The organism is Streptomyces minutiscleroticus (genome assembly GCF_014650875.1).
Classification (GTDB): domain Bacteria; phylum Actinomycetota; class Actinomycetes; order Streptomycetales; family Streptomycetaceae; genus Streptomyces; species Streptomyces minutiscleroticus.
Genome location: NZ_BMVU01000008.1, coordinates 1 through 56,893 on the forward strand (window position 1 = coordinate 1; position 56,893 = coordinate 56,893).

Annotated in this window: 49 protein-coding genes and 6 pseudogenes (1 of these 55 cut by a window edge); 37 read left to right on the forward strand and 18 right to left on the reverse strand. The window is 72.1% G+C overall.

The annotated features are described in order from the left end of the window. Nucleotides 1-443, forward strand: a pseudogene (locus IE271_RS11655) (ABC transporter ATP-binding protein); the annotation flags it as partial. An 18-nt stretch (nt 444-461) separates the two neighbouring features. Here IE271_RS11655 and IE271_RS11660 read toward each other — a convergent pair. Further along, a complete protein-coding gene (locus IE271_RS11660) occupies nt 462-1,508 on the reverse strand; it encodes an SDR family NAD(P)-dependent oxidoreductase (RefSeq protein ID WP_190190182.1) in 1,047 nt (348 codons plus the stop codon). 62 nt (nt 1,509-1,570) lie between these two features. Between IE271_RS11660 and IE271_RS11665 the strand changes: the two genes are divergently transcribed. Both IE271_RS11665 and IE271_RS44315 read left to right on the forward strand, forming a co-directional pair. Then, the gene (locus IE271_RS11665) at nt 1,571-2,143 is read left to right on the forward strand and encodes a TetR/AcrR family transcriptional regulator (RefSeq protein ID WP_373308750.1); all 573 of its coding nucleotides are present in this window, start codon (nt 1,571-1,573) and stop codon (nt 2,141-2,143) included. Next, a pseudogene (locus tag IE271_RS44315) lies at nt 2,059-2,569 on the forward strand (Type 1 glutamine amidotransferase-like domain-containing protein); the annotation flags it as partial. The gene IE271_RS11665 and the pseudogene IE271_RS44315, both read left to right, overlap by 85 nt. Before the next feature lie 40 nt (nt 2,570-2,609). Here the strand turns inward: IE271_RS44315 and IE271_RS11675 are convergent. Further along, a complete protein-coding gene (locus IE271_RS11675; RefSeq protein WP_190190183.1) occupies nt 2,610-3,503 on the reverse strand; it encodes a LysR family transcriptional regulator in 894 nt (297 codons plus the stop codon). A 101-nt stretch (nt 3,504-3,604) separates the two neighbouring features. On the opposite strand from IE271_RS11675, the gene IE271_RS11680 reads away from it, so the two are divergent. After that, entirely contained in the window at nt 3,605-4,693 is a 1,089-nt protein-coding gene (locus tag IE271_RS11680; protein WP_190190184.1) for an alcohol dehydrogenase catalytic domain-containing protein, read from the forward strand. Nucleotides 4,694-6,411: 1,718 nt separating this feature from the next. Next, nucleotides 6,412-6,948: a DUF1269 domain-containing protein gene (locus IE271_RS11685; RefSeq protein WP_190190185.1), complete on the forward strand. Its 537-nt coding sequence runs from the start codon at nt 6,412-6,414 to the stop codon at nt 6,946-6,948. Nucleotides 6,949-7,049: 101 nt separating this feature from the next. On the opposite strand, the gene IE271_RS11690 is transcribed toward IE271_RS11685, so the two are convergent. Continuing rightward, entirely contained in the window at nt 7,050-7,955 is a 906-nt protein-coding gene (locus IE271_RS11690) for a helix-turn-helix transcriptional regulator (RefSeq protein WP_190190186.1), read from the reverse strand. 134 nt (nt 7,956-8,089) lie between these two features. Here IE271_RS11690 and IE271_RS11695 point away from each other — a divergent pair, with 134 nt between their 5' ends. From IE271_RS11695 to IE271_RS11735, 8 genes and pseudogenes are all read left to right on the forward strand, one after another. Then, the gene (locus tag IE271_RS11695; protein WP_229919270.1) at nt 8,090-8,800 is read left to right on the forward strand and encodes an MFS transporter; all 711 of its coding nucleotides are present in this window, start codon (nt 8,090-8,092) and stop codon (nt 8,798-8,800) included. After that, nucleotides 8,793-9,152 carry a DUF6204 family protein gene (locus tag IE271_RS11700; RefSeq protein WP_190190187.1) on the forward strand — a complete coding sequence of 120 codons (360 nt, stop codon included), beginning with the start codon at nt 8,793-8,795 and terminating at the stop codon, nt 9,150-9,152. Before IE271_RS11695 ends, IE271_RS11700 begins: the two co-directional genes overlap by 8 nt. A 148-nt stretch (nt 9,153-9,300) precedes the next feature. Further along, entirely contained in the window at nt 9,301-10,473 is a 1,173-nt protein-coding gene (locus tag IE271_RS11705) for an epoxide hydrolase family protein (RefSeq protein ID WP_190190188.1), read from the forward strand. 620 nt (nt 10,474-11,093) lie between these two features. Next, nucleotides 11,094-11,461 (forward strand): annotated as a pseudogene (locus IE271_RS44320) (IS256 family transposase); the annotation flags it as partial. Between the two features lie 432 nt (nt 11,462-11,893). After that, on the forward strand, nt 11,894-12,781 hold the full coding sequence (locus IE271_RS11720) for an SDR family NAD(P)-dependent oxidoreductase (RefSeq protein ID WP_190190191.1): 888 nt from the start codon (nt 11,894-11,896) through the stop codon (nt 12,779-12,781). Between the two features lie 681 nt (nt 12,782-13,462). Continuing rightward, complete coding sequence (locus IE271_RS11725; protein ID WP_190190192.1) at nt 13,463-13,855, forward strand: hypothetical protein; 393 nt, start codon at nt 13,463-13,465, stop codon at nt 13,853-13,855. Between the two features lie 106 nt (nt 13,856-13,961). Then, nucleotides 13,962-14,651, forward strand: a complete 690-nt coding sequence (locus IE271_RS11730; protein WP_190190193.1) for a DJ-1/PfpI family protein — start codon at nt 13,962-13,964, stop codon at nt 14,649-14,651. Nucleotides 14,652-14,731: 80 nt separating this feature from the next. Beyond that, nucleotides 14,732-15,061 carry a hypothetical protein gene (locus IE271_RS11735; RefSeq protein WP_190190194.1) on the forward strand — a complete coding sequence of 110 codons (330 nt, stop codon included), beginning with the start codon at nt 14,732-14,734 and terminating at the stop codon, nt 15,059-15,061. 170 nt (nt 15,062-15,231) lie between these two features. Here the strand turns inward: IE271_RS11735 and IE271_RS11740 are convergent, their stop codons facing one another. Then, a complete protein-coding gene (locus IE271_RS11740) occupies nt 15,232-15,828 on the reverse strand; it encodes a dihydrofolate reductase family protein (protein WP_190190195.1) in 597 nt (198 codons plus the stop codon). 324 nt (nt 15,829-16,152) lie between these two features. Here IE271_RS11740 and IE271_RS11745 point away from each other — a divergent pair, with 324 nt between their 5' ends. After that, nucleotides 16,153-16,554, forward strand: a complete 402-nt coding sequence (locus IE271_RS11745) for a hypothetical protein (protein ID WP_190190196.1) — start codon at nt 16,153-16,155, stop codon at nt 16,552-16,554. Nucleotides 16,555-16,808: 254 nt separating this feature from the next. On the opposite strand, the gene IE271_RS41885 is transcribed toward IE271_RS11745, so the two are convergent. Continuing rightward, on the reverse strand, nt 16,809-17,543 hold the full coding sequence (locus tag IE271_RS41885) for a class I SAM-dependent methyltransferase (RefSeq protein WP_229919271.1): 735 nt from the start codon (nt 17,541-17,543) through the stop codon (nt 16,809-16,811). Nucleotides 17,544-17,707: 164 nt separating this feature from the next. Between IE271_RS41885 and valS the strand changes: the two genes are divergently transcribed. After that, nucleotides 17,708-20,266 (forward strand): valine--tRNA ligase, encoded by a 2,559-nt coding sequence (gene valS / locus IE271_RS11755; RefSeq protein WP_190190197.1) that lies wholly within the window; start codon nt 17,708-17,710, stop codon nt 20,264-20,266. A 677-nt stretch (nt 20,267-20,943) separates the two neighbouring features. Here the strand turns inward: valS and IE271_RS11760 are convergent. From IE271_RS11760 to IE271_RS11770, 3 genes are read right to left on the reverse strand one after another with little or no spacing between them, the layout of a single operon-like run. Further along, nucleotides 20,944-21,744, reverse strand: a complete 801-nt coding sequence (locus IE271_RS11760) for a class I SAM-dependent methyltransferase (RefSeq protein ID WP_190190198.1) — start codon at nt 21,742-21,744, stop codon at nt 20,944-20,946. Then, a complete protein-coding gene (locus tag IE271_RS11765) occupies nt 21,741-22,124 on the reverse strand; it encodes a plasmid pRiA4b ORF-3 family protein (RefSeq protein ID WP_190190320.1) in 384 nt (127 codons plus the stop codon). Before IE271_RS11765 ends, IE271_RS11760 begins: the two co-directional genes overlap by 4 nt. After that, on the reverse strand, nt 22,114-23,187 hold the full coding sequence (locus IE271_RS11770) for an IS630 family transposase (protein ID WP_190190199.1): 1,074 nt from the start codon (nt 23,185-23,187) through the stop codon (nt 22,114-22,116). Before IE271_RS11770 ends, IE271_RS11765 begins: the two co-directional genes overlap by 11 nt. 311 nt (nt 23,188-23,498) lie before the next feature. On the opposite strand from IE271_RS11770, the gene IE271_RS11775 reads away from it, so the two are divergent. From IE271_RS11775 to IE271_RS41890, 5 genes and pseudogenes are all read left to right on the forward strand, one after another. Next, nucleotides 23,499-24,677, forward strand: coding sequence for a Cmx/CmrA family chloramphenicol efflux MFS transporter (locus tag IE271_RS11775; protein WP_190190200.1), 1,179 nt, complete (start codon nt 23,499-23,501; stop codon nt 24,675-24,677). 533 nt (nt 24,678-25,210) lie between these two features. Next, nucleotides 25,211-25,606, forward strand: coding sequence for a hypothetical protein (locus IE271_RS11780; protein WP_190190201.1), 396 nt, complete (start codon nt 25,211-25,213; stop codon nt 25,604-25,606). A gap of 8 nt (nt 25,607-25,614) precedes the next feature. Next, a complete protein-coding gene (locus IE271_RS11785; RefSeq protein ID WP_373308751.1) occupies nt 25,615-28,086 on the forward strand; it encodes a DUF4132 domain-containing protein in 2,472 nt (823 codons plus the stop codon). A gap of 285 nt (nt 28,087-28,371) precedes the next feature. Then, entirely contained in the window at nt 28,372-28,665 is a 294-nt protein-coding gene (locus tag IE271_RS11790; protein ID WP_190190203.1) for a hypothetical protein, read from the forward strand. After that, nucleotides 28,584-28,790: pseudogene (locus IE271_RS41890) on the forward strand (transposase); the annotation flags it as partial. The gene IE271_RS11790 and the pseudogene IE271_RS41890, both read left to right, overlap by 82 nt. 10 nt (nt 28,791-28,800) lie before the next feature. Here IE271_RS41890 and IE271_RS11795 read toward each other — a convergent pair. Further along, nucleotides 28,801-29,412, reverse strand: coding sequence for a TetR/AcrR family transcriptional regulator (locus IE271_RS11795; protein ID WP_190190204.1), 612 nt, complete (start codon nt 29,410-29,412; stop codon nt 28,801-28,803). A 136-nt stretch (nt 29,413-29,548) separates the two neighbouring features. Between IE271_RS11795 and IE271_RS11800 the strand changes: the two genes are divergently transcribed. Next, a complete protein-coding gene (locus IE271_RS11800) occupies nt 29,549-30,775 on the forward strand; it encodes an MFS transporter (protein WP_190190205.1) in 1,227 nt (408 codons plus the stop codon). Between the two features lie 78 nt (nt 30,776-30,853). Beyond that, nucleotides 30,854-31,840, forward strand: coding sequence for an alpha/beta fold hydrolase (locus IE271_RS11805; protein WP_190190206.1), 987 nt, complete (start codon nt 30,854-30,856; stop codon nt 31,838-31,840). A gap of 16 nt (nt 31,841-31,856) precedes the next feature. On the opposite strand, the gene IE271_RS43285 is transcribed toward IE271_RS11805, so the two are convergent. Together IE271_RS43285 and IE271_RS41895 are read right to left on the reverse strand one after the other, a co-directional pair. Then, nucleotides 31,857-31,982, reverse strand: coding sequence for a hypothetical protein (locus tag IE271_RS43285; RefSeq protein ID WP_268256186.1), 126 nt, complete (start codon nt 31,980-31,982; stop codon nt 31,857-31,859). A gap of 345 nt (nt 31,983-32,327) precedes the next feature. Continuing rightward, a pseudogene (locus IE271_RS41895) lies at nt 32,328-32,549 on the reverse strand (NAD(P)/FAD-dependent oxidoreductase); the annotation flags it as partial. A 92-nt stretch (nt 32,550-32,641) separates the two neighbouring features. Between IE271_RS41895 and IE271_RS11815 the strand changes: the two are divergent. Then, entirely contained in the window at nt 32,642-33,256 is a 615-nt protein-coding gene (locus IE271_RS11815) for a helix-turn-helix domain-containing protein (protein ID WP_190190208.1), read from the forward strand. Between the two features lie 129 nt (nt 33,257-33,385). Continuing rightward, nucleotides 33,386-34,279: a class I SAM-dependent methyltransferase gene (locus tag IE271_RS11820; protein WP_190190209.1), complete on the forward strand. Its 894-nt coding sequence runs from the start codon at nt 33,386-33,388 to the stop codon at nt 34,277-34,279. A 703-nt stretch (nt 34,280-34,982) separates the two neighbouring features. Here IE271_RS11820 and IE271_RS11825 read toward each other — a convergent pair. Then, complete coding sequence (locus tag IE271_RS11825) at nt 34,983-35,411, reverse strand: spore-associated protein A (RefSeq protein ID WP_190190210.1); 429 nt, start codon at nt 35,409-35,411, stop codon at nt 34,983-34,985. A 224-nt stretch (nt 35,412-35,635) separates the two neighbouring features. Here IE271_RS11825 and IE271_RS41900 point away from each other — a divergent pair. After that, nucleotides 35,636-35,830 (forward strand): annotated as a pseudogene (locus tag IE271_RS41900) (hypothetical protein); the annotation flags it as partial. Between the two features lie 393 nt (nt 35,831-36,223). Here the strand turns inward: IE271_RS41900 and IE271_RS11830 are convergent. Then, nucleotides 36,224-38,593 carry a glycoside hydrolase family 65 protein gene (locus IE271_RS11830; protein ID WP_190190211.1) on the reverse strand — a complete coding sequence of 790 codons (2,370 nt, stop codon included), beginning with the start codon at nt 38,591-38,593 and terminating at the stop codon, nt 36,224-36,226. 199 nt (nt 38,594-38,792) lie between these two features. Next, entirely contained in the window at nt 38,793-39,671 is an 879-nt protein-coding gene (locus IE271_RS11835) for a universal stress protein (protein WP_190190212.1), read from the reverse strand. Between the two features lie 192 nt (nt 39,672-39,863). Here IE271_RS11835 and IE271_RS11840 point away from each other — a divergent pair, with 192 nt between their 5' ends. The 11 genes from IE271_RS11840 to hypE all read left to right on the forward strand — a co-directional run bounded on the left by IE271_RS11840 (nt 39,864) and on the right by hypE (nt 50,609). Continuing rightward, on the forward strand, nt 39,864-40,382 hold the full coding sequence (locus tag IE271_RS11840; RefSeq protein WP_190190213.1) for a hydrogenase maturation protease: 519 nt from the start codon (nt 39,864-39,866) through the stop codon (nt 40,380-40,382). After that, a complete protein-coding gene (hypF, locus tag IE271_RS11845) occupies nt 40,379-42,724 on the forward strand; it encodes a carbamoyltransferase HypF (RefSeq protein ID WP_190190214.1) in 2,346 nt (781 codons plus the stop codon). The genes IE271_RS11840 and hypF overlap by 4 nt, the downstream gene beginning before the upstream one ends. 5 nt (nt 42,725-42,729) lie before the next feature. After that, the gene (locus tag IE271_RS11850) at nt 42,730-43,026 is read left to right on the forward strand and encodes a HypC/HybG/HupF family hydrogenase formation chaperone (protein WP_190190215.1); all 297 of its coding nucleotides are present in this window, start codon (nt 42,730-42,732) and stop codon (nt 43,024-43,026) included. Nucleotides 43,027-43,222: 196 nt separating this feature from the next. Then, nucleotides 43,223-44,386 (forward strand): 4Fe-4S dicluster domain-containing protein, encoded by a 1,164-nt coding sequence (locus tag IE271_RS11855; protein ID WP_190190216.1) that lies wholly within the window; start codon nt 43,223-43,225, stop codon nt 44,384-44,386. Continuing rightward, complete coding sequence (locus IE271_RS11860; protein ID WP_190190217.1) at nt 44,383-44,841, forward strand: Crp/Fnr family transcriptional regulator; 459 nt, start codon at nt 44,383-44,385, stop codon at nt 44,839-44,841. The genes IE271_RS11855 and IE271_RS11860 overlap by 4 nt, the downstream gene beginning before the upstream one ends. Then, nucleotides 44,838-45,674 (forward strand): FAD/NAD(P)-binding protein, encoded by an 837-nt coding sequence (locus tag IE271_RS11865; protein WP_190190218.1) that lies wholly within the window; start codon nt 44,838-44,840, stop codon nt 45,672-45,674. The genes IE271_RS11860 and IE271_RS11865 overlap by 4 nt, the downstream gene beginning before the upstream one ends. 1 nt (nt 45,675) lies before the next feature. Continuing rightward, complete coding sequence (locus IE271_RS11870; protein WP_190190219.1) at nt 45,676-46,476, forward strand: NADH-quinone oxidoreductase subunit B family protein; 801 nt, start codon at nt 45,676-45,678, stop codon at nt 46,474-46,476. Next, a complete protein-coding gene (locus tag IE271_RS11875; RefSeq protein ID WP_190190220.1) occupies nt 46,473-47,846 on the forward strand; it encodes a Ni/Fe hydrogenase subunit alpha in 1,374 nt (457 codons plus the stop codon). The genes IE271_RS11870 and IE271_RS11875 overlap by 4 nt, the downstream gene beginning before the upstream one ends. Further along, the gene (locus tag IE271_RS11880; RefSeq protein WP_229919272.1) at nt 47,822-48,469 is read left to right on the forward strand and encodes a CBS domain-containing protein; all 648 of its coding nucleotides are present in this window, start codon (nt 47,822-47,824) and stop codon (nt 48,467-48,469) included. Before IE271_RS11875 ends, IE271_RS11880 begins: the two co-directional genes overlap by 25 nt. After that, nucleotides 48,466-49,578: a hydrogenase formation protein HypD gene (gene hypD, locus IE271_RS11885; RefSeq protein ID WP_190190221.1), complete on the forward strand. Its 1,113-nt coding sequence runs from the start codon at nt 48,466-48,468 to the stop codon at nt 49,576-49,578. The genes IE271_RS11880 and hypD overlap by 4 nt, the downstream gene beginning before the upstream one ends. Next, nucleotides 49,575-50,609, forward strand: a complete 1,035-nt coding sequence (hypE, locus tag IE271_RS11890) for a hydrogenase expression/formation protein HypE (protein ID WP_190190222.1) — start codon at nt 49,575-49,577, stop codon at nt 50,607-50,609. The genes hypD and hypE overlap by 4 nt, the downstream gene beginning before the upstream one ends. Before the next feature lie 53 nt (nt 50,610-50,662). Here hypE and IE271_RS11895 read toward each other — a convergent pair whose 3' ends face one another. The 4 genes from IE271_RS11895 to IE271_RS11910 form a co-directional block, all read right to left on the reverse strand. Continuing rightward, nucleotides 50,663-51,256, reverse strand: a complete 594-nt coding sequence (locus tag IE271_RS11895) for an Rv1733c family protein (RefSeq protein WP_190190223.1) — start codon at nt 51,254-51,256, stop codon at nt 50,663-50,665. Between the two features lie 106 nt (nt 51,257-51,362). Beyond that, nucleotides 51,363-52,118, reverse strand: coding sequence for a CBS domain-containing protein (locus IE271_RS11900; RefSeq protein ID WP_190190224.1), 756 nt, complete (start codon nt 52,116-52,118; stop codon nt 51,363-51,365). Between the two features lie 460 nt (nt 52,119-52,578). Beyond that, on the reverse strand, nt 52,579-54,894 hold the full coding sequence (fxlM, locus tag IE271_RS11905) for a methyltransferase, FxLD system (protein ID WP_190190225.1): 2,316 nt from the start codon (nt 54,892-54,894) through the stop codon (nt 52,579-52,581). Between the two features lie 350 nt (nt 54,895-55,244). Beyond that, on the reverse strand, nt 55,245-55,787 hold the full coding sequence (locus IE271_RS11910; RefSeq protein WP_308435175.1) for an ATP-binding protein: 543 nt from the start codon (nt 55,785-55,787) through the stop codon (nt 55,245-55,247). A gap of 217 nt (nt 55,788-56,004) precedes the next feature. Between IE271_RS11910 and IE271_RS11915 the strand changes: the two genes are divergently transcribed. Next, nucleotides 56,005-56,893, forward strand: the 5' portion of a protein-coding gene (locus IE271_RS11915) for a hypothetical protein (RefSeq protein WP_229919274.1). Its footprint extends 440 nt past the window's final position; only the first 889 of its 1,329 coding nucleotides appear in the window; it begins with the start codon at nt 56,005-56,007; its stop codon lies beyond the right edge, outside the window.

A 56,893-nucleotide genomic window follows, 5' to 3' on the forward strand; every position in this document is an offset into this window, starting at 1 on the left:
AGCGCCAGCGGGTCGCCCTGGCCCGGGCCCTGCTGCGCGACGCCCCGATCCTGCTGCTCGACGAGGCCACCAGCGCGCTGGACTCGGAGAGCGAACTGCTCGTCCAGGACGCTCTGTGGCGGCTGATGGACGGACGCACCGCCCTCGTGGTCGCCCACCGCCTGAGCACCGTCGCCGGCATGGACCGCCTCGTCGTCCTCGACCAGGGAGACATCGTCGAGCAGGGCACCCACGGCGAACTCCTCGCCGCGGGCGGCGCCTACGCCAAGCTGTGGCGGCACCAGTCGGGCGGCTTCCTCGGCGGGAACCCCGAACCGGCCTGCGGGGACGGGGACGGTCTGCCGGCAGCCGGCCTCACCGGCCTGTCGGTACCGGCCGGACCGGGGCCGGACCGGGGCCGCACGGCATCACCCCAGGCCCGCACCAGTACCCGACCCGGGTGACCGGCCGGTTCCCGGCCGTCACCGGGCCGCCCTACGTCCGAGCAGCCGACCTGTCCCACCTGTATGCCTTACGGGACCTGGGCCGGGGCGAGGTCGGACGCGGAGCAGGTCGGTCGAGACGCTCCAGAGGCGCTTGGCGGTGGCGGGGTCGAGCGCCCATTCCTTGACACCGTGCGGGTGCTGCGCGAGGTCGGCGTCGTTCGGCACGGTGCAGGCCTCTTGCGCATCGTCGAGGTAGTGGCCGCCGGAGTGGGCGAACTCGGGGGCGACGGCTGCGACGACGCTGGTGGCGGCGCCCTGCTCGACCGTCTTATAGGTGAAGACTCCGGCGGCTTCGGCGGCGTCGAGGGATGCCTTCTGTTCCGGTGTGAAGTTGCGCTGCAGTCCGGTCGCGACACCGCCGGGGTTCACCGCGTTGGCGACGATGCCGTCGGACGCCCAGCGGTGGGTCGCCTCGACGGCGAAGAGGGAGTTCGCCGTCTTCGACTGGGCGTAGGCGATCTGCGGGTCGTAGCTGCGGCGCTCGAAGTGCAGGTCGTCGAAGTCGATGCCGGACCGCATGTGCGCCGTCGAGCTGACCGAGACGATCCGTGCTCCGTCGCGGTCGGCCGCTCCTCGGGCCAGGGCGTGGTGAAGGCCGGTGGCCAGGGCGAAGTGGCCGAGATGGTTCGTCGCGAACTGCAGCTCCCAGCCCTCCTGCGTCCGCTCGAGGCCGCCGGTGACCACGCCGGCGTTGTTGATCAGCAGGTGGAGCGGGCCGTCCCACGCGTCGACGCATCGCGCGACGGAGGCCCTGTCGGCGAGGTCGAGCCGGACGACGTGGGGGCGGATCCTCCCGGTCGACTTCCCGATTGTTTCGGCGACAACGCCACCCGCAGCCGTGTTTCGGACGGCGAGTGTGACCTCCGCCCCGGCCGAGGCCAGCGCACGAGCCGTTTCGGCGCCGAGTCCGGAGGACGCCCCGGTCACGATCGCACGGAGGCCGGTGAGGTCGATGCCCTGCAGTACTTCGTCCGCAGTGCTGGAGGAGGTGAAGGGCGTGGATATGGGTTTGCGGGCGTCCATGGCGCGACTATACGCACTAGACTGAATTTGTATAGTGTGATTCTCGCTCGTATGCTCGCTCCATGAGCAGTCCCGACGCCGGCCCTTCGCCGTCGACAGCCGCTGACACCGACCGTCGAATCATGGTTCTGGAGTCCGCCATGGCCACGTTCGCGCGATTCGGTTATCGGAAGACCTCGATGGAGGAGGTGGCGCGGGCGGCGCACATCTCCCGGCCCGGGCTCTACTTTCTCTTCTCCTCGAAGGAGACTCTGTTCCGTGCCGCGGTCACCCAGGTCTTGGACCGCGACATCACCGCTGTCGAACAGGTCCTGGCCGATGGCGACCGCCCCCTTCCAGAGCGCCTCCTCGAAGCGTTCGACCAGTGGGCGGGCCGCTACATCGGCCCGCTGGCGCGCGATGTCGCGACGGTCGTCGAGGACAACCCCCACATCCTCGGAGAGATCGTCGAAACCGCGCCGCGACGTTTCGAAGTATTGATCACAGACGCGATCGCCGTCGAGTCAGGACCAGAGGCGGCCCTCCCTGTCGCACAGACGATGATCAGCGCATCGATCGGCCTCAAGCACCAGGTCACCTCAAGGGAGTCCTACCTCGAACGGCTGGCGGTCGCCATCGGTCTCCTGGTGCGCTGAGAACGCTCCCGGCCTCATGGAATCGCCCGCGGTCTCGGGTGTGGGAACAGCGCCAACAGCCGTGGCCGGAGCCGGGGCGGGCCTCGGCCGCGTTGAAGGACGACGACGCCCTGCGCACGTTCCTGCTCTCCCAGGACGTCATCTACGCAGGTGGGGGCAATACCGCGAACCTGCTGGCGGTCTGGCGCGAGCACGGCGTGGACCGGCTGCTGCGCGAGGTCTTCGACCGCGGGGACCTTGCTGTGCGGCATCAGCGCTGGTGCCGACTGCTGGGCCGAGGGCTCGCACACCGACTCCTTCGGGCCGCTCACGCACCTCCCGGACGGGTTGGGGCTGCTGTCCGGCTCAATCTGCCCGTACTACGACAGTGAGCCGGGCCGACGAGCGTCCTGCCAGGCAGCCGTGGCCGACCGCGGTGTCCCGTCCGTGAGGGGGACGTGCGGTGGTGCGTGGGGTCTGGCGGTGTTCAGAGGACCGAGGCGATCGCCTGGGTGACGGCCGTGATCGCCGGGGTGGGGCGGCCGGGGAGGCGCGCGACGAGGATCCGGCGGATCTCGGGGGGTGCGCCGTCGACGTGCAGCAGCCTCACCCCGGGCGGCAGTACCGGTGCGAACCGGGACGGTACCGTCGTCACGCCGAAGCCGCCGGCGACCAGTCGGAGCTTCGTCAGCCAGTCGCGCGCGGAGTGGCTGACGCGCGGCCGTCCGGGCAGGCCGGGCCAGACGCCGAGCAGCGGCTCGGAGTTCGACGACGGGGTGGCGATCCACGCGGCGCCGACCAGTTCGTCGACGTGCACCGCGGTGCGTCCGGCGAACTCTCCGGCCGACGCCACCGCCACGACCAGGTCGGTGTCCGCGACGGTCTCGACGTGCAGGCGCGGCGCGTCGCCGTCGAAGGGCCGGTGGGGCGGGCGGGACGTCAGCACGGCGAGGTCGAGCGAGCCCGCGCGCAGCGCCCGGGTCAGGGTGGGCGTGGTGCCCTCGCGGGTGGTGACCGTGATCTGCGGGTCGGCGGCCGCGAGGTGGGCGAGTGCGGCCGGCAGGATCGCCGCGCCCGCGCTCGGGACCGCCCCGAGCCGTACCGGTCCGGTGTGCGGGGCGGTGCCGGCGAGTTCACGCTCGGCCGCCGCGAGCGAGGCCAGGACCGTGTGGGCGTGCCGCAGCAGGGTCAGGCCGGCGGGAGTGAGCCGTACCCCGTCCGGACGGCGTTCGAACAGGGTGGTGCCCGCGCTGCGTTCGAGGGCGGCGGCCTGGCGTGAGACGGCCGACTGCGTGTAGCCGAGCCGGGCGGCCGCCGCGGTGAAGCTGCCGGACTCGGCGATCTGCCGCAGGACCCGCAGCCCCGCGCTGGAGATGTCCATGCGGTCTACGCATACCACGGATGCCTGATCGTCGCTTCCCGCATGCCCGTTCGGTTCCTAGTGTCGATCCCACGAGCACGGACGAACACGGAGGCCATCACGTGCGAGCAGCAGTCCTGACGCGGTTCGGCGCCCCGCTCACGGTGCGGGAGGTGCCCGACCCCGACCCCGGAGGCGGTGAAGTGCTGGTCGAGGTGCTCGCCGCCTGCGTGGCGCCCTACGCCGGTGAGGTCTTCGGCGGCGAGCGGAACTACCCCCTGGTCCCTCCTGTCGTGCCCGGTACGGGCGGCGTGGGACGGATCGTGCACCTCGGTCCGGACGCCACCCGGCTGCGCGTCGGCGACCTGGTGTGGTGCGACTCCACGGTGCGCTCGCGGGACGACGCCCTCACCCCCGACATCACGCTCCAGGGCTGGAGCTCGCGCGGGGAGGGCGGCGGGCGGCTGGCCGAGTACCTGCACGACGGCGCGTTCGCCGAACTCATGCGGGTGCCGACGGAGAACGTCTTCCCGCTGCCCGCCGCGGCAGGGGACGATCCGGCCCGCTGGGCCGCACTCACCGTGCACACCATCTCCTACGGCGGACTGCTGGCGGGCGGGCTCGCGGCCGGTGAGACACTGCTCGTCAGCGGGGCCACCGGCAACCTCGGCAGCAGCGCGGTCGCGGTCGCCCTCGCGATGGGAGCGGGCCGCGTGGTCGCCCCGGGCCGCAACCGGGCCGCGCTCGACCTCCTGGCCGGCCGGTTCGGTGCGCGACTGCGCCCGGTCGTGCTGAGCGGCGACGAGGCCACCGACCGGGCGGCGATGTCCGCGGCGGCCGACGGCCCGGTCGACATGGTGATCGACCTGCTCCCGCCGAGCGCCCCCAGTTCGGCTTCGCGCGCGGCGGCCATGACCGTGCGCGAGTACGGGCGCGTCGTCCTCATGGGCGGCGTCGGCATGCTCGGCGGCGACGACCTCGCCCTGCCCTACCCCTGGATCATGCGCAACTCGGTCACCGTGCGCGGACAGTGGATGTACCCGCGCACGGCCAACGTCGGCATCGTCCGGCTCCTCGCCTCGGGCGCCCTGGACCTCGCCCCCGAACGGGTCCGGTCGTTCGGCCTCGACGCCGTCAACGACGCCGTCGCGTACGCCGCCGCGCACGGCGGCCCGTTCGACCGCACCAGCCTCACCCCGTCGGCCGGCTGACAAGCCCCACCGATCCGCCCGACGCGGGACCACCCCGACGGTCGAGGTGCCTGGCCGCGGCACTGCTCGCCTGCCGGTGGCGAGATCGCTGTGCTACCGGCCCGGCATCCCGGCCCGCCCGAACCACCGCCTGCGCCGGCACACCGGCCGTGAGGGCTCGACGGCTTCCTCATGGAACCGGCCCTGCCCTCGGCAGACCCCGGAACGCCGAGATCAGTGAGGTCGCGGCCATGACGAGGACCACGCCCCCGCGCCCTTTCGACATCGAGGCCCTCTTCCCGGAACTGGTCGGCTTCCGAGGGACGACCACGCGGCTCCGGCCGCGTGTCGGTGAGCCTGCACGATCAGCCCCGGTCCGGGTCTGCAGGGGTTGGTGTGGTCGGCGCCGAGCAGTGGGCCCGGCCTGCCCGCCACCGTGCCAGCCGTGGTCGCGGGCGAGGGCGGCCGTGCGGGTGGGCCGGATCAGTTCGTCCGGCCGGTGCGACGCCTGCCACCACCACACGATTACCACGTGGGCCGACGCGAACGCCTGCTGCGGGACTGTGTCCTCGGGCCGCGGCCCGGCGGGCGAGGGCGGGCCACAGCCGCCGGGCGCGGCCGATGTCCGGCAGGCCGCCACGTCCAGCTGCTCGCTCGGGCGGTGGAGGTCGGAGCCGTGCAGTCGGCGCCGGTGGTGCGGGTATACGCACTGCCCGTACGGCACGAACCGCACGGCCCCCACCCGGCGCCCCGTTCGGCGGGCGGTACACAGCCCGCACGCCACAGCGACCGAAGCGACCGAAGCCGCCACCCGGCACCGCGCCCCCGGCCGCACCCCGTGGTGGGGCGTGTGGCCGGTGGTGAAGGCGGCCGGCCCCTTGGGCCAGGACGGCAGCGCCCGCGCCGGCACGCCGGCGGGCACGCCGCTGGAGTCCGTACCACCGGCCGCTTCCCGCCGACGCGGAGACCCACCGGTCTCCTACCGCCCTGACCAGCCACCTCCCCACGTACGCGGAGAGCACCTGCTCGCTCGGACCGGACCCGGCGGTCCGGATTCCGACCGAGTGCGAGGAGGAGAACGGCGTCGCGATCGCCTCGGCAACCTGCTGGTGCAGCCCGCCGCCCGGAACAGGCGAAGCGCCCGCCGGGGCCGAGCTGAAGCCCGTCACCCCAGGCTCCGGTTTCTCCGGTGGTCAGCCTGCGCGACGACAGTCGTTCGCGACGGTAGTCGTTGACGAGGTCGGTGACGGCTTGTCGGCGCTTGACCTGGGCGGTCGGCCTGCGCTGACGGTCGGCGAGCAGGTCGGTCCCGCTGCGCAGCGGCTCGACGCCGTCTCCCTTCCTGAAGACGCCCGCCTTGCGGCCGGGGTCGAAGTCCTCGGGCGGACACACCGTCGTGCCCGGCTCGGCCCTCGAGGGTCGGATGAAGTCCGTTATGCGTTCCGCCCGGTCGTCGGCCACCGCCGTTCGCCGCTCCTCCCAGCTGGCACGGCTGATCGGCTGGTGCGTGCTCGATCGGAGTGCATCGGCCAGATCACCCCGTCCCATGGCAGCAGCCTCACCCGGCAGGGGTGGTTCAGTGCTCGTCACAGCGGTTCGGCCTCTTCAACGGCGCGTGCATCACCTTGATGCCGGGGCGCCCGGTGGCCTCCGGCGCACGCTCCTCACCCGCTGCGGAGGATGCGTCCCAAGGGAACGGGCCGCCCAATGGAACCAACCCGGCGAAGGAGGATGCCGTCATGTCCGAGATGGGTCCCGTTCAACTGCTGGCGGTCGCTTTCGGACCGGACGCGGCGTTCGAAGGGCGGATCATCGAGGAGCTGGAGGAGCTCACGGCCAAGGACCAGATCCGCGTGCTGGACCTGCTGGCCGTGCAGAAGAGCGCCGAGGGCGATCTCGTTGCCCTCGACTATCAGGCGGAGGGCATGGGCGACACGGTCGGCGCACTGCTCGGGCTGGAGGCCGGCAGTCTGAAGGAGGCGGAGAGGGTCTTTCCCTCCCTGGCGCCGGGGCGGCCCTTCGGCCTCGGCCCGGAGGACATCCGAGAACTGGCCGACGCGCTTGAGCCGGGCACCGCGGCGGGCTTCCTCCTCCTCGAGCACCGGTGGGCGAAGGAACTGAAGGACGCGCTCCGCGCACAGGGAGGCGTCCCCCTTGCGGAGGGCTTCCTCACCGCAGAGGCGCTCGCTTCCGTGGCCGCGGAGATGCTGGAGGCCACCGCGCGGCTCGAGAAGGACAGCACGCAAAAGCGTGAGAAGCGCGCGAAGAAGGCATAAGTGCGCGGGGTCGGGAAGCGCCCGTGTTCTCCGACGCCTCCAGCGCGGTCCGGGCGCCAGAACACCCTTCGGGCATCAGGGCGGCCTGGGCGACAGGCCGCTCAGCCGAGTCGGTCAGTGGGCTCTGCCGCCCGGGAGCGGGTCGCCGCCAGGCTCGCGAGGAGCCTGAGGCGGTCCTCGGAGGTGCTGCCCGGTTCGGCGGTGTAGAGACTCAGGTCGTGCACGGCTCGCTGCGACACGGGCAGGTCCAGGGACTGGTAGGTCAGCTCCAGGGTGCCGACCTCGGGGTGCTGCAGGCGTTTGACGCCCTCGTGGCGGATACGGACGTCGAGCGCGGCCCACATGGTGCGGAAGTCGGCACTGAGGGTGGACAGCTCGCCGATCAGCTCGCGCAGGGCCCGGTCATGCGGTTCACGCCCGGCCTCGGCCCGCAGCAACGCGACGGTGGCGGCGGCGCCGGCCTCCCAGTCGGTGAAGAAGTCCTGTGAGCCGGGGTCGAGGAAGTGGTAGCGGGCGAAGTCGGCGCGGCCGCGCCTGTCGGTGGTGGGACTGTCGAACATCGGCGCGTGCAGGGTCCGGGCCAGCGGATTGGTGGCAACGACGTCCAGGCGGCCGTTGCGTACGAAAGCGGCGGACATCGTGACGGAGTCGAGCAGCCACTGGATGCGGGGCGGGGTCTCGACGTCCCTGCGACGCGACGGCGTGCGGCGGGCGTGCCGGGCGGCGCGGGCCAGGTCGAACAGGTAGGTGCGTTCGTCCTCGTCCAGCTGCAGGGCCTGGGCGACCGCGGCCAGGACATCTTCGGACACGCCGCTGATGTGCCCTTTCTCCAGCCGGGTGTACCACTCGGTGCTCACCCCGGCCAGCACGGCGACTTCCTCGCGCCGCAGCCCCGGGACGCGGCGCCGGCCGCTGGTGGGCAGCCCGGCCTGCTCCGGGGTGATCCTGGCGCGGCGGCCGGCGAGGAAGTCCCGGATCTCCGCGCGGTGGCCGTGCTGGTCGTCCATGTGTTCCACGGTAGCCAGCGAGGGGCGCGGAGGGAGGTCGAGCTTGTACCCCCTATGAACGCGACCTTCTCCACCCGCGAAGCTGCCGGTCTCCTGGGACACGTACCCCGGTCACGACCCCACGGAGATGAACCTTGAGTACGCGAGGAGGGACCCTCCCCGCCCCCGGCGGCGTACGGGCCGGCCGGCCCCGGCAGGCGTCCGCCGCCCGGCTTCCGCTCGTCGTGTACGTGCTTGCACTGGGCACGTTCCTGATGGGCACCACCGAGTTCGTCATGGCCGGCCTGCTGCCCGAGATCGCAGGAGACCTGCACGTCAGTGTCGCCCGGACCGGCCTTCTGATCACGGTCTTCGCCGTCGGGACGATCGTCGGCGCGCCGCTGACGGCGATGCTCACGCTGCGGTTTTCCACGCGGCTGACCCTGATGCTCGCCCTGGGCGTCTTCGCCGTCGGGCACGTGGTCGTCGCCGTCGGCTCCGGCTTCACCCTGCTGCTCGTGGCCCGCTTCGTGACGGCGATCGCCACCGGGGCGTTCTGGGCCGTGGCCAACGTGGCCGCCACCCGCGCCGCGGGACCGGCCGCGAGCGCCCGCGCCCTCGGCCTGGTCGGGGCCGGCGCCATGCTCGCCAACGTCGTCGGCGTGCCGCTGGGCGCCTTCGCCGGCCGGCTCATGGGCTGGCGCGGCCCCTTCTGGACCCTCGCCGCCCTGGCCGCGGCGGCCATCGTCATGATCGCCCGAACCGTCCTCCACGACGGTCCTGCCCGGCGGACGGTGTCGTCGTCTCCGCTGGAAATATCGGTGGAGCCCGGCCGACCTCACTGGTTAGTGTCGCGGGATGAGTAACCGGACCTTCCGTATCACCGTCCGCGGTGTCTTCGACGGACTCAGCACCGATCAGCGTGCAGAGCTCCTGGCCCGCGCCGCAGAGCACGATGTTCTGCGCGCGGCCTTCACGCCCGAGGGGCACCTCAGTTACGACCTGGCAGCGCGATCCGCCTTCACCTTCCGGTTCCTGGATTCCGGGGAGGAAGAGGAGGACATCCTGGAGGCGTCCGAACGCGCCGAAGAGGCGGCGAAGGCGTGGCTGACCGAGCGCGGCTATGGTTACAAGAACCTCAGGTCCCAGGCCGAGGACCTGTCCCAGGCGCCACTGGGCAAGCGGCAGCGCCGCGCGGCAGCCCAGCGGAACCTCTGAACCCTGCGGCTGCGTCGGTGGGCGGGGGCACTGTCCTGATGTGAGAGCTGTGGTGTGTCACCGCTGTCACCAAGCGATGAATATGCGGGACGTGCACCGGTATGAAGTTGAGGGATCGCAGCCGGTTCCACGATGGTCAGGAGGTCCCATGCCCCGTTCGACCAGCGACGTGCAGGCGTTCGAAGCCCGCGCAACCGACGCCGACCTCGACGATCTGCGCGCGCGATTGGCCGCGGCGCGGTTACCGGAGGCCGAGACGGTCCATGGAGCCGCGCCCGGCCCCCGCCGGTGGGAACAGGGTGTTCCGCTCGCCGACCTCGTCGATGTCGTGGACTACTGGCGCTCCGGGTACGACTGGCGGTCGTTCGAGGAACGCCTCAACCGGATCGGCCAGTTCCGCACGACCATCGATGACCTGGGAATCCACTTCCTGCACCGCCGGTCCGCGCGCGCGGACGCCACTCCTCTGATCCTGACGCACGGCTGGCCGGGCAGCATCGCCGAGTTCGTCGACGTCGTGGACGAGCTGGCGGATCCGGACGATGCGGACGCGCCGGCGTTCCACGTCGTGGTCCCGTCGCTGCCAGGCTTCGGTTACAGCGACAAGCCGGCCGCCACCGGGTGGGGAACCGAGAAGATCGCGGCCGCATGGGTGGAACTGATGGGACGGCTCGGCTACGACAGGTTCGCGGCCCACGGCGGAGACTGGGGAGGTGTTGTCACCACCCTTCTCGGCGGCAGGTTCCCGGCGCACGTTCTCGGCATCCACACGACGTTCGCGGAGGCACCGCCCGGACTGACCATGGACGGGCTGACGGCGGCCGAGCGCGAATGGACCGAGGAAACCCGCGATTTCGCACGCCACCGCACGGCCTACGCGAAGCAGCAGGCGACCGGACCGCAGACCATCGGCTACTCGCTCGTCGACTCACCGGTCGGGCTCCTTGCCTGGATCCTCGACAAGTTCGCCGAGTGGTCCGACACCGAGGACAGCCCGTTCGAGACGATCTCCAAAGACCGCGTACTCGACGACGTCACCCTGTACTGGCTGACCCGGACCGGCGCATCGGCGGCCCGCATCTACTACGAAAGCCACAACTCGCTCGACCCGGATCTCCGAGTCGACGTCCCGACAGCAATCACCATGTATCCCCGCAACATCGAGAAGTGCCCGCGCCCCTGGGCCCAGGCGCGCTACCGGCAGATCGTCCGATGGAGGTCCCCCGAAGCCGGCGGACACTTCCCGTCGCTGGAGGTTCCCGAGTATTTCGTCAAAGACCTGCGAGAGGGCCTCGCGGCAGTACTGGCCGCTCGTCGGTGAAAGCCGGCTGGGCACCGGCACTCGAACACCGCCTGATCCGGCTCAAGGCGTCGCCCGACGGCCTTTCAGGCCGAGCTCATCGAGATGGCGGAACGTCGCCGGACAGAGTGCGGCGAAGACGGCATGGGGACGTTTGACGGATGAGCAGTGCAGGGAACGTCCGTTCTGGTGGATCTCAAAGCCCACTCGGCCATCACCTTCGGCTACGAGGAGCCGGCAAAGCAGCCGACCGTGGCCTCGAGCAGCGTGCGGCAGTCGCCGACACGGATGCTCCCACGCCGTTCGGGTCACTCGCACCGGACTCCGGTGCGAGTGGCCGACCGTTTCGGCAAGCCCAGGAGGCCGGGGCGAATCCGGTGTGACTGAGCGCGGTACGTGGCTCCGGACAGCCAACTCCGATGCCCAGAAGCGGCCCGACGGTGACACCGAGCGCAAGCCGGGCCGCCTGCTCGTGCCGAGCAGTGGGACCCGCGGGTCCCACCCCGGGGTGAGGGGATCGGGGCAGGGTCATCGGGCAGGGCGAGCAGGCCGACGTCCGTCTGCTCGACGGATGCTTCGGTGAGCTCTCCGTGGGCGAGCCGGTCCCGCTCCTCGCCGTGGCCGCCGTAGAAGGCGACCCGGCCGCCCTGGAGGCCGAGGTCGACCGGTACGCAGCCGATCCCGCCGCGGAGAAGGACGAGAACGATCGCCGCCTGGTGGTCCGCAGCGGCCACCACCAGCCCCGCACCGCGGCCACCGCCGCCGACCCATCGAGGCCGCCGCCCCGTGCGTGAACGACCGCCGCGTCGACGAGGCCACCGGCGCGCGCAAGCGGTACACCTCCAAGATCCCGCCCCCGTGCTGCCGCAGGTCCCCGAGGATCGCCGAGGTGCTGCCCGCCCTGTACCTGCACGGCCTGTCGAGCGGGGGCTTCGTGCCCGCGGCGGAGCCGTTCCTCGGCTCCGCCGCCGGTCTGTCGCCGGCCACCGTCACGAGTATGAGCACCGAGCGAGTCCATGCCTGCGAGCCCGTCTTCCCGTATGCCCCTCATGTCCGCAACGTCTGGGGACTCCTCCGGTCCGGTCCCGCTGGTTCACACGTCGAGCGCGGGCCATGCACGCGCTGAGCCACGTGGGGGCGGCCCCAGGGGCCGTGCCTTCCTCACCCGGGATCTCCTCTGCCGCCACCGTTCAGGCTCGCACGAGTCCGGCGGGCTCGCGGCGGAAGGCGGGCGCGGGCGCAGTCCGTCGAGGACGGTCTCGGCGACGGCGTCGGCGAACCCGGAGGTGAGCGGGCCCTCGCGGTGCAACCGCCGTAAGAAAAAAGGCGAGACGAACCGTCTTGTGAAGCGGCGGTGATCGGGCTACGGTGGCGTCTCGATGGAGCGAGACGATCCGTCTCGTCACGTCCAGGTTCCCGCTCGTCCGCCAGGAGGCACCCCATGACCGCCGCGCCTGCCGCTCCCACCGCGGCCCGGACCGACGGCCGGGTCTGGTTCATCACCGGGGCCGGCCGGGGACTGGGCCGGGCGTTCACCGAAGCCGCCCTCGCCGCCGGTGACCGCGTCGTAGCCGCCGCCCGCACTCCCGCCGCGCTGCAGCCGCTCGCCGACGAGCACGACGACCGCCTGCTCGTCCTCCCCCTGGACGTCACCGATCGCGCGGCGGTGCACACCGCCGTCGACACCGCCGTCCGGCACTTCGGCCGCCTGGACATCGTCGTGAACAACGCGGGCTTCCTCGCCATGGGAATGATCGAGGAATTCGACGAGGTCCTGGCCCGTGCCCAGATGGACACCAACTTCTTCGGCGCACTGTGGGTCAGCCAGGCCGTGCTGCCCCACCTGCGCGCCCAGGGGTCCGGACACATCGTGCAGATCTCCAGCATCGGCGCACTCGGCGGATTCGCCCTCACCGGCATGTACAGCGCCAGCAAGTTCGCTCTGGAAGGCATGAGCGAGGCCCTGGCCGCCGAGGCCGCCGCCTTCGGCGTCAAGCTCACCATCGTCGAACCCGGCGGCTACTGGACCGATCTCTACACCACCGGCCTGAGGACCACCCGGCCCCTGGACGCCTATGCCCCGCTGCGCGCCGAGCTGGAGAAGCAGTTCGCCGAGGCGTCCGTGGACAGCCTGCCCCACCTGGCCGCGGAAGCCCTCATGAAGCTCGTCGACAGCGAGGACCCACCGCTGCGGCTGCTGCTCGGCGGCCTCGCGTACGACACGGCCTTCGACATCTCGCGGAAGCGGATGGACACCTGGGCCGCGTGGGAGGACGTCAGCCGCGCCGCCGAACAGGCGGCCGAGGCCCCCGAAGGGTACGGATCCTGAGGGCGACGCACCTGGCCATGCGGGCCCCGGCCGCTCCGGTGCCCGGCCGGCCCGTCAGCCGGCACGGGCGGTCGGACCGCTCCGGCGGCCGGCGGCCCAGGGGCCGGGACTCCGGCTCCCGCATCGCACCCGCGCTCACCACGAGAGGGGCCGGGAGCGGTCCCGGTCCTCCAGCCGATGCGGGAACATCCACACAGCACGCTGTGTTGTGACAGGCGTGGTCGTGGGAGGGGACAGTGTCCCCGGGCCTCACCTATTGCTTGCAGGGACGATCGTTCGGCTGAAGCCCTGCAATGCCTTTCGCCGCGTAGGCGACCGCCCCTCCTGCGATCACGGCCGCAGCCCCGGCCGGAACCCCCCTCCGGCCGGGGCTGCACGCATGATCACCCTGTTGGGCGAGCCTGCGGCCGCGAAGGCGGGGGAGCCGGTAGTGGCACGGAATGCTCTCGTGCGCGTGTGGTGGTGTGGGGCTGCGGCCGGTTTCCTGAGGGCCGGCCGCAGCCCTGCCGGACGTCACCAGGGGCGTCGTTCCTCCAGTTGCGAGCGCTCGGCGCCAGCCGCATCCGCTTGTGCCGCAGAAGGCACAGCCATGCGCTTGTGCCGTGCACAGGGTCCAGGGAGCGTCCTTGTGGGCGGGGCGCCGGCGGAGACGGTCCGCCGCCGACCGTTGCGGAGGCGAGCGTGACCGGCGTGCACGGCGCAGAAGACGCCGGACGGTTCTCCGCGGTCCGCACCCTCGCCGGCACCGTCACCGCGCTCAGTCCGCAGGGCGGGCTGACCGTCCGGACGGTCGCCGTGCTGCGCCGGGCCGTCATCGCCGACCCGACCGGCCTCCTCGCCCGCGTGGTGGCGCTGCCGTCGCCGTCCACGTGCAACCGGTTGCGGAGAGGTCCGCCCGGGCGCCGACCGGACCGGACCGCCTGGTCCAGGGCGGGTACGGCGGAGGGCGCGGATGGCGGGACAGCAGCTTCCCGCCAGGTTGCGGACCAGCCTTCGCCCCGCGCGGGACCCCGCTGTGAACAGGTGCTTGGCGAAGCCTCGGCCCTCGATGGGCCGCTGACGATTTTCCGTTGAACGATGACACTTTTGCCGCTGGGAGGCACGGCGGAGCCCGCATAGCGTCGAGCACGTCCGCAGCCCGACACCGGACCGGCTGCGACGTCACCCGCGAGGAAGTGTCATGCACGTTCAGATCGTTCTGTTCGACGGTTTCGACCCGCTCGACGTCATCGCCCCCTACGAGGTGCTGTACGCGGGCGGCGTCGCCTCCGGCGGCGCGGTGAGCGTGGAGCTCGTCTCGGCCGAGGGCGCCCGTGAGGTGGTCAGTGGTACGGGAGGGCTGGCGCTGCGCGCCACGGCCGCCCTGGACGCCGAACGCCCGGGCTGTGTCCTGGTACCCGGCGCCTCGGGCCGCATCGGCGAACCGGGCGAGGTCCCCGAGGAGGACGAGGGGTCCGGCGAGGCGGAGCGGGACGAGTTCATTCCCGTGCTGCTCGGCCGCACCCTGACCACCGAACTGCCCGCGCTGCTGAAGACGGCGATGGCCCGTCCGGACGTCACGGTCGCCACGGTGTGCGGCGGCTCGCTGGTTCTCGCCATGGCCGGGCTGCTGGAGGGGCGCCATGCCACCTCTCACCACCTGGGCCTGGACCTGCTGGACGCCACCGGCGTCCATGTGGTGAACGCCCGCGTCGTGGACGACGGCGACCTCGTCACCGGCAGCAGCGTCACCTCCGGGCTCGACCTCGGCCTGTACCTCCTGGAGCGTGAGGTGGGTCCCCGCGTCGCGCACGCCGTCGAGGAGCTGTTCGCCCACGAGCGGCGCGGTGTCGTCTGGCGCGCGCGGGGACCGGTGCCCGCCCCGTTCTGACTCCGCCTCGGGCCGGCTCGCCTCCTGCCCCGCCCCGCACCCGTTTCGTCCCGCACCACACCGTGAGGAAGCAACGCATCATGCAGTCCGCCGAAGGCACCTGGGATCTGACCATGTCCACCCCGATCGGCCGGGTGGAGGCCGTGCTCGACATCGGCCGCCGCGACGGCGTCCTGACCGGGTCCGCCCACGGGACCGGCGAGGAGGTTCCCCTGACCGAGGTCGTCCTCGACGGCGACCGGCTGACGTGGAAGCAGGCCATCACCAAGCCCCTGCGGCTGAACCTGGCCTTCGACGTGACGCTCGACGGCGACACCCTCACCGGCACGTCCAGGGCCGGACGCCTCCCCTCCTCCAAGGTCACCGGCCGGCGGCGCGGCATCCCTTCCGAGCCCGCCACCGGGACGTGAGCACGGGGCGCTCGCGGCCACCGCGCATCGCGGCACACGTCGAACCCGTCACCCTGATCGTTCCGTCGACCGCCCTCGCCACGGCCCTGGCATGCGGCACGGCGGTGCCTGCGTGACCCTCCGAGCGCGCCCGCGTCCGGTCTTTCGCACGCGCCGCCCGTCCGGAGCGTTCAGCTGCCGGCGCGCGTGTAGGTGAGGAACACCGCGCCGCTGTCGAGGACGGTGTGATCTGCGAGGGTCCAGGTGCGCGGGTCGAAGGCGGCCTTGCGGGAGAACAGCGGGATCCCGTCGCCGATGGTCAGCGGGGCGACTTTGAGGATGAGCGTGTCGATCTCGGCGTACAGGGAGCCCGCGAGCTCGGCGCCGCCCAGCAGCCAGATGTCCTTGCCGTCCTGCTGCTTGAGTGCGCGCACGGTGGCCACCGGGTCGTCGGCGACCAGTTCGACGGCCGGGTCCGGGCTCTGGGTCAGGGTCCGGGAGAACACCAGGTGCCGCAGGTGGGGATAGGCGTCGGTGAGGCCGGCCGCAAGACCGATCTCGTAACTGCGCCGCCCCTCCAGCACGGTGTCGAAGTGCGTCCCCCGCGCCGTGACGGACAGGGCCTGCCGGGCCTGGACGGGCAGCGTCTCCGGGTACTCGGCCACGAGGTGCTGGATGTAGTCCTCCGGTATGGGCCAGAAACCGTCGGGGCCGCTGGGATCGCCGCCGTCCGGGCCCGCGATGAAGCCGTCGAGAGTGGTGGCGATGTAGTGGACGAGTCTGCGCATGCCGGTCCCTTCCGTCGATCACGCCGTCGCGTTACGGCCCGGCACTGCCGGGTGGCGTGCCGAGGTGCGAGGCCACTGAGCGATCATGGCATCCGGCCCATCGACACGAGCACCGTACGGTCGAACCTCGGAGGTCGGTCCAGGGGTGCGGATCGGCTTCGGCCACGATGATCGCCTCGCCGACGCGACCGAGGCCGGCGAGGGGCCCAGAACCGAAAGGGGAGCTCGATGCCGTGAAACGGTCGTTCGGGCATGCGAGGGGCGCGCTCGCAACGCATAGGATCCACCGCGGAGCGAGAAGCGCGGCGTGACGGGGAGCACTTCATGGACGAAGCGTTGTACGTGCGGTTTCAGGGCACCGAACGGCACCCGCGAGGGCATTTCCCCGGCGTCTTCATCCTTGCCAATGAACTCGCGGCACAAGGCAAGCTGACCGAGGAGCAGTACCGGTTCTGGAGATCCAACAACGACTGGTACGACGCCAATTACCCCAACCCGACCCATGTCGATCCGCAGGTGTACGCCCCTGAGGTGCATCCCGGTGCCGTCGCCTGGTTCAAGGCGTCTGCGGTGGACCTCATCAGGCGCGTGGACGGGTACCTGGAGCTTCTCGCCGCGCACGCAGTGGAGTGCCGCCGTCTGGAGGCCGCGAATCCCGGCCGGATCGTCTACGAGGACGAGTACCAGGTCGTGGTCGTGCCGGAGGGGGAGCCGAGCGCCGGTTGATCCGAAGGGCGGCGGTCGCCGTCCGGATGCAGTCCGGCATCGGCCGCGGCGCGCTGGTGCAGCCGCAGGGCGCGGTCGCCGGCCGGGATCCTCTCCTGATGCGCAGCAGGTTCTTCCGAGGCCCGCTGAGGGGGGACATGACCGCGGACACCCTTCTGAGCATCACGATGCCGACGGACGGGTCGTTGACGTAGGCCACTGCGCGCCGAGCGTCCACGGCGCGCTGCCACACCGGCGGCACGCAGCGGCCGGCGTCAGGGGTGAGCGAGACAGGCGGCTCGGTGCCGAACACCCGCAGGCGGATGTAGGTGTACTCGCCCTCGCGCAGCCGCGGGGCACGCGACAGGGTAGGCAGGCACTCCGCCGTCAGCGGGATGCGGCCCGACTCCACCCGAGGGCAACAGCCACCCCGGCGGCCGGTCAGCGTCTCCACCTCGTCCTGGGGCAGACTCTTGGCACGGGACCACGCCGTGCCGGCGAACGGGCCGGCAGCCCGACGTCCTTACCGAGCCGGTCTGTGACAGCGGGTCGCCCCCCGGACGGCCGAGGAGGAGATGTCCGCCGGGTGCCAGGGTGCGGTGGAACTCCGCGAACACGACCGGCAGCAGTTCCGGAGGGGTGTGGTGGGTGGAGTAGCAGACCAGGATGCCGCCGAGCGTGTCGTCCCCGATCTCCAGCGCGGTCATGGAGCCCACGGAGAAGCTCAGGTCCGGATAGGTGCTGCGGGCCAGTTCGATCATCTTCGGGGACACGTCGACGCCGAATGCGGAAACCCCGAGTCCGGCCAGGTGCGCCGTCACTCTTCCGGGTCCGCAGCCCAGGTCCGCGACCGGTCCTCGGCCGGATGCCTGCACCAGCTCGGCGAAGGCGGTCAGCATCGAGCGGGACAGGGGGTCCAGCTCGGACGGGTTCTTGACGAGGCTGACGTAGTCGTCGGCCACGGTGTCGTACGACTCCCGGACCGCGGCAAGGTGGGAAGGCTCGGTCACACGATGAATCTAGACGGGTGCACTGACAGCGCCTGTGACCTACGGCCGGCCCACGCATGGGGCGGCCGGCGGACTGCCGGGGGTGCGGACAGCCCCGATGAGCGCGGCTGCGGGGCAAAAATAGCGTGCTCCGGGGGACGGCCCGTCCTCTAGCATGTCGTGGCATGACGTATACGCCTCGTCGTTCCGACGTGCCCGAGAAGCCCTCCCTCGACGGGCTGGAGGAGAAGTGGTCGCGGCGTTGGGACGAGACCGGCGTATACGCCTTCGACCGGAGCCGGACGCGGCAGGACGTCTTCTCCATCGATACTCCGCCGCCTACGGTCAGTGGTTCGCTGCACGTCGGCCACGTCTTCTCGTACACCCACACCGACGCCGTCGCCCGCTACCAGCGGATGCGTGGCAAGGCCGTCTTCTACCCCATGGGATGGGACGACAACGGCCTGCCCACCGAGCGGCGGGTGCAGAACCACTTCGGCGTGCGCTGCGACCCTTCTCTGCCCTACGACCCGCAATTCACCCCGCCCGAGCGCCCCGGCAAGCAGCAGATCGCGATCTCCCGCCGCAACTTCATCGAGCTCTGCGAGCGGCTGACGGCGCAGGACGAGCAGGTCTTCGAAGAGCTGTGGCGCAGGCTCGGCCTTTCGGTGGACTGGTCGATGACCTACCAGACCATCGACGAGGCGGCCCGCGCCACCGCTCAGCGGGCTTTCCTGCGCAACCTCGCCCGGGGCGAGGCATACCTCGCCGAGGCCCCCACCCTGTGGGACGTCTCCTTCCGCACCGCTGTCGCCCAGGCCGAGCTGGAGGACCGGGAGCGTCCCGGCGCGTACCACCATCTGGTCTTCCACGGCCCCGACGGGCGGGCACTGGAGATCGCCACCACTCGTCCGGAGTTGCTGCCGGCCTGTGTGGCGCTGGTCGCTCATCCGGACGACGCCCGCTACCAGGACCTCTTCGGGCAGACCGCCGCCACGCCTGTCTTCGGCGTCCAGGTGCCGGTGGTGGCGCACCGTCTGGCCGACCCGGACAAGGGCACGGGCCTGGCCATGGTGTGCACCTTCGGTGACACCACCGACGTGGTGTGGTGGCGCGAACTGCAATTAGCCACGCGGCCGGTGATCGGCTGGGACGGCCGGTTCCTCCCCGATGCGCCGCCCGGCCTGGACGGCGACGCTGCCCGCTCCGCCTACGCTCTGCTGGCGGGGGCCACCCCGCACACGGCCCGGGAGCGGGTCGTCTCGCTGCTGCGGGAACGCGGTGAGCTGCTGGGCGAGCCCAGGCCGATCGTCCACGCCGTGAAGTTCTACGAGAAGGGCGACAAGCCCCTGGAGATCGTCACCACCCGCCAGTGGTATCTGCGCAACGGCGGCCGGGACCAGCGGCTGCGTGACCGACTTCTGGAGCGCGGTGCGGAGCTGCTCTGGCACCCCTCGCACATGAAGACGAGGTACGACAGCTGGGTGAGGGGGCTCAACGGCGACTGGCTGGTGAGCCGGCAGCGGTACTTCGGCGTGCCCATCCCGGTCTGGTACGCGCTGGACGACACCGGCAACCCGCGCTGGGACCGGCCACTGGTGCCCGCCGAGGACCGGCTGCCGGTCGACCCCGGCACCGACACCCCCGATGGCTACGCTCCTGAACAGCGCGGGGTGCCGGGCGGTTTCACCGGCGACACGGACGTGCTGGACACCTGGGCCACCTCCTCGCTCACACCGCAGATCGCCGGAGGCTGGGGACGGGACGACGACCTGTTCCAGCGGGTCTTCCCCATGGATCTGCGGCCCCAGGCACACGAGATCATCCGCACCTGGCTGTTCTCCACCGTGGTGCGCGCGGACAGTGAGCACGGCGTGCTGCCATGGCGCCATGCGGCGATCTCCGGCTGGATCCTGGACCCGGACCGCAAGAAGATGTCCAAGTCCAAGGGCAACGTGGTCACCCCGGCCGACCTGCTCGTGCAGCACGGCTCCGACGCGGTCCGCTACTGGGCGGCCAGTGCCCGGCCGGGCACTGACACGGCCTTCGACACCGGGCAGATGCGCATCGGCCGCCGACTGGCCATCAAACTGCTCAACGCCAGTAAGTTCGTGCTGGGTATCGGCGATCCCGGCTCGGACGGGAGGTCGGTTGCCGAGCCGCTCGACCGGGCGATGCTGGCCCAGCTCGCCGACACCGTCCAGGACGCCACCGAGGCGTTCGAGGACCTCGACTACGCGCGGGCGCTGGCGCGGACCGAGGAGTTCTTCTGGCGCTTCTGCGACGACTACCTGGAGCTGGTCAAGGTCCGCGCCTACGGCGAGCACTCCTCGGAAGGCGCGGACTCGGCCCGGGTGGCGCTGCGCACGGCGCTCTCGGTGCTGGTGCGGCTCTTCGCGCCGTTCCTGCCCTTCGCCACCGAAGAGGTGTGGTCCTGGTGGCAGGACGGCTCGGTGCACCGCGCGCCCTGGCCCGACGCGGCCCAGCTGCGCGAGCAGGCTGGGGCGGCGGACCGGTCGGTGCTCGAGGTGGCCTCCGAGGTGATCGCCGCGGTGCGCAAGGCGAAGTCCGAAGCGCAGGTCTCCATGCGTACCGAGGTGGCTTCGGCCAGGATCATCGCTTCTCCGTCCGTCTGGGAGCGGGTGGCGCTGGCCGCGGGTGATCTGCGCGCGGCCGGCCGGATCGCCGAGGTGGAGCCTGCCGTCGCTGAAGGCAGCGAACTGGCCGTGACGGTCAGGCTGTGACTGCGCCGCAACGCAGGGCGGGGGACTGCCGCTCGCACTCCTGACCGCATCCGACGCCGGCAGCCCGTCGTCCGCTCCGATCACCGGGGCGGACGACGGGCAGCGCTTTGCTCGAACCTGCGGCGTATCCCCTTGCCGGAGACGTCCGTGGATACGGGCAACGCGTGATCATCAGGAGGGCGGCCGCCCTGCTGGACTCCGGTGGACCGGGAGGCGCTGCGGCCGTACCTGCTGACCCGGCTGTCCCTGCTGCGGGCTGCACGGAAGCACTCCTCCCGGCGCCGGCCCTGCCCGCATGACTCGCCGCCCTGCGGCACCACTGGCCCCGGACGGCCGTCCTGACCGCCCCGGCGACTGACCTGGCTCACCTCGCCGGGCCGGCGGGGCGACAGTCCCATGCTCCTGCCGGTGCCGGAGTCGCTGCGCATCCGCCGCCGCGGATCCGGCCGCCCACGCCGCCGCCCGGGCCGGGTGCGCGGCGAAAGGCGTACTCCAGCCGCGACAACCGCGCCTACCCGCGCCGTCGGGGCAGCAAAGCGACACGGTTGTCAGCACGGTGATCGATGCGGGATTGCCGAGGCCAGGGCATTCCCAGTTTCGTGTCTCAGTGGGGTCGTTGCCCGCCTGACCCAGTCGCCCGCCGGCCTCACTGCTGACCTGGTCCGGCCGGTGGAGGGTCAGTGACCGGCGCCGGCCTTGACCGCTTTCGTGGCGAAGTAGCCAGGGAGCCAGCCGGCGGTGGCCTCCGAGTGGTGCGGCGCCTCGGCGAAGCCGACGATGGCGAAGCCCGCCGCGATCTGCCCGCCGAGCTGCTCGGTGAGCGTGTGGCTGTACTCCACCGGCGCGTCGAGGCCCCACAGCCGTTCCCGCTCGGCGGGCTCCAGGTGGGTGAGGTCGCTGTAGGGCAGGCGGTGGCGCACCACCAGCTCGCCGCGCGCCCTCAAGGACTCGGCGTCGAAGAGGTAGACGTCCGGGTTGAGGAAGCCGGACAGCAGCGTCCCGCCGGGGCGCAGCACGCGGTGGCACTCGTGCCAGACCGGCGCCAGCTCCGGGATGAACAGGTTGGAGACCGGATGGACGACAAGGTCGAACGAGGCGTCCGGGAACGGGCTCAGATCGCGCGCGTCGCCGAGCACGGTGCGTAGGTCGAGCCCCTCCCGCGCCGCGACCATCTCGTCCTGCGCCAGCTGGCGGGGCGAGTTGTCGAAGACGGTCACCCGCGCGCCTGCCGCGGCCAGCACCGGACCCTGCTGCCCGCCGCCGGAGGCGAGGCAGAGCACGTCGCGACCGGCGATCTCCGGCGGGAACCAGGCCGGGTCGACCGGCTCGTACCCGATCAGGACGATGGACCACTGGCCGGCCCGCGCCTTCGCGATCACCTCGGGGCCGACCGGGCGTGACCACTCGTTGCCCTCCTCCACCTCGCGGTCCCAGGCGAGGCGGTTGTGCGCGACGGGGTCGAAGGGAGTCTGGCTCATACGCCGTACCGTAGTTGCTGCACCGCACAAGTTCCGCCGATCGCTCTCGGGCGGTGAGGTGCTTGTATGGCGTCGAGGTGGTGGACCCAGTCGTCGCCGAAGTCATGGGTGTAGCCGATCGTGTCGCCGGCGGTGTGAGCGACCGCATGCAGCGGGGCCTTCCGCTCGTCGCGGTGACCGGGTTCGCTGTCGCACAGCCCGTAGTCGCCGGCCGGCGTGGTGAAGAGGTGCACGTGGTAGTTCTCCCAGCCCATCGCGGTCTGGACCGCCAGGTGCGGACGGGCGAGTTCGAGGTCGGCCGGGACCTGCAGCCGCCGCCGGATCGGCGGGTGAATGCCGGCCAGGGTGACCTTGATCTGCAGGACGGAGTCAGCGGGCAGGGCACTCTTCCTGCGCGGCGTTGAGCTCGTCCCCGGTCCGGCGAGGCTGACCGTCGTAGTTCCAACGGAACGGACAAACCGTCTCGTCGTGGACGATGGCGAAGTCGCTGACCTTCTCGAGCAGGTCGGTGCGAGAGGAGAAGTCGCCGTGCCGCAGGACGGCGCGGGCCGGCAGAGAGAAGAAGACCTCCACCTGGTTCAGCCAGGAGGCGTGCTTGGGGGTGTAGTGCGGCACGATCCACGGATGCCGCTCCAGCCAGGCCCGGGTGACCTCGGAAGTGCACGAGGAGCCGTTGCCCAGGATCAGATGGATCGTCAGCCCGGTTGGAATGCACCGCTGGAGCCGGGCCAGGAACCGGATGAAGTGCGCAGGGCCGGTGCGCTCCAGCTCCTCCATGACCACCTGACCGGTGTGCACGTCCAGCGCGACGGTGACCGAGACGGTGCCGTGACGGATGTACTCGACCTCCCGCCGCCGCACCCGCCACGGGCCCGGCGGACGGCCGGGCTGCTCGCGCGAGCGGGCGGCCATCGCGGTCTTCTCGCTCACTGACAGCACCGTTGAGCCCGGCGGACAGTCGCGGTGGACGGCGCGTACCTCGGCCGCCCTGGCGAAGAACTGCGGGTCGACGGGCCGGGTCAGCCGGCCCCGGACCCGGTACGGCTTGAGCTGCAGCTCGGCCAGGATGCGTCCGACCCGGGAGGCGGAGATGCCCGTGTCCGGCAGATGACCGGCGATCAGCCGATGCGGCCAGCCGTCATAGGGGTGCGGCGGCGTGCGGGTGGCCGCCGCCACGACCCGCAGCCTCACCTGCGGTCCGTGGACCGGCGGCCGGCCCGATCGGAGCCGGTCCTTCAGTCCGGCCATCGCCTCCCGGACGAACCGGTCACGCCATCGCACCACCGTCGAGACATCCCCCCGGACGATCTCCGCTATCCGCCAAGCCGGGCAGCCACCGGCCGCGAGCAGGACCATGTGAGCGCGGCGGGCATCGCGCTGCGGTGTGGTACCAGCCCGTACCCGCGCCTCCAGCACACGCCGATCACCAGCGTCAAGCACCATGCCCGGTCGACGAGCCGATGGCGGTCGGCGGGACTTCCGCCTAGGTGCTGCGGGACACGACGCCGGCGGCACAGGCCGGTGTCAGTGAAACCAGGATGCTTCGACGGGCACCGGTCGGGTAGCGTGCGGGCCATGTCGAGTCCTGAGTCAGACAGGGTGGGGGCTTTCGGTCACGCCGTCGGCCCCCTGAACCGCTGAGCTCGTAGCCCAGTCGTCGCGCCGCGTTCTGCGGCCGGGCGAGTGTGCCCTCGGGGGCCGGCCGCGGTGACGAGATGACCTTCTCGTGCCTCTCCTCACCTCGGAGCCACTCGATGCCTCTTCCGCTGTACCTGCTTGCCCTGGCGGTCTTCGCCATGGGCACCTCGGAATTCATGCTCGCCGGCCTCCTGCCGGACATCGCCTCGGACCTCCACGTCACCGTCGGGACAGCCGGCACGCTCACCTCGGCCTTCGCGGTCGGCATGATCGGCGGTGCCCCCCTGGTGGCCGCGCTCGCCCGCACCTGGCCCAGGCGCTCCAGCCTGCTCGGGTTCGTCCTCGTGTTCGCGGCGGCTCATGCCGTGGGCGCCCTCACCACCGGCTTCCCCGTCCTGTTCGCCACCCGGGTCGTCGCCGCGCTCGCGAACGCCGGGTTCCTCGCCGTCGCTCTGACGGCTGCGGCCACGCTGGTTGGACCCGACAGGAAGGGGCGTGCGCTGGCCGTGCTGCTGTCCGGCACGACGGTGGCCACGATCGCCGGTGTCCCCGGCGGCTCGGTGCTCGGCACGGTGCTCGGCTGGCGGGCCACCTTCTGGGCTGTCGCCGCTCTCTGCCTGCCTGCCGCTCTCGGCATCCTGAAGGCAGTCCCAAAAGGACGTGATGAGGATGAGGCGACCGGCAGGCCGGCGTTGCGAGCGGAGCTCGCCCAGCTCGCCCGGCCGCGGTTGCTCCTGGTGATGCTGCTCGGCGCGCTGGTGAACGCGGCGACCTTCGCAAGCCTCACCTTCCTCGCCCCTGTGGTGACCGACACCGCCGGGCTGGGCGAGTTGTGGATCTCCGTCGCTCTGGTGCTCTTCGGTGCCGGTTCCTTCGTGGGCGTCACCGTCGCCGGCCGGCTGTCCGACCGGCGCCCCGGTCCGGTCATCGCGGTCGGCGGTCCGCTGCTGCTCCTCGGCTGGCCCGCCCTGGCGATGCTGGCCTACGAGCCGGTCGCCCTGTTCATCCTCGTGTTCGTGCAGGGCGCACTGTCGTTCGCGCTGGGCGGCACGCTGATCACGCGGGTCCTCTACGAGGCCGACCGAGCCCCCACCATGGCCGGCTCGTATGCGACCGCGGCGCTCAACGTGGGCGCCGCCGTCGGCCCCGTCGTCGCCGCGGCCGCCCTCGGCACCCGAGCCGGAACCCTCGGGCCGCTCTGGGCCGGCGGACTCCTCGTCGCGGTCGCGCTGCTCATCGCGTTCCCCCTGCTCACCGCCATCACGGCCGGCCGGAGCGCCGAGGTGCCCCGGTGACCCCCGCGAACGCCCCCTTGCGCATCGCCGGACGCCGACGACTCGTGGAGCGCCGCCGCACCCGTTCGATCGCGCACGTCGCCGCCGGGACCGGTGCCTTCTGCGCCTGCCTGTCCAAGGGGGAACCGGTACGACACGCGCGGCGGACTCGGGCCGCGGGACCGCCCGAGCGTCCCGCGATCCTCACCGACCCAGATCCCACCCGATGTCGTCGAACGGATCGAGCGGCTGCGCAGGCCCGGCGGACGGGGGCGCGGACCATGCGGTCCGGCTCGCTGCGGAGGGCATGGCGCCTGACCGTATGCAGCGGCACGCCGAGACGGCGGGCGCAGGCGAGCGGGCCGACGCCCTGGTCGAGGAGGTCGTGGACCTGCCGCCACCGCTCACGGGTGGTGGCGACGCGTCTGCCCTCGGGCAGAGGCGGGCCGGGCTTCGTCCGGCATGAGGCATGGGCTTCGGCTTCCTTGTCGGACAGACCTGCCGTGCGCCACTGTCAGGGGCCGTTGTCAGTGGTGTCTTGTAGCTTCCTCGGCATGGGAGCGGTGACGTTCGTCGACGAGACGACATCAGGGGACAGGGGCGCGGCCTTCGGACTCGAGATCGCCGAGGAGCGGCTCACGGTACGGGAGCTGATCCGGCGGCGGGTCTTCCAGGAGGTTGCGGAGTTCAACGCGCGCACGGAGCCGCACATCTTCCAGGGCCTTGTCCAGCCGCAGGATGCGGAGCGCGTGCTGAACGGGTACGCGCTGCGCACCCCGCGCCGCATCGATCCTGAGGTCCAGGCGGAGCGCGCGCTGGCCGCGTTCGAGGGGAACGGGTTCCTGGTGCTTGTCGGGGACCGGCAGGTCACGGACCTCGACGAGGAGACAGAGCTGCCGCTCGGCGTCGAGGTCACCTTCCTGAAGCTTGTGCCGCTGGTGGGTGGCTGACAGTGGACATGCTGAGCAAGCTGGGCAAGATGCAGGGCCATGCGGCCGCGCGCGAGGCCGGTCCGCTCGCCCACGAGGCGCTGTGCGTGGTGACGGCCCGGACGGTCCTCAGGGGGGATGTGTGGGTCCAGATGGTCGAGGTGCTGGAGAGCCTCGACCCCGCGATGCGGGCGGTCGTCGCGGGGGAGTTGAGGCGGCTGTACGCCGAGTTCAGCTCCGCTGAGCGCCCGCAGGTGAAGGTGTTGCGGCTGCTGCAGGTCGTGGGTGCGGACCTGCCCGGTGATCCGCTCGCGGCCGAGCGGGCCGCCGAGCTGGAGAAGCTCGGCACGGAGGTTTCCATCTGGTGGGACGGTGACGTGCAGTTGGTCGCTGAGCACGAACTGGCCGCCGGCCGACCGCTGTCGGCACCCGTCGTGGCGTTCCTGCGCCGGTGTGCCCTGGAGGCGTACCGCCGGCCGGAGATGGCGGCCTTGGCCAAGAAGCTGACGGAACCCGTGCTGAACGTGGGAGAGGCGTGGGCCGAGCAGGCCCTGAAGGAGGCCGCCGAGGAGCCTTGGCGGGCCCTGCTCGTCCACGCCACGACCGCGACGTCGGCCAAGCCCACCGCCAAGTGGGACAAGGCCGCGCTCGCCCTCATCGAACCCCTCGGCACCGACGCCGTGCGCGCGGCGGTGCTCGGCTGGCTCCCGCTCGTCGGTCGCCCCCGCACCTTCGCGTTCACCACCGTGGGGCCCGGTCCCGACGTGAACCTCGCCTTCGACCCGTACAACGCCAACGCCCTGCGCGGCCTCACCTGGATCCTCGCCCTGCTGCCCGCCCACCCGGACACGGCCCGCGCTCTCGGCACGCTCGTCGAGACCTCACTGAAGAAGGTCCCCGGCCTGGGGCCCGTGAATCCCAAGGTCGCCAACGCCGCAGTCACGGCCCTCGCCCGCATCGACAGCCAGGCGGCACTCGCCGAGCTGGCCCGGCTCGCCACCCGCGTCACCTACAAGGGCACTCTCAAGCTGCTCGACACCGCCCTGGACACCCGCGCGGAAGCCCTCGGCCTCGGCCGGGAGGAGATCGAGGAACTGGCCGTTCCCGCCTACGGGCTGACCGAGGTCGGCCGCTGCGCGACACAGCTCGGCGACTTCACCGCCCTGCTGGAGATCCAGGGCGCCAAAGCAGTCCTGCGCTGGCGCTCCGCCACCGGCAAAGAGGTCAGGTCCGTCCCCGCCGCGGTCCGGCGCGACCACCCCGAGGAGCTGAAGGAGCTCAAGGCCGCCGTCAAGGACATCGACAAGATGCTCGGCGCCCAGGCCGAGCGTCTGGACCGGCAGTTCCTCGCCCGCCGCACGTGGTCCTACACAGCCTGGCGCGAGCGCTACCTCGACCACCCCCTCGTCGGCAGCCTCGCCCGCCGTCTGCTGTGGACGGTCGACGGCACCCCGGTCGGCTTTGCCGACGGCGCCCTGCGCACCCTCACCGACGACCCGGTCGAGCACGGCACGGAGGTCGCCCTCTGGCACCCCGTCGGCCGCGAGCCCGCCGAGGTGGTCGCCTGGAGGGACTGGCTGGAGCGGCACGCGGTCACCCAGCCTTTCAAGCAGGCCCACCGCGAGGTGTACCTGCTCACCGACGCCGAGCGGGCGACGGGCACGTACTCGAACCGGTTCGCGGCGCACATCGTCCGCCAGCACCAGTTCCACTCCCTCGCCGCGGTCCGCGGCTGGCGCAACAAGCTGCGGCTCTGCGTCGACGACGAGGCACCACCCGCCACCCGTGAACTCCCGCAGTGGGGCCTGCGCGCCGAGTACTGGATCGAGGGCGAGGGCGAGGAGTACGGCGTCGACACCACCGAGTCGGGCAGCTACCTGCGGCTCCGTACCGACCAGGTGCGCTTCTACCCGATCGGCGCACCGCGGAACTCGGCGCACTGCTACGGCGGCGGGTACCGCATGCCGCTGCGCGACGGCGCGGAGCCGGTCGAGCCGCTCCCGCTCACCGAGATCCCGCCGCTCGTCCTCTCCGAAGTCCTGCGGGACGTGGACCTGTTCGTCGGCGTGGCCAGCATCGGCAACGATCCGACGTGGCAGGACGGCGGGCCCGGCGGCCGGTTCCGCGAGTACTGGACGTCGTACGGCTTCGGCGAGCTGAACCAGAGCGCCGAGACCCGCCGCGCCCTCCTCGCACGCCTGGTGCCGCGGCTCGCGATCGCCGGGCGGTGCACGATCGAGGGCCGGTTCCTGCACGTCGAGGGCGAACTACGGACGTACAAGATCCATCTCGGTTCGGGCAACATCTTGATGACGCCGAACGACGAATACCTCTGCATCGTCCCCAAGTCGTCCGCGGAGACCGCCGCGCAGACCGGCTATCTGCCCTTCGAGGGCGACCGCACCCTGGCCCTCGTGCTCAGCAAGGCGTTGATGCTCGCCAAGGACACCGAGATCACCGATCCGACGATCGTCAGCCAGATACGCCGGACACGCCGCTGAACGGCCGCGGGCCCCGCTCCACCCGGGAGCGTGGCCCGCAACAGAGCCAGAAACAAAGGTCGGTGGCGGCGCGTGAGCAGCGCCCGCTGTACCTCCTGGATCGCCTCGGTGACCTCGATGTCACGGACGGCGTCCTGCTCGAACAGCCTCTGCCGCCGACAGCAAGAAGCCCGGCCATGACGCGGGGATGCCGCCACCGCGGCATCCCCGCCACCGGCGCCAGCCGCTGCGAGGACTGTCGCCTGCGGCGCCGCCCCTCGGACCGGGCGGGCCTACCGGCGCGAGGTGGCCGACGTCTGCTTCCCGCCCGCCGCCCGCGCCGCCCTGCCGGGCCGCATCGTCGGCGGCGAGCACATCAGCGACGTCCGCACCGACCTCGGCGTCACCGTCCACCGCGCCCGCGGCTACGGCCGCCACGCACCCGCCTGGGCCCGCGCCCCGGACCTGGCCCTGAGAGCCGGCCGCGACCCCGACCTGAGGCACGGGAGTCGTGGGAGCTGTTCCAGCGGGTGGTCCCACCTGCTCCATCGTGGCCACAGGCCGGCGATCGACGCCGGTGCGGGGAGCGCGAGGTGCTGACCGCGATCATTCCCGTGGCCACGACGGGCTGCACCTGGCGGCGGCTGCCGCCGGCCTTCGGTCCCTCGGGGCCGACCGCGCACCGGCGTTCCACCGAGTGGACCGCCGCCCGGATCCGGGCGGAGCCGGTGCCCGTCAGCCTTGGACGGAGTCCTGGGACGCCGCCCGGGCGAGGGTGTCCGCCACCGTTGTGCATGCGAGCCGGGCCACGGACCGCAGTTCGGCGTCCGAAGCGCCGGCACGGCTCAGTACGGCCAGTGACTGGTTGACGGCGACGACATACGTGGCGAGTTCGTCGAGTGTCCGGGTGTCGGCCGAGGAGTCCGCCAGTGCCGCGCGTACCCGTTGCCGCTGCACGTCGAGCAGGCCACGCACCCGCAGGCCGTTCTCCTGCTTCAGTGTCGGGGACTGCGCGGCGGACTGGGCGATGAGGCACCCCGCGGGGACCGACGGGTCGGCGATACGGCCCAGGACGACGTCGAAGAACGCCTCGACCGCGCGCACCGGGTCACCGGGGTGCGCCGCGAGGGCTTGCTCGTACTGTGCGCCGTAGAGCGACGCGTAGCGGTCGAGGCACTGGAGGAACAGCGCGTCCTTGCCGCCGAAGGCACCGTAGAGGGAGCCGCGGCCGAGACCGGTGGCGGAACACAGGGCCTCGAGGGAGGCGTCCGCGTACCCGCGCTGCCAGAACACTCGCATGGCCCGGTCCAGGGCGGCACCGACATCGAACTGCTTCCTGCCGGGCATGGCGTGCACCTCCTGCTTTCACGTTCCAGCCGTGAGCCTACCCGCATCTTGGATCGATCGGTCGAATCATCTTTGACCGATCGATCCAAGATGGTTAGCGTGACGGCGGTGGTTCCAGCACGCGAAAGGCCGCACGATGATCGACAACGCCGCGTCAGACGTCCGCGCACCGGCTGTCACGCCCGTGGGCGGGCGCCGGGCACGCGTCGGGTTCTGGCTCACCGCCGCGGTGTACACCCTGGTCATGCTGGGCGGTACGCTGCCGATTCCGCTGTATGCGTTCTGGGCGCCGCAGATGGGCTTCGGGCCCTTCACCACGACATTGGTCTTCGCCGTCTACGCCCTGGGGACCGTGCTCGCGCTGATGGTGTTCGCCTCGCTCTCCGACCGCGCGGGCCGCCGCCCTCTCCTGAGCGCCGCTCTCCTGGCCGCGGCGACGAGCACAGCGCTGTTCCTCGTCGCCCACGATGTCGAAACCCTGCTGGCGGCACGGTTCCTGTGCGGCCTGAGCACAGGCGTCTTCACCGCCACGGCGACCGCCGCGCTGGGTGAGCTCGCCGGAGCAGAGCACACCCGGCGGGCGTCGACCGTCTCCGCGGTGGCGAACACGGGCGGACCGGGGCTGGGCACCCTTGCCGCCGGCCTGTTCGCACAGTACGGGGCGGACCCCACGCACCTGGTGTTCTGGTGCTACCTCGCCGGCCTGGTCCCGGCGTTCCTGGCCGTCCTCGTCACCCCGGAGACCGTCGTACCCCGACAGCGCCCTGCGCTGTCCGTGCGCCGCCCGGTCCTTCCCGGCCGACGGACGGCGCGGACCGAGTTCCTGCGGGCCGCCACAGCTGTCCTCGCCGCGTTCGCGGTCAGCGGACTGTTCTCCTCACTGGTGCCTGCCTTCCTTCGCGAACAGCTGCACGTCCACACCGTCGCGGCCGTCGGCGCACAGGTCGGGCTGCTGTTCCTCGTCGCCCTGGTCGCACAGGTGGCCGCCCCGGAACGGTGGGTCTCCGGGCGCCGGCCGGCACCGGCGTTCCTCGCCGCGGGCGTCGCGGTGTTCGAGACCGGCCTGTGGACGCGGTCACTGCCTCTGTTCGCCGCCGGAACGCTTCTGGCGGGTGCCGGCATCGGCCTGGCCTTCCGCCGCGGCATCGGGGTCACCCAACGGCTCGCCGATCCGCAGCGCAGAGCGGACCTGCTCTCCACCTACTTCCTGTTCGCCTACACCGGCACGATCGTGCCCACGCTGGCCCTCGGACTCCTCGACCAGACCGTCAACCAGGACGTCGCAACCCTGATCCTCGCCGTCACCGTCGTGGCGACGACCCTCGCCGGCGCACTGAGCCGCCCCACCGGCGCCACTGCCTGAGCCGCCACCACCGTGTGACTCCGCCCCTTTCCCGCCCACCCCGTGAAACCGCATCAGCCCCGCACCAAAGGAATGATCATGAGTCTGTCGCCGACCGACCTCCCCGCGCCCGAGGGCCCCGGTTCCGTCTCCCGGGCGCCGAACCTGCCGGCCCGGTTCACCGACACCTTCACCAGCCGGTACGTCACCACCGGCGACCTGCGCCTGCACGCCGTCACAGGCGGCGAAGGCCCCGCACTGCTGCTGCTGGCAGGCTGGCCCCAGACGTGGTACGCCTGGCGCCTCCTGATGCCCGCGCTGGCCCGGGACTTCCACGTCGTCGCGGCCGATCCGCGTGGTGTCGGGCTCTCCGACAAACCCCTGGACGGGTACGACACCGGCACGCTCGCACGCGACATGGTGGCGCTGATGGACTCGCTCGGGCACCGGCGATTCGCCATGGTCGGGCACGACATCGGGATGTGGACCGGCTACGCCCTGGCCGCGGACCACCCTGACCGGCTCGACCGCCTGGCCGTCGCCGAGGCCACGATCCCGGGGCTTTCCCCCACACCACCCCTTCTCGGCAGCCGGGAAGCCAACGACCGCCTCTGGCACTTCGCCTTCAACCGCCTCACCGACGTCAACGAGCAGTTGGTCCGCGGACGGGAACATCTCTACTTCGGCCACCAGTTCGCCACGAAGTCCGCGAAGGCACTGCCCGACTACGCCGTCCAGCACTACGTCGACACCCTCGCCGCCGATCCGGAGGCCCTGCGCTCCAGCTTCGCGTTCTACCGCGCACTCGACACGACCATCGCGCAGAACCAGCGGCGCAGGAGCCGACGGCTGTCCCTCCCCGTCCTGGCCATCGGGGGAGCGGAGAACCTGGGCGCATCGGTCGGCGCGACGATGAAGCCGGCCGCGGACCATGTGGAGAGCCTTGTCCTCCCCGGGTGCGGCCACTACCCCGCCGAGGAGGCCCCGGAGGCGATGCTGTCGGCGCTGACCGCCTTCCTGGCCCCGTACCGGGACAAGCAGGCCGCACCGCACGCCCCCACGACACGGGGTTCCGAAGCCCAGTAGCGATCATGGACCGTGATTACGCCTTGACGCTCGACACCCCTGACGAGACGGTGATCAGGATCGCGCGCAGTTGACGCGCGTCCGGCGCACCCCCGCCGCCGATCGGCGCGGCCGCCATGTGAGGAGGCTGGTTCGTACTCATGGTTTCCTTCCGAAGAGGGCATGCAGGATCAGCGCCGGGGCACGGCCGGTCGCCAAGGTGGTGAGGCGGGGACGTGCTCACCGCGCGGACCGCCGGACGGTCGGCGCGCGGTGCTTGGGCAGCGGGGCTTACGTGTCAGCCGGTGGTCCTCTGTGCCGCGGCGAGCGCGGCGTCGGTGTCCGCGGCGGCCGGCACGGCGTTGACGTGCGCGCCGGTCAGGGCTCCGGCCGCCGTGGAGGCACCGGTCCGGGTCGGGAGGGCGGTGGCGTTGCCGGCCGCCCGCACGCCCCGGATCTCGGGGGTTGTGGCCATCGCGGAGGCGAGGCGGCGGCCCATGTCGTCGGGCAGGTCCTCCGTCGGCGGCTTCAGCCCGTCCAGGACGATGAGGCCGTGCACGGCGGTGGGGGCGTTGCGCGGGGTGCCACTGTCGATCACGACGGCCGAGCGGCGCGAGCGGGCCGGTATCAGCGCGCCGTTCAGGTCCGCGGCGCCGCCGCCGATCACCACGGCATCGACGGTCCCGGTGGACAGTGCGTCGCTCTCGTAGGGGGAGGTCTGCGCAGCCATGTCGCGCCCTTGCGTCGTACGCGGCTCCCCGTGCTGGACCGGCTGGCTGCGACGTCGAGTCCGTGTTGCATCAGGGGCATACCATGTTGCCCATGACGCAAGAAGATGGGCAGCTGGACAGCCTCGTACGCAAACGGATCCGCGCTCTGCGCGTCGCGCAGGGGTGGTCGCTGGAGGAGTTGGCCACCCGGGCCAACCTCAGCCAGTCCTCACTGAGCCGTATCGAGAACGGTCGGCGCCGCCTCGCTCTGGATCAGCTGGTCACCCTCGCCCGCGCCCTGGACACCACCTTGGACCAGCTCGTGGAGAACGCCGCCGACGACATCGTGATCAGCCCGATGATCGATGGTGCGCACGGCCTGATGCGCTGGCCCGTGAAGGGCGACCCCGGTATGAGCGTGATGCGTCAGCGGATGACCGCCCCGCCGCCCGACAACCCGGCCCGCATGCGTGCCCACCCCGGCCGCGAATGGCTCGTCGTGCTGTCCGGCACCGCCGTCCTCATGCTCGGTCACCGGCGCTATCGCATCGAGACCAATCAAGCCGCGGAGTTCCCCACCATGATGCCGCACGCCATCGGCGCCGAGGGCGGGCCGTGCGAGATCATGGGCATCTTCGACCGTGACGCCCGCCGCGGCCACCAGAAGGACGCCGGTGGCAACGGTTCCGAAGCCGACCGCGGGGGCGCCCAGGAGCCCTGCGAGTAAGGGGCCGCCGCCCTGCCGGAGCCCCTCGGCGCGGGACGGTATTGCGTGGTGGGCAACACGCCGAGCCACCTTCTTGCGTATTCCGCAAGCAGCCGTGCGGCAGGCGCATGGCGCGTTTACGGTGATGCCATGACCCCGACGAATCAGCACACCTCCCACCACGGCGAAGGCGGGCACCACTCCGGCCACGCCCATGGCGGCCACCACGAACACGTCGATCGTGGTCAGGCGGAGATCCTCGATCTGGACGCCGAGGTGCTCGGCGAGCACATGGCGTCCATCATCGCCTGGCTGCCGCTGGAGAGCGAGCCGCGCCAGATCGTGGACCTGGGCTGCGGCACCGGTGCGGGAACCTTCGCGCTCCTCGAGCGTTTCCCCGACGCGCACGTCACCGCCGTCGACACCTCGGCCGGGTACCTCCAGCTCCTGCGCGAGAAGGCGTGCGCCCGCGGTGTCGAGAGGCGCGTCCGGACCGTGCAGGCCGACCTCGACACCGACGACTGGCCCGACCTCGGCACGCCGGACCTGGTGTGGGCCTCGGCCTCGATGCACCACATGGCCGACCCCGACCGCGCCCTGACGAGCGTTCGCGAACTGCTCGCGCCCGGGGGCCTGTTCGCCGTCGTCGAGCTCGCGGGCTTCCCCCGCTTCCTGCCCGCCGACGCTCCCGAGAGCCGGCCCGGCCTCGAGGAGCGCGCCCATGCCGCGGCCGACGGCTTCCACGCCGAGCACGTTCCGCACCGCGGCGCCGACTGGGGCCCGATGCTGACAGCCGCCGGCTTCACCGTCGAGGACGAGCGCACCATCACCGTCCGCATCGAGGGCGCGCGCAGCGAAACGGTCGGCCGCTACGCCTACGGCGGTCTGCGGCGCATCCGCGGCGTGGCCGCACCTGCACTCGGCCCCGAGGACCTCGCCGCACTCGACGAACTCCTGGACACCGACAGCCCGAACAGCCTTCTGCGCCGCGACGACCTCACCGTACGCACCGAGCGCACCGTCTGGGCCGCCCGCCGCGCCTGACCCCGGCCGCCCGGAGCGCCTGCCGGGCGGCCCCAGCACCGAAGCACCCGCCTCATACGCGACCGCAGCCTGCGCAGCGCCATGCGCTTCGCCGGACTGGGCAGCCATGCCCGCGCACCGCTGCCGTTGCGACCCCGCAGAGCGGCGGAGTGGCAGGGGAGCATCCACGACTGCACCGCGGATCCCCACCGACTGCGAAGCCTGGCGCCAGGGCCGGTGGGAAGAGATCACCGCAGCGCACGGCGAGGCCAAGGCCGCCGCCGGTGCCAGGATCACGGACCCGGGCCCTCACACGCCTGCGGGCGTCCCCCGTGAACGGCGCACCACCGAAGCAGGGGACCTGACCGTGACGGGCCGAGGCCGCCGACGGCGTACAGGTAGCCGGCAGCCTGGTCGACGGACAGCCGAAGGCCAGGTCCACCGCGGGACGCAGGTGCGTTTCCGTGCAATCGCCGTGACCGGCCGGGTCGCACTCCGGCCGGGGGCGCAGCGCCCTGGGCACCGGGGACGGTGCAAGCCGCGCGGACCTGCCGGAATCCGAGGCGCGGGGGCCCGGTCACACAGGCCACCGCGACAGGTGGGAGTCTTCCGGCGACCTGTATGACAGGGGCCGGACAGGGATGTCCCTGTCCGGCCCCGTTGTCCATGGGCGTGGCCGTGTTCCCGGCGCGGGTGGCGGACCGTCCGTGTGCCGGGGACGGGGTCAGCCGCAGAAGCCCGAGAAGCTCGTGTACGTGTCGGCGATCTGGCCGCGGACGGTGACGCACTCGCCGCGGGCCGGGATGTGGACCGGGCCCGCGTAGGTGGTGTAGGCGCCGGAGTCCGAGGAGCTGACCTGGGTGTGGTTGGTCTGGTACACCTTCGCCTGCATGTACACGGCCGCGCCCTTCCGGGCCCGTACGGTCACGGCGCAGTTCTCGCCGATCCGCTCGTTCCAGGTGAGGTAGACGGTGCCGAGGTCGCCGATGTCGCGGCCGTGGACGACGCTGTAGCCGGAACCGCAGGCTCCGTTGTACTCGGCGGCGTACGCGCCCTGCGCAGCGGCGGAGGCGGGTGCCGCGAAGGCGGCGCCACCGGCCACCGCGGCGGCGGCCAGGGCGGTGACGGCGGCGGCCTGACGGATGCGCTTCATGGTGTTTTCCCCCTGGGAAGGACCCCTCGGTCCTTCGATCGCATGGTTGTCGGTCGAGTGGGCGGTAGGTTCCCCGCGCACCCGATGAGTTGGACCCATGTCCCCCTGCGACGGTTGGTGCCCGGACTGTCACCGTCGTGTCACGGCGGCGTCCGGACAGGAAGGCGGAGCAAGGGGCGCTCCGCACCGTTCGCGCCTGTCGGCCGCTCCTGAGCGATGACCGGACCAGCCGCTCCGCCTTCGTGCTGGCAGGGACCGACCTGGTGTTCGTACCCTCCCTGTTCTTCGGCAACGACCCCATACGCTTCTACGCGGCGAACGGCTGGGGCACCACCGCCCTCATGGGTGCGGTCCTCGACTACTGGCCGCTCGCCCTGGGCATCTCCGCCTACCGCAGCGCCACACGACGTGCGCCCGCCTTCTCACCGGCTCCGCGGCACTGGCAGGCAGCGGCCCGCGCCGCCGTCGCCCTGGCGCCGGCGGGGTGTGGAGAACCGTCTCCCGCGGTCCGGCCCGCTGCACTCGCCCACCGGGGGTGCCGGAGAATCCGTCGTGCCAGACGGCTTCCGCTCCGGAACCGCCGATCCGGTGGGCCTGTACGCGGCAACCGACGGCCACGACCGGCGTGACCGCGACGGCCAGGCCCCGGCAGGCGGCGGTCGCCCCGGTCCTGGCCGGAATACCGGTTGCCGGCATGGACCGGCTCGGGGCCGTTCGACCCGTGCGGGCGCGGCCGGTCGGCGGTGCCGTTTGCGCGGAGGCGGCCGAAGGACGGGCCCGGTCCTGTGGGACCGGGTGCGTCGGGCGGCTGCTCACCGGGTGAGGATCAGCCGGGACGTCTCCCCCGGCTGGATGCAGACGGTGCGGTCCCGCAGCCGGACGTCGACGGGGCACCGGTCGGACGACGGCACGATGATCTCCAACGCTCCCCGTTCCAGTCGCAGCCTGACGCCCCAGTGGCCTCGGTAGCGCAGGGCGAACGTGTAGGAGGACAGTTCCGGCAGCGGAACGGGGTCGAGCCAGAGTGCTTCGCCGCGGGTCTCGAGTCCGGGCAGTCCGCGCTGGACGAGGTCGAGCGTGCCGGCCATGGCACCGAGGTGGATGCCCTCTTCGGTGGTGCCGCCCTGTACGTCGGCGATGTCGCCGCGCAGCGCCTCCTGGCAGAACGTCCATGCCTCGCCGCGTCGGGCGCGGGCCAGGACCCAGCCGTGGACCAGGCCGCTGAGGGTGGATCCGTGGGAGGTGCGGCAGAGATAGTGGTCGACGGTGCGCCGCCATGCCTTCTCGCTGAGGTCGTAGCCCAGGCGGACGAAGAGGGAGCGGAGTTCGCGGGGGGAGAAGAGGTACCCCAGCATCAGCACGTCGGCTTGTTTCGAGGCCTGGTAGCGGTTGACGGTGTCGCCCTCGGCCTCCAGGATGCGGTCGAGACGCCGGATGTCGCCGTACTGCTCGCGGTAGCCGTCCCAGTCGAGTTCGGCGAGATCGCCGTACCCGTCGAACTGGCTGATCAGGCCGTCGTGGAAGGGGACGTGGAGGGTGCGGGAGACGTCCTCCCACTGCCGGAGTTCCTCGTCGTGCAGCTCGGTGCGTTCCAGGAGTTCGCGTCGGCGGGGTTCGGGCAGGGCACGCAGTACGGTCAGGGCGCGGGCGAGCACCCATGCGGCGGTGACGTTGGTGTAGGCGTTGTCGTCGATGCCGGGCCGCCGCGCGCCGGGGTAGGCGTCGTGGTATTCGTCGGGGCCGACCACGCCGCGGATGCGGTAGCGCCGCAGACGGCCGTCGTAGGCCGCCGAGTCCGCCCAGAAGCGGGCGATCTGCAGCATCATCTCGGCGCCCTTGGTGTGCAGGAACTCGGTGTCCCCGCTGGCCTGGCAGTACTGCCACACGTTGTACGCGATCGCCGAGCCGACGTGGTGCTGGAGCCGGGAGTGATCGGGCAGCCAGCGTCCGGAGCGGGGGTTGAGGTGCAGTTCCTGGGTCTCCTCGCGTCCGTCGCTGCCGCTCTGCCACGGATACAGCGCCCCTCGGCGGCCGAGCGCGCGGGCCGATGCGCAGGCGCGCTCCAGGCGCCGGTGGCGGTAGCAGAGCAGGGCGCGGGAGACCTCGGGGAAGTGCAGGTCGAGGTAGGGCAGGACGAACAGTTCGTCCCAGAAGACGTGCCCGCGGTAGGCCTCTCCGTGCAGTCCCCGGGCGGGCACCCCCACGTCCAGGTCGGCGGTGTGGGGCGAGAGCGTCTGCAGGACGTGGAAGAGGTGCAGTCGCAGGATGCGGCCGGCGTCCCCGGGAACCTCCAGTTCGGCCCGGCGCCAGAGCTGCTCCCAGGCGGTGCGGTGGCTGCGCAGCAGCTCGTCGAAGCCGGGGGCGTCTCCCACCCGGTCGACCGCCGCACGCAGCGGGTCGCTGATCGCGGGGTCGCGAGAGGAGTGCAGCGCGACCGTCTTGTCGACGGTGACGGTGCGGCCGGGCGGCAGGCGCAGCCGGACACGCTGGACCGCGCGAGGAAAGACGTGGCGGGCGGCGACGGGTGCGCCGGCCGTCAGCCGGGCCGCCAGGGCGATGCGGATGTCCGAGGTGCGCGTGCGGCAGCGCAGCCATACCAGGTTTCGGGCGGCGGAACCGGTGTGCACGTGGGTCAGATGGCGGCCGTCCAGGTCGCGGTAGCGCGGTACACCGTCATTGGTGACGCCCCCGTCGAGTGCCGCTTGGACCTCCAGTCCGCCGGTGAACCCCTCGGCCGTGAACTCGGTACGCAGGGCGGCCAGGTGCGGGTCGGCCATGTGCACCAGGCGCCGCTGGCGCACGCACAGCGTGCGCCCCTGGCCGATGCCGTACAGCGTCCGGCGTTCCAGCAGACCCGACGAGAGGTGGAGGGTCTGCCGGTGGTCGAGCACCGTTCCCGTGTCCGGCGTGAGCCAGGGTCGCCCGGTGAGGCGGTAGCGCAGCGGCAGCCAGTTCGGAAGGTTGACGAGGTCCTCGTTCTCGACCCGGCGCCCCGCCACCGCCGAGGTGAGCCGGTCGTAGCAGCCGGCCGCATAGGTACCCGGGTAGTGGACGTCGTCCGCGGTGCATTCGGGCAGGGCTCCCCGGGTGGCGAAGCAGCCGTTCCCCAGCGTGCACAGCGCTTCCCTCACACGCTCCTGCTCGGGGAGGTAGCTCTCGTACTCCCAGGTCCAGCCCGTCACCGTGGTGCTTCCTTCCTCGAACCGCTCCCGTGGGCGTGTACGCCGCCCGGGCCGGGGCTCGCAGACGATGCGCGTGGGGGCCGTGAGGCCGATCAGTGGGACGGTGGCGACGGTCGCGGAGCCTCTCCCCGCACGCATACGGGTGCACTGCGGCCACAGCCGGTCGGACGAGCCGTCCGGAGCCGGCGGCTCGCCGGGATCAGTCCCGCTGCGGCACGACCGCGACCGGGCAGTCCGCATGGTGCAGCAGCGTGTGCGCCACCCGGCCGAGCTGCAGGCCCAGGTGACCCCGCCTGCGGCGCGCGCCGATGACCGCGAGGTCCGCGGCGGCCGTGCGCCTCAGCAGCACGATGCGCGCCGGCCCTTCGGCCGTGGCACGGCGTACCCGGACACCGGGGCGCTCGACCGTCGCTTCGCGCAGCAGGTCGTCGAGCAGGGCGGAGGCCCGCTGCTCGTGCTCCCGGTCCACTCCCGCGGTCAGCAGCGGGTGATCGGCGCTCTCGTGCGCGGGGCAGCGCCAGGCGCGGACCACGTCGAGCGTGCAGGTACGCGCCTGGGCTTCGCGGAAGGCGAAACGGACCGCCTCACCACTGGTGTCAGGGGCGCCGGCCCCCAGCAGGATTCGTTCGTGGGAGCCGGTCAGCGCGGCCTTGTCGCCGCGGACCACGACGACCGGACAGTACGCCCGGGCGGCCACGGCCAGACCGACCGAGCCCAGCAGCAGGCCCTTCAGCTCGCCGCGTCCCCTCGATCCGGTCACCAGCGCGAAGGCATTGTCGCCTTCGCGCAGCAGAGCGGAGACCGCGTCGTCGGCCCGTACCTCACCGGTCACTCCCACATCCGCGACGCGTCGTCGGGCACGCTCGGTGGCGACACCGATGATGTTGTCCGCCAGCACTTTCTCGGACGGCCGGTCGGAGCCGTGGGAGGGGACGACCCCTTCGTAGCGTTCCCACAGGGAGGCGTACACCAGCCGGAGCGGCACACCGTGCCGGGCGGCCTCGTCCACCGCCCAGTCGACCGCGGTCAGGCTGGAGTCCGATCCGTCGACACCCACGACCAGGGGCAGACCGGTCACGGTTCAACCACCTTCCGCCGGGCTGCACCGCTGTGCAGCAAAAGGGGCTGTCCTGCTCCACCGTCGCACCCTCCGGCCGGAGGCAGGAGGGGCGATCCGGTCCCCGTAAGGGACGTTCGGCCCGTGTCCGCGCGCATCGGCACGTGTCGATGATGACGGGCGTTGCGGACCGGGGAGACGGGGGAGGCGGAGATGGCCCGCGCCCAGCGGATCGTGGTCATCGGTGTGGGAAACGAGTTCCGGCACGACGACGGTGTGGGGTGGGCCGTCGTCGCACGTCTGGAGGAACGGATGGCCGGCCGCTCCCTGCCGTGGGAGACGGTGCCGGCGATGTGCGACGGCGACCCGGTCCGTCTGATGGAACTGTGGAAGGGCGCCGATCTCGCTGTCGTCGTCGACGCGGCCCGCACCCGACCGCCCAGCCCCGGACGCGTCCACCGGCTCGCCCTGGACGACGTGCTGCCGCAGTGGCCGGCGGCCACGAGCTCCCACGGTCTGGAGCTCGGTGATGCCGTGGAGCTGTCCGGCGTCCTCGGGCGGCTGCCGCACCGGCTCGTGGTGTACGCGGTCGAAGGCGCCGACAGCACGGTGGGCCGGGGGCTGTCGGACGCGGTCGCGGCGCGGGTCGAGAGCCTCGTCCGGGAAGTGGAGGCGGACATCGCACACTGTGTGGCCGACATCGGCCGTGCTCACCGGAAGGACGTGCCGTGAGCGGGCGCATCGCGCGGCGTATACGGGTGTTCGGACGGGTCCAGGGGGTCGGCTTCCGCCCCTACGTGCACCGGACGGCGACCGCACTCGGCCTCGACGGCTGGGTGTCGAACGTCGACGGACACGTGGAGGTGAGCGTCTGCGGCCCTGCGGAGACGGTGCGTGCGCTGGTGGCGGGGATCCGTGCGCCGGTGCCGCCGCTCGCCGTCGTCCGCCACGTGGTGGTGGGGGACGAGCACGGCGACAGAACACCGGTGGGGCGCGGGTTCACGGTACGCCCGAGCCGGGCCCGTCCGTGCGACGGTCCCCGCGAGGTCCCGCCGGACGCGGCCGTCTGCGACGCCTGCCTGCGGGAGCTGTTCGACCCCGCGGACCGCCGCTACCGCTACCCGTTCGTCAACTGTGCCGACTGCGGTCCGCGGGCCACCTTGATCGAGGACCTGCCCTACGACCGCGTGAGGACCACCATGCGGCGCTTCCCGCTGTGCCCGGCGTGTGCGGCCGAGTACGCCGACCCCGCCGACCGGCGCTTCCACGCCGAACCGCTGGCGTGTCCGGCCTGCGGCCCGCATCTCACCTGGTCCGACCTGACCGGGGAGAAGGCACTGCGGGCAGCGGTCGCAGCCGTCGCGGCGGGCGGCGTCATCGCGGTGAAGGGACTCGGCGGTTTTCAACTGGTGTGCGACGCCACCAGCGCGGAGGCGGTGAGCGAGCTGCGCAGGCGCAAGCACAGGCCCGACAAACCGTTCGCCGTCATGGTGCGCGATCTCGCGACCGCGCGACGGCTGGCGTACATCGGCCGCACCGAGCGTGACGTCCTGACCTCGCCGGCGCACCCCGTGGTGCTGCTGCGGGCACGAGGCGTCCACGAGCCGGCCGGGGACCGGCGGCGCACCCGCGCCCGGGCGGTGCGGCTCGCTCCCCAGGTACAGCCGGGAACCCGCCGTGCGGGCCTCTTCCTCCCCACCACCGCACTGCACCACCTGCTCCTGCGCGGGCTGGACCGCCCCTTGATCGTCACCAGCGGCAACCTCGCCGGCGAGCCCATCGCCGTCGACGACGACGAGGCCCGGCGGGCACTCGGCGCGGTCGCCGACGGATTCCTGACCCACGACCGGCCCATCCACGCCCGCTACGACGACTCCGTCGTCCACGTCCTCGGCCGCAGGAGCCTCACGCTCCGCCGGGCCCGCGGCTACGCACCAGCCCCTCTCGCACTTCCCGTTCCCGCACCCCTTTCCCTGGCGGGGGCCGGGGCCCAGCTCAAGCACACCTTCACCCTGGCCGAGCACGATCGGGCCCACATCGGGACGCACACAGGCGACCTGGCGAGCGCGGCCACCCACGAGGCGTTCCGGGCCTCGTTCGCGGACCTCTCGCGCCTGACCGGAATCCGTCCCCGCGCGGTGGCGCACGATCTCCACCCCGGTTACCTGTCCACCCAGTGGGCCCGGGGCCTGCCCGTCGAACGCCGGATCGCCGTCCAGCACCACCACGCGCACGTCGCGGCCGTGGCGGCCGAACACGCACTGGCCGAACCGTTCGTGGGCGTCGCCTACGACGGCCTGGGGGCCGGCGACGACGGCACACTCTGGGGAGGCGAAGTCCTCGTCGCGGACCTGGCCGGCTACCGGCGCGTGGGACGGTTCGCACGGGCGCCCCTGCCCGGCGGCGAGGCCGCCGTCCGCCGTCCGACCCGGATGGCGCTCGGTTATCTCCACGGACTGGAGGCGCTGGGCGCACCGCGTCCCGCCGCCTGGCAGGCCCGGCCGTTCACCGACCGTCTGGACGCGCGGGAGACGGAGACGGTCTGCCGCATGGTGGAACGCGGCGTCAACTGCCCCCGGGCCTCCAGTGCGGGACGGTTGTTCGACGCCGTGGCCGGCCTGCTCGGCCTGGGGGACACGGTGTCCTACGAAGGGCAGGCGGCCGTCGCCCTGGAGAGCGCGGCCGGCGGCCTGCGCACCGGTGCGCTGCCCTGGCGGCTGACCCGGACGGACGGTCTGTGGGTGTACGACCCCGCCCCCACGCTCACCGCACTCCTCGAAGGGGTCGCCGACGACGTCGCGGTCGGCCGGCTCGCCGCCGCGTTCCACTCCACCGTCGCCGAGGTCACCGCCGCACTGGTGGAACGTGCGGTCGCCGCCGGCGCCCCGCGCACGGTGTGCCTGGGCGGCGGCTGCTTCCAGAACCGCCGTCTGCTGACCGACGTCGAACGCCTGCTGCGCGCCCAGGACCTGCGCGTTCTGACAGGCCACGCGGTTCCGGTGAACGACGCGGGCATCAGCTACGGGCAGGTGGCGGTGGCGTCCGCCCTGCTCGCGAGGGAGAAGGAGCGCTGAGCGCGATGTGCCTGGGGATTCCCGGCCGGATCGTCGACGTCGCCGACAGCGACGGCGTGCGGACGGGCACGGTGGACTTCGGTGGCGTACGGCGCGAGGTGTGTCTGGCGTACACGCCCGCGGCGGAGGCCGGCACCTACGTCATCGTCCACGTGGGCTTCGCCATCACCGAGGTCGACGAGGCGGAGGCCGAACGCACGCTGGAGGTGCTGCGCGCGATGGGCGAGGCGGTGCGCAGTGAACTGGGGGAGCCGCTGCCGACCCGCACGCGCGGACCGGACGGCTCGGCGGACGGGCGCTGAAGCCCGTTTCGTCGAGGTCGCACGCGTAACGGACCGAAGTCGCTCCCAGGGATGGGGCCGAAGGGCCCGGGGTCGAGTCCGTGCGGCCCGTGGTGCCCTACAAGGGCGTCGCGCATGCTGGAGACAGAGACCCCACAGTGTTTCCGGCCCCACAGTGTTTCCGCACAAGCCCCGCGGCACTTTCCGGAGGGGAACGATGAGCAGCAGCCCCGCGACCGCGGTCCTGGACAGGAACGGACTCGACGCCCTGGTGGAGGCGTTGCGCGCCGAGGGGCGCACCGTCGTCGGTCCGACGGTGCGCGACGGCGCCGTGGTCCTGGACGAGCTCACGGCGGCGGGGCAACTGCCCTTCGGCTGGGGCTCCGAGGTGGAGGCGGGCCGCTACCGCCTCGTGCCGCGCGCGGACGGTGCCGCCTTCGCGCACACCGCGGGGCCGCAGTCCTGGAAGGCGTTCCTGCATCCGCAGCGCGAGAAGCTGTGGAGCGCGGACCGCGCGGCCGACGGGCGGGTGTCGTTCGCCGCCGAGCGTCCTGTGCGGCCGTCGTACGCCTTCTTGGGCGTGCGTCCTTGTGACCTGCGCGCTATCGCCGTCCAGGACAATGTGCTGACCGGCGGTTATTACCGGGACGACGGTTACCGCCGGCGGCGGGAGGGGGCGTTCCTGATCGCTGCGGAGTGCACCGAACCCGGTGCCACCTGCTTCTGTGTCTCCATGGGCAGCGGTCCGGCCGCCGAGGCGGGCTTCGACCTGGCGCTGACCGAGATCGTGGACGACGCGGGCCATCGCTTCCTCGTCCGCGTGGGCAGCGCGGCCGGAGAGGCGGTCCTGTCCCGCGTGCCCCGCCGGGTGGCCGACGAGGAGACCGCTTCGACCGCCCGGAACGCGGTGGACGCCGCCCGGGAGCGCATGGGGCGGTCCATGCCGCCCGTCGACCTGCGCACCCTCCTGGGCGGCACGCTGGAGGCCGACCGCTGGGACGATGTCGCCGCCCGCTGTCTGACCTGCGGCAACTGCACCATGGTCTGCCCCACCTGCTTCTGCACCACCACCGAGGACGTCTCCGACCTCACCGGTGACCACGCCGAGCGCTGGCAGCGCTGGGACTCCTGTTTCGACCTGGACTTCTCGTATCTGCACGGCGGCCCGGTGCGCGCCTCGGCGCGCAGCCGCTACCGGCAGTGGCTCACCCACAAGCTGTCCACCTGGTACGACCAGTTCGGCAGCTCCGGCTGCGTGGGGTGCGGACGCTGCATCACCTGGTGTCCGGTCGGCATCGACATCACCGAGGAGGCCGCTGCCCTGCACGACGAACTCGCCGACCGCCTGCGGCGACAGGACGCAGAGGAGACGCAGCGATGACCTCCACCCTCACGATGTCCACCGCTCTTGCGGCCGAGCACCGCGCGCGGTTGATGCGGCTCGCCCGCGAGGTCTCCTTCGAGGCGGGCACCCGGCTGTTCGAGGAGGGGCGGCGCGCCGACCGGTTCTGGATCGTGCGGACCGGGACCGTCGCCCTGGACCTGCACGTACCCGGCCGCAGGGCCGCCGTCGTCGAGACCTTGGGACGCGGTGAACTGGTCGGCTGGTCCTGGCACTTCGCGCCTTATCAGTGGCAGCTGGGCGCCGAGGCCATGAGCCCGGTGCGGGCGTACGAGTTCGACGCGGGGGCCGTGCGTGCCCTGTGCGAGGAGCATCCCGAGTTCGGCCGCGCGATCGCCCTGTGGGTGGGGCACGTGCTGGCCCACCGGCTGCACGCGGCCCGCACCCGGCTGCTCGACCTGTACGCCCCCTACGGCAGCGGCGGGCAGCCATGACCGGCGTCCCCGTGCCGTACCGGGTGACCCGGGTGCGCGAGGAGACGGCCGACACGGTCAGCCTCACCCTCGCCCCGGCCGGCCCGGCGGGCCTCGCGCGCTTTTGGCCGGGGCAGTTCGCCATGGTGTACGCCTTCGGGGTCGGGGAGATCCCCGTCTCGGTGTCCCGTATCCACCGCCACCAGCTCGTCCACACCGTCCGCTCGGTCGGAGCCGTCTCGGCCGCGCTGTGCGCGCTGCGGCCGGGCGACCGCGTCGGGTTGCGCGGACCGTTCGGCACGGGATGGGAACTCGTCCGCGCCGCCGGGCAGGGCCTGGCCGCCGGACAGGACCTGCTGGTCGTCGCGGGTGGCATCGGTCTGGCCCCGCTGCGTCCTGTGGTGCTCGCCGCGCTGGCCGAACCGCGCCGCTACGGGCGGCTGAACCTCCTCGTCGGCGCCCGCACCGCCGACGACCTCGTCTACGCGGACCAGATCCGTGCCTGGAGCACGGTCCACGGACCTCTGCACTGCGCGGTCACCGTCGACCGCCCCACTCCCGCCTGGCGCGGCCACGTCGGCGTCGTGACCACCCTGCTGAACAGCGCGGCATTCGATCCCCGCCACACCACGGCCTGTGTCTGCGGACCCGAGGTGATGATCCGCGCCACCGCCCGCGACCTGCTCCACCGCGGCCTCCCCGCCCACCGCATCCGGGTGTCGCTGGAACGCAACGTGCGCTGCGCCACCGGCCACTGCGGCCACTGCCAGCTGGGCGGGGTCCTGCTCTGCAGGGACGGACCGGTCGTCGGCTGGGACCGGGCCTGCTCGCTGACGTCCGTGAGGGAGCTGTGACATGAGCGCGCCGAAGCTCGCGGTGTTCAAACTGGCGTCCTGCGACGGCTGCCAGCTCACGCTTCTGGACTGCGAGGACGAGCTCCTCACCCTCGCCGGGCAGGTGGAGATCGCTCACTTCCTGGAGGCTTCCAGCGCGGTCGAGCCGGGCCCTTACGACCTCTCCCTCGTCGAAGGTTCCATCACCACGCCCGCCGACGCCGCGCGGATCCGGGAGATCCGCGCGCAGTCCCGCCGTCTGGTGACCATCGGCGCGTGCGCCACCGCCGGCGGCATCCAGGCGCTGCGCGACTTCGCCGACGTCGAGGAGTTCCGCCGCACCGTCTACGCCCGGCCCGAGTACGTCGACACCCTGGCCACGTCGACCCCGGTGTCGGCCCACGTCGACGTCGACTTCGAACTGCGCGGCTGCCCGATCGACCGCGGCCGGCTTCTCGAGGTGATCACCGCGCATCTGGCGGGACGCAAACCGGACGTGCCCGATCACAGCGTGTGCTTCGAGTGCAAGCGCCGCGGCACGGTCTGCGTCACCGTCGCCCACGGCACCCCCTGCCTCGGGCCGGTCACCCACGCCGGGTGCGGGGCGATCTGCCCGGCCTACGGGCGCGGCTGCTACGGCTGCTTCGGACCGTCCGGGTCGGTGAACCTGCCCGCGCTGATCCCGCTGCTGCGCCGGGACGGCATGGACGAGCGCGACACCGAGCGCTTCCTGCGCACCTTCAACGCCACCGCCTTCGCCGCGGAGCAGAGCAAGCACACGGGGAACGGCGAGCACACGGAGAGCAGGGAGCACCGGTCGTGAGCCACCGCGGAAGCCGTGTCCTCAAGGTCGCCTCGCTCGCCCGGGTGGAGGGCGAGGGAGCGCTGCACCTGCGCGTCGACGGCGACGTGGTGCGGGAGGCCCGGCTGAGCATCTACGAGCCGCCGCGCTTCTTCGAGGCGTTCCTGCGCGGCCGCGCGTACACCGAGCCGCCCGACATCACGGCCCGGGTGTGCGGCATCTGCCCGGTGGCCTACCAGATGAGTGCCTGCGCGGCGATCGAGGACGCCTGCGGCGTCACCGTCGACCGGCCGTTGCGCGAACTGCGCAGGCTGCTGTACTGCGGCGAGTGGATCGAGAGCCACGCCCTGCACATCCACCTGCTGCACGCTCCCGACTTCTTCGGCTGCGCCGGCGCCGTCGACCTCGCCCGCACCCAGCGCGCCGCGGTGGAGCGGGGGCTCAGGCTCAAGCAGGCGGGCAACGCGGTCCTCGACCTTCTCGGCGGACGCGCCGTCCACCCCGTCAACGTGCGCATCGGCGGCTTCTACCGCACCCCCGCCCCGTTCGAACTGCGCCCGCTGGCGGAGCGGTTGCGCCGCGCGGCCGACGATGCCCGGGAGACCGTGCGCTGGGCGGCCGGCTTCGACTTCCCGGACGCCTCCGTGGACGCCGACTTCCTGGCCCTGGCCGCGCCCGGGACGTACGCCGTCGAGGAGGGCACGCCGACCGCGCTGCGCCCGGACGGCGCGCGGACCGCGTTCCCCGTGCGGGCCTTCCTGGACCACGTGCGCGAGGAACAGGTGCCGCACTCCACCGCCCTGCACGCACGGCTCGACGGGCGGCGCCACCTCACCGGGCCGCTCGCCCGGTTCGCGATCAGCGGGCACGCGCTGTCGCCCACGGCGCTGGAGGCGGCCCGGGAGGCCGGACTCGCCACCCCGGGACAGGACAGCGTGTGCCGCAACCCCTACCGCTCGGTCCTCGTACGGGCCGTCGAGGTGGTGTACGCGGTCGAGGAGGCACTGCGCATCATCGACGCCTACGAGCCCCCGCCCCGCCCGTACGTCCCCGTCCCGCCCGCCGAGGGCACCGGCCACGGCGCGACGGAGGCACCGCGCGGTCTGCTGTACCACCGCTACCGGCTGGACGGCGAGGGCACCGTCACCGACGTGCGGCTCGTACCCCCCACCGCGCAGAACCAGGGCGCCATCGAGGACGACCTGCGCCGGGCCGCCCAGTCGGCCCTCGCCGGGCAGGCGCTGAGCGACGACGGGCTGACGCACCTGTGCGAACGGGTCATCCGCAACCACGACCCGTGCATCTCGTGCTCCGCCCACTTCCTCGACCTCACCATCGACCGCACCCGACACCAGGGGAGGGGACCGTGCCCGACAGCCCGCACATCGTGAGCGACGTGATGACGCACACCGCCGTCGCCGTCGGCCGTGACGCGTCCTTCAAGGACATCGTCCAGCTCATGGAGGAGTGGAAGGTCAGCTCCCTGCCCGTACTGGAGGGCGAGGGCCGGGTGATCGGCGTCGTCTCCGAGGCCGATCTGCTGCCCAAGGAGGGGTTCCGTGACAGCGATACGGACTACGCGCAGCTCGACCGGCTCCCCGACCTGGCCAAGGCGTCGGCTGTGACCGCCGAAGGACTGATGAGCTCGCCGGCCGTCACGGTCCACGCCCGCAGCACCCTGCCCCAGGCCGCCCGCATCATGGCCCGGCGCAAGATCAAGCGGCTTCCGGTCGTCAACGACGAGGGCCTGCTCGAAGGCGTCGTCAGCCGCTCGGACCTGCTGAAGGTGTTCCTGCGGCCGGACGCCGACATCGCCGACGAGATCACGCGCGACATCATCTTCCCCGCCCCCGTCGAACCCGTCGCCGTCACCGTCACCGACGGCGTCGTCACCCTCACCGGGAGGATCCGGGACGCCACCTTGATTCCCCTGCTCGTCCGTCTGGTGCGAGGCGTGGAGGGCGTGGTCGACGTCGACTGCCGCCTTTCGGGCGCCGGGGCGGAGGAGCGGTGAGGTACCTGGACGAGTACCGCGACCCGGCGCTGGCGCGGCGGCTCCTGGAGGAGCTGCGCCGCACCGCGACGCGCCCCTGGCGGATCATGGAGGTCTGCGGCGGGCAGACCCACACCCTGGTCCGGCAGGGCATCGACGCGCTGCTGCCCGCGGGCATGCGCATGATCCACGGCCCGGGCTGCCCGGTGTGCGTCACTCCGCTGCAGACCCTGGACCGGGCGATGGACATCGCGGCCCGGCCGGATGTGATCTTCACCAGCTTCGGTGACATGCTGCGCGTGCCCGGTTCCGGCACCGACCTGCTCTCCCTGCGGGCGCGCGGCGCGGACGTACGGGTCGTCTACACGCCGATGGACGCCGTCCGGCTCGCCCGGCGGCACCCGCAGCGCGACGTGGTCTTCCTCGCCGTCGGCTTCGAGACCACCGCCCCCGCCAACGCGATGGCCGTCCTGCACGCCGCGCGGCTGGGGCTGACGAACTTCTTCCTGCTGGTCAGTCACGTCCTGGTGCCGCCGGCGATGACCGCGCTGCTGGACGACCCCGACTGCGAGGTGCAGGCCTTCCTCGCGGCCGGGCACGTGTGCGCGGTCATGGGCTGGCGCGAGTACGAGCCGATCGCCGCCCGCTACCGGGTGCCGGTCGTCGTCACCGGATTCGAACCGCTCGACCTGCTGGACGGCATCCTCATGGCCGTACGGCAACTGGAGTCGGGCCGTCACGAGGTCGAGAACCAGTACGTGCGCGCGGTGCACCGCAGCGGCAACACCGCCGCCCAGGACGCCGTGAACGAGGTCTTCCGGACCACCGACCGGGCCTGGCGCGGCATCGGCCGGCTGCCCGGCAGCGGCTTGGAACTGGCCGGCCCCTACGCCCGGTTCGACGCCGTGCGCCGGTTCGGCACCGGCACGCCGCACACGGCCGAGGACCCCGAGTGCATCGCCGGAGCCGTCCTCACCGGTGCCCGCCTGCCCACCGACTGCACGGCGTACGGCACCCGGTGCACCCCCCGCCACCCGCTCGGCGCGCCGATGGTCTCCGCCGAGGGCACCTGCGCGGCGTTCCACGCCGCCGGCCGCACGAAGCAGGCGCGGGAGGTGCCGGCACGATGACGTCGCAGTGTCCCGCTCCCCGCCGCGAGGAAGAACTCGTCCTGCTCGGGCACGGTTCCGGAGGCCGGCTGAGCGCCGAGCTCCTGGACACGCTCGTGCTCCCGGCCCTCGACGGCCACGGCGGCCCGCTGGAGGACGCGGCACTGCTGCCCGGCCATCCGGAACTGGTGATGAGCACCGACAGCTTCGTCGTCAGCCCGCTGTTCTTCCCCGGCGGCGACATCGGCTCCCTCGCGGTGCACGGCACCGTCAACGACCTGGCCATGCGCGGGGCCTGGCCCGTGGCCCTGTCCGTCGCCCTGGTCCTGGAGGAAGGGCTGCCGCTGTCCGACCTGCGGGCCGTGGTGCAGTCGCTGGGCAAGGCCGCCCGCGCCGCGGAGGTGCCCGTCGTCACGGGCGACACCAAGGTCGTCGGGCGCGGGGCCGTGGACAAGGTGTTCGTCACCACCACCGGTGTCGGGCAGCGTCCGGGCGCGCTGCGGCCGTCCGCCGCGCTGGCCCGGCCCGGTGACGCGGTGCTGCTCTCCGGTCCCGTGGGCCTGCACGGCACCACGGTGCTCTCCACCCGCGAGGGGCTCGGCTTCGAGAGCGACATCGCCTCCGACACCCGCCCCCTGCACCGGCTGGTACGCGCCCTGGAGCCGCTCGGCCGGCACCTGCACACCTTGCGCGACCCCACCCGCGGCGGGCTCGCCGCGGCCCTGAACGAGATCGCCCGCGACGCGTCCGTGGCCGTCGAGATCGAGGAGAGCGCCGTACCGGTGCCGCAGCAGGTCGCCGCCGCCTGCGACCTGCTCGGTCTTGACCCCTTGGTCGTCGCCAACGAGGGCTGTCTGGTCGCCTTCGTCGCCCCCGGGGCGGCGGACGCGGCGCTCGACGCCATGCGGTCGACCCCCGAGGGGCGCCAGGCGGTCCGCATCGGTGAAGTGCTCGCCCACGGTCCCCGCGGCCGGGTGACGCTGCGCACGCTGGTCGGTGCGCGGCGCATCGTGGACATGCCGCTCGGCGAGCAGCTGCCGCGCATCTGCTGACCGCGCCCGCGAAAAGCGCTGCCCGCGCAAGGGCAGGGGGCCGAAGGGCCGTGTCAGCCGGTCGTCCTGCGCCAGCGGGGACCGACCTGCTCCCACTCCCGGTCCCACCGCGCCATGCGCTGCCGGTCCAGACGTATGCGCACCACACGTCCGCCCACCAGCACACCGCCCGCGGTCCCCGACCCGGCCAGCGCGCCGAAGAGCGCTGCCTCCCACCGGGCCTGGGACGCGGTGAGAGGCCGGGACACCAGCTTGTCCGCACGGTCGGCCCATACGGTGACCTGTGCGCCCGTCTTCGTGCCGGGCTCGACCTTCGCCGGGCCCGTGTGCGGGGAACCGTCGGCGGCCGTCCAGCGTACCGTGGCCCACGCCACGCTCTCGGTGTACCCGGGAGCCGTCTGCGGGGTCGTCACCGCGTTCTCGGTCAGGACCGCCCGCACGGCCGACACCCGGGCTCGGCGTTCGGTCAGATCGTGCCCCACCGCTCCCGCCGTCGTCTGTCCCGCGAACACGCCGGCCAGAGGCGCGAACAGCCATGCGCACAAGATGACCCAGGCCTCCGCCCGGTCGCTGCGGCGCCGAAGGGGATTGTTCCTCCACCGCCACAGCCACACCCGCCTCTGCACGGTACGGGAGGTTGTGGCCATCGCTTGTCACCTTCTTGCGCGAAGCGGGGGTGAGAGATGTCCGGTCCGCAGGGACCCCGGCGCACCGTGCGCTCGGCACGAACGCGCCCCCATGTGCCGTGTCACGTCAGACGGTGTTCTTCGCTCCCCCGGACCGCGTGGTCGGCTCCTCGGCGAAACCGGGGTCGAGTTCTTGATGACGAGGCGGTCCCGTCAGGGCGCAGTCCACGTCGACGACTCCCCAGACGCCGTATGCCAGCCATGCGGCGACGGGCACGAGGGCGGTGTTGCGGACGCGTCCGGTGAGGTGCACGACCCCGTCGCGCACCTGTACCCGGATCGGCTCCAGCGGCGCGGGGAACAGATGGGCGACGACCTTGTGGCGGATCTCCTGCGCGATGTCCTCGTCGTTCCGTTCGAACACCCGGAGCAGGTCGGAGCGGCTGACGATGCCCAGCAGCGTGCGGTTGTCACCGACGACGGGCAGTCGTTTGATCCGGGCATGGGCCATGATCCGGGCGGCCTGGGCCACGGGTGTGTTCTCGGGGACGGTGACGGCCGGAGTGGTCATCAGTTCCTCCGCGGTCACTGCGCCGATCTTGGCAAGGTCGGACAGCCGGTCCGGTTGCGGGACGGGCGCCTCGTCCGCCGAGCGGGCCCGGGGGAGGGAACGAAGCGGGTCTCCTCCGCGAAACTGCTCCTTGAGCAGCAGATCGGCCTCGGAGACGATACCCACGACCTTGTTTCCGTCCTCCAGCACGGGAAGGGCGCTGACCTTCCACTGCCGCATGGCCCTGACGATGTCCTTGAAGGCCGCGTCGGGGGTGAGCGCGACGACCTTGCGTGTCATGACGTCGCCGACGAGAGGCGGATTGCCGTACATGGCGTCCTCCGTGGGGCCGGAACGGTTGTCGCACCGCGGTGGGCGTTTTCCCGTGCCGTGGTACCGACACCTACAGTCTGCTCTTCACGGCGGCCGGAGGGATGGGCCGGGCGGCCCCTGCCACTGGTTCCGACCGGCTCTCGTGCGTTGACCTGTTCCGCACCGGACGGAGCGAGCCGGACCGCCGACAGGTCCGGAAACCGGCCTGCGGGCACCGGTTCGGACGATGTGGACAGCAGCGACCGGCATTCCTGGACGCCCCGTTCGGTGAAGTGTGGATGCCGCCCGGTCCGCCTCAGGCCGGGCGGCAGGTCCGCGGCGTCTGCGCTCGGCTCCCGCGGGGTGATGCGAAGCGCGTCGGCCAGTCTGAGCTTCGGAGTCGAGCCAAGACGTCCCGGGATCTCCGGACACCTCGGACTTCATCGGACCCGGGCAGACCACTGCCGCCAGGGCAGCGGAATCAAGCCCGCTGATCCCCCGCCGGGAGCAGGGCCTGCGGCCCGGCCGGTGTCCTGCCGGGCCACCGCAGAACCAGTCGGGAAGCGGGCTTGTCGAGCACGTCGCCGGGCGGCAGCCGGTCGTCGGGAGTGCCGGCCGGGTGGACGGTCATAGGCGGGTAACCGCTCTCGCGTACGTGCTGGTCCCAGTCCCGCACGCATGCGGTGAACCGCTCGGCCAATTCCGGGCCGGCAGGCCCGTAGGCGTGGATACGGAACTCGTAGCGGCGGTCGGCAGGCTTGGGCGCATCGTGAATCTTGATGTGGGTCAGGTAGGCCAGGGAGCCGTCGACGGCAATCGCGGCGGCGTCCTGCTCCACCACCGACTCGGACCCTTTCGGCGCGGACAGGCGACAGAACTCCTGCAGGGTGGTCGCGGCGTAGATCTGCAGGGTTTCGAAGCTGTACTGGCCGGGGAGGACGACGCCGGTGGCGCGCTCGTGCCGCGGTCCGCGCAGGGCCTCCGCCAGCCCGCGGGCGTCACCGGGCACCCCCTCCTCCCACCGCACCGTGACAGCGCCGTCGGCCAGAGGGACGGCCGCGGCGGTACGGGCGGCGGCGCCGCGGTCCCGTACGAAACCGCAGTACGTCCAGTGCACGGCGCGCAGGACGTCGCCGCGGTGCTCCAGCGTGACGGAGCGTGTGTAGCCGCCCATCCCCAGCGGTACGACCAGCCGCCCGCCCTGGGCGAGCTGCTCCCGCCAGGCCGGGGCGATGTCCGCCGCGTTGTGGGTGATCACCACGCCGTCGAACCCGTCCGAGGGGACATGGCCGGGCGCACCGAGACGGCCGTCGCCCAGGACGGCCGTGACCCGGCCGCTGCCGGCCTCCGCGCACAGCCGCCTGGTGCGCTGCACCACATACGGGTCGAGGTCCACGGTGACCACCCGGCCGCGGTCGGCGAGGACGTGCGCGAGCAACTCCGCGTTGTAGCCGCCGGAGCCGACCTCCAGCACGGTCATGCCCGGCTCCAGGCGCAGCTGTTCGATCATGTCGGCCTGCAGCCAGGCCGCCGAGACGGAGCTGACCGCGCTCCGCGCGGCGTCCCGCACCGTCACCACGGCGAGGTTGTCGTCATAGGCGGTCTCCAGCGGTGCCTCGGGGACGAAACGGTGCCGGGGCACCGCGCGCAGCGCGGCCTGAACCCGCTCGGAGGGCGCCCAGCCCTCGGCGATCACCGTGTCCGCCATGCGTGCGCGCAGACGCGCGGCCTCGGCCGGCTCGCCCGGCACCGGCGAGAAAGCGGCGACGCACGGGTAGGAGCGGACGGGATCCAGCCCGGGGAGCACTCCGGGCCACACGGCGTTCAGGGCCTGCGCAGAGGGCGCGCAGATGTTTCCCAGGGATGCCAGCGTGTGCAGATCGTGCCACTCCCAGCGGGGGAAGCGATGTGGCTCGGGCAAGGTGAGTCCGCCGTCGAAGCCGGCGATACGGACCACGGCGCGGACGCGGGGCACGTCCGAGCGGTCGTCGTGCAGCAGGGCCGGCACATGCGCGTCATCCTCGTCGGCCGTGAGCCCGGTCTGCCCGGTCAGCTCCCGGACGGCGGCGGCCTGCGCGGACTCACCCGCCTGGATCCGGCCGCCGGGCACCTCCCACCTGCCCTGGACGGAGCGGCCCAGCAGAACCCGCCCCGACGGATCGGTGACAACCACCGCGGCACCGAAGGCCGCCTGCGGCTCGAGCCGCGCCTCCTCCACGACCGTGAACGAGCCGCCCGGATCACGCAGCACCAGCACCGCCAGACCTGCCGCGTCGAACCGCTCGACCGACTCGAACCCCTCGCCGAGCAGAGTGAGCTCGTCCTCGTCCAGGGCGATGTCGCGCCGCTTTTCCGGCGTGTTCGCCACGGTGGGGGTGATGACGACCAGCGCCCCGCCCGCGCGCAGACGCGCGGCCAGACGGCGCAGGACACGCGAGCGGTCGCGGACGAACGCGACGGACAACCGCATGGTGATCAGGTCGTAGCCGCCCTCGGTCAGTACGCCGAGATCATCGTGCTCAATGTCCAGACACAGCCAGCGCACCCCGTCCACGCCGGGGTGCTCCGCGCGGGCGCGTGCGAGGGCACCCTCGGCGAAGTCCACCGCGTCGACGGAGTACCCCCGGTCGTTCAGGAAGACGGCGAGCTCCCCGGTGCCACAGCACACCTCCAGGGCCCTGCCCTCCTCGGGGGCCGGGACGTGCCGGGTGAGCAGGATCTTCTCTTCCTCGCCGAGCGTCCGAAATCCGTGGCCGTCGGTGTAGTGCTGAGACCAGCCGGTCCGGGTGTACCCCACAGAGCGCTCCTTGTGCACGAAGGATGGTCGATGATTCAGCCGCTGCCGCCTGGCGGCGCGGACGCCTGTACTCGGGCGGATGGCGACAGCTCGACGAGTCTGTCGAGTGCTGCAGGCTGTGCCGTAGGGCCGGTAGCGGGCCGGTGTTCCTTTCAGCGAAGCAGCCGATCAAGCCCGCCCCTGGCGGGGAGGTGTCGAGGACGTCGTGTCTTGCGTGGGTGGTCACACGGATGCGGTCGGATCCGTGCCCGTGCCGACGCTCAGTACCTGCCGACCGGAGGGTGGGACTGATCTGCGGGCAGAGACCGTTGCTCTGGAGACGAGACAGCTGCGCACCATTGAGGGCACGACTACCGAAGGAGCGTGCGGCCTGAGCGCCATCCTGGCGGTTTCAGGGGGACGCGGCACCAGGCCCGGGCGCCGTCCTCGCTGAACCCCCACGCACCGCCCATCTGCTCGATCAGAACGTCCACGAGAAGCAGGCCGCGCCCGTTCTCGCACTCGGAGCCCGCGTGCCGAGGGACAGGGATCGGCGAGGGCGAGTGGTCGTTGACTTCGAGACACACCTCGTCCTGCGCGGACATCCACCCCCTGAGCTCATAGGAGTCGTGCCGACCGTGCACGACCGCGTTGGTGCACAGCTCGGACAGGACCAGGACGAGCACATCCGCCTGATCCTCCGGCATCGCACACCACCGCAGCACCCACGCCCTGGCCGCGCGCCGTGCGGCCTTGACGTACGGAGCCTGGGACCGGAGCGCTATGCAGAAGGCCGGCAGAGCGGAGTCCGGCCTCCCTACGGACGGGGGAGGGGGCATCTCCATCAAGGTGCTGGTACCGGCGTCTTTGGAGGGCATGCAGGAACTCCCTGGTTCACGACTGCACTTGGTCATGCACTCTCGGCGAAGGCTGGTACGAGCGTTGCAACCACGTGCGGTCGGATCCACCCCCAAACCGCCCTCTGCTTGTGCAACCAAATTGGCGGTTCCCCTCTCTTTCTCCTCGGACAGACCTCAAAGCGGTCAGTACCGTCCATAAAAGACCCCATGAGGGGGAGCGCACCCTACCGTCGAAGCAGTGACGTGCCGGCGGACGGAGTGGGAGACGACCGTGTTGTTCTTCCGACACACCCTCGAACAGCGCGGGGTACGGACCCCCGACGACTTCCTCCCGCAGTACAGGGCAGCAGCCGCACGGCTCGGTCTGACGAATACCGAACCGGCTCCGAAGACCGTCGAAGGGTGGCTCTACAGCGGCCGGAAACCGCAAAGGCCCTTCCGGCCGGTCATCGTCGAAATGCTCGGCTACAGCATCGACGACCTGTGGACCGACGTCCCCGAGGGCACCACACCGGCCTTCGCACCGCTGACCGGAACGTCACCGACTGCACCCCACGCCGACGCCGACGTGGATCTGAACGAGATGAAAAGGACGGGCACGATGGCTGTGCGACGCGCGAAGGAGTTCCTCCTGGGCAAGGACCGCGAGACAGTGGGCGACGACACGCTCGGCCTGCTCGACGACGAGGTGACACGCCTGGTCACCGCATATCCACGACAGCCCCTGTCAACGCTCTGGGACGACCTGCTGGACACCCAGGAGCAGGTCTTCCGCCTCCTGGAGGGCGGCCGGGTCCGGCCGTCACAACTGCGCGACCTCAACATCAAGGCCGCCGTGCTGTCCTTCCTCGTGGCCAAGGGCTTCAACGACATGGAGACCCCGCACCAGGCCATGACCATGACCCGGGTCGCCGCCTCCTGCGCAAGGGATGCCGAACACCCCGGACTCATCGCCCTCAGCGACGGCCTCAAATCGCTCATCGCCTACTGGGCCGACAAACCCGAAGACGCCTACCACTACGCCGGCCAAGGCGCCGCCACCGCCGCCGACCTGCGGGGAACCGTAGGACTGTGGCTTCTTGGCCTGCAGGCCCGCGCCGCCGCGGTGCTGGGGGACGCGGAGACCGTACACGCCGCCAACCAGCAGGCCGCCGACCGAC

Coding starts and splice junctions, on each gene's coding strand:
- IE271_RS11800 (WP_190190205.1), top strand. CDS start 29,549: ATGATCGACAACGCCGCGTCAGACGTCCGCGCACCGGCTGTCACGCCC.
- IE271_RS11815 (WP_190190208.1), top strand. CDS start 32,642: ATGACGCAAGAAGATGGGCAGCTGGACAGCCTCGTACGCAAACGGATC.
- IE271_RS11870 (WP_190190219.1), top strand. CDS start 45,676: ATGAGCGCGCCGAAGCTCGCGGTGTTCAAACTGGCGTCCTGCGACGGC.
- IE271_RS11910 (WP_308435175.1), bottom strand. CDS start 55,787: ATGACCAAGTGCAGTCGTGAACCAGGGAGTTCCTGCATGCCCTCCAAA.
- IE271_RS11795 (WP_190190204.1), bottom strand. CDS start 29,412: ATGCCCGGCAGGAAGCAGTTCGATGTCGGTGCCGCCCTGGACCGGGCC.
- IE271_RS11685 (WP_190190185.1), top strand. CDS start 6,412: ATGTCCGAGATGGGTCCCGTTCAACTGCTGGCGGTCGCTTTCGGACCG.
- IE271_RS11660 (WP_190190182.1), bottom strand. CDS start 1,508: ATGGACGCCCGCAAACCCATATCCACGCCCTTCACCTCCTCCAGCACT.
- IE271_RS43285 (WP_268256186.1), bottom strand. CDS start 31,982: ATGAGTACGAACCAGCCTCCTCACATGGCGGCCGCGCCGATCGGCGGC.
- IE271_RS11780 (WP_190190201.1), top strand. CDS start 25,211: ATGGGAGCGGTGACGTTCGTCGACGAGACGACATCAGGGGACAGGGGC.
- IE271_RS11775 (WP_190190200.1), top strand. CDS start 23,499: ATGCCTCTTCCGCTGTACCTGCTTGCCCTGGCGGTCTTCGCCATGGGC.
- IE271_RS11735 (WP_190190194.1), top strand. CDS start 14,732: ATGCAGTCCGCCGAAGGCACCTGGGATCTGACCATGTCCACCCCGATC.
- IE271_RS11865 (WP_190190218.1), top strand. CDS start 44,838: ATGACCGGCGTCCCCGTGCCGTACCGGGTGACCCGGGTGCGCGAGGAG.
- IE271_RS11690 (WP_190190186.1), bottom strand. CDS start 7,955: ATGGACGACCAGCACGGCCACCGCGCGGAGATCCGGGACTTCCTCGCC.
- IE271_RS11850 (WP_190190215.1), top strand. CDS start 42,730: ATGTGCCTGGGGATTCCCGGCCGGATCGTCGACGTCGCCGACAGCGAC.
- IE271_RS11700 (WP_190190187.1), top strand. CDS start 8,793: ATGAGTAACCGGACCTTCCGTATCACCGTCCGCGGTGTCTTCGACGGA.
- IE271_RS11665 (WP_373308750.1), top strand. CDS start 1,571: ATGAGCAGTCCCGACGCCGGCCCTTCGCCGTCGACAGCCGCTGACACC.
- IE271_RS11855 (WP_190190216.1), top strand. CDS start 43,223: ATGAGCAGCAGCCCCGCGACCGCGGTCCTGGACAGGAACGGACTCGAC.
- IE271_RS11840 (WP_190190213.1), top strand. CDS start 39,864: ATGGCCCGCGCCCAGCGGATCGTGGTCATCGGTGTGGGAAACGAGTTC.
- IE271_RS11760 (WP_190190198.1), bottom strand. CDS start 21,744: ATGAGCCAGACTCCCTTCGACCCCGTCGCGCACAACCGCCTCGCCTGG.
- valS (WP_190190197.1), top strand. CDS start 17,708: ATGACGTATACGCCTCGTCGTTCCGACGTGCCCGAGAAGCCCTCCCTC.
- IE271_RS11705 (WP_190190188.1), top strand. CDS start 9,301: ATGCCCCGTTCGACCAGCGACGTGCAGGCGTTCGAAGCCCGCGCAACC.
- IE271_RS11860 (WP_190190217.1), top strand. CDS start 44,383: ATGACCTCCACCCTCACGATGTCCACCGCTCTTGCGGCCGAGCACCGC.
- IE271_RS11745 (WP_190190196.1), top strand. CDS start 16,153: ATGGACGAAGCGTTGTACGTGCGGTTTCAGGGCACCGAACGGCACCCG.
- IE271_RS11900 (WP_190190224.1), bottom strand. CDS start 52,118: ATGTACGGCAATCCGCCTCTCGTCGGCGACGTCATGACACGCAAGGTC.
- IE271_RS11825 (WP_190190210.1), bottom strand. CDS start 35,411: ATGAAGCGCATCCGTCAGGCCGCCGCCGTCACCGCCCTGGCCGCCGCC.
- IE271_RS11785 (WP_373308751.1), top strand. CDS start 25,615: ATGCTGAGCAAGCTGGGCAAGATGCAGGGCCATGCGGCCGCGCGCGAG.
- IE271_RS11720 (WP_190190191.1), top strand. CDS start 11,894: ATGACCGCCGCGCCTGCCGCTCCCACCGCGGCCCGGACCGACGGCCGG.
- IE271_RS11770 (WP_190190199.1), bottom strand. CDS start 23,187: ATGGTGCTTGACGCTGGTGATCGGCGTGTGCTGGAGGCGCGGGTACGG.
- IE271_RS11740 (WP_190190195.1), bottom strand. CDS start 15,828: ATGCGCAGACTCGTCCACTACATCGCCACCACTCTCGACGGCTTCATC.
- hypE (WP_190190222.1), top strand. CDS start 49,575: ATGACGTCGCAGTGTCCCGCTCCCCGCCGCGAGGAAGAACTCGTCCTG.
- IE271_RS11730 (WP_190190193.1), top strand. CDS start 13,962: ATGCACGTTCAGATCGTTCTGTTCGACGGTTTCGACCCGCTCGACGTC.
- IE271_RS11675 (WP_190190183.1), bottom strand. CDS start 3,503: ATGGACATCTCCAGCGCGGGGCTGCGGGTCCTGCGGCAGATCGCCGAG.
- IE271_RS11895 (WP_190190223.1), bottom strand. CDS start 51,256: ATGGCCACAACCTCCCGTACCGTGCAGAGGCGGGTGTGGCTGTGGCGG.
- IE271_RS11805 (WP_190190206.1), top strand. CDS start 30,854: ATGAGTCTGTCGCCGACCGACCTCCCCGCGCCCGAGGGCCCCGGTTCC.
- IE271_RS11820 (WP_190190209.1), top strand. CDS start 33,386: ATGACCCCGACGAATCAGCACACCTCCCACCACGGCGAAGGCGGGCAC.